The sequence below is a fragment of the Thioclava sp. JE_KL1 genome, assembly GCF_009296265.1.
Taxonomy (GTDB): Bacteria; Pseudomonadota; Alphaproteobacteria; order Rhodobacterales; family Rhodobacteraceae; genus Thioclava.
Map to the genome: position 1 here is coordinate 1 of NZ_WBJS01000001.1, position 55,794 is coordinate 55,794.

The window sequence follows — 55,794 nt, forward strand, 5'->3', positions numbered from 1 at the left end:
CTCACCCGCTCTCCGCTGCCGTAGAACAGGTCGTAGTACAAAGGGTACCTGTTGACCTCGCCTCGGCAATGTGGATACCCCTGTGTTTGCTGAGGCGTTGGGCCGATGCGGTGCCTGCAACGGGAGACAAACCCACTCCGCCGGCACCATAGCATCAGTCAAGCCATTGATTAGCCTCAGCTTTATCTCAGGATGGAGCGAGCGTAGAACATGGCGCTGCAGCTTATCCGGGAATTAGGTCCCACCATCGATGACAGAAACTTTGTGATCCGCTGCAGGCACGATGCCTGACGCGTTCTTGCCTCAATCGAAAGGACAAATAATGGCAACGAAGAACAACAAAATCGACATCGATGCAGTTCGGGAAACGCACCGCGCAACCGGTCGCGTTCTCCGTGACATCGAGCTTTTGAAACTCGACCTCAATACGTTGGAGTTTCTTGTTTCTCAACATGGTGAGGCCTGCACCCTTGGCGAAGCCATTCGCCAAAACACGGCGCGATTTGAAGCGTGCTTGGCCGCACTGAACGCTTGAATTCAATGAAGAGAAGCAGGGGAGGCCCCCTCCTCTGCTCTTGAACGAATAAAGCACCGCCTGTTCGCAGCGGACTAAATACGAGATAGCCACTTCTGGAGGATTTCGAGGGGATAGCCTCTTCCGTAGCTTTGCCCGACACCCTCGGTCAGCCAACCGCCGACTTGGTCCACCACATCTGCGGGACACTCTATCGCTCGCAATCGATCACGCATCGAGTGTCGGAAGCTATGCATGCTACATTTCTCTGGCACGTTTGGCTTCATCCATTTGTTCAGCGCAGCGCTCGCTGAGTTGGCATTGGTTTGCCCAGCCTTGTTGTATCTAGGGAAGGCGAAATCGCTTTCGGTGACTGCCTCATTCACCCTACGGGCAGCCCACAAGGCCTCGCCAACCAACGGCACCTTTCGAGCGCTGCCAGCCGTTTTCAGCCTACGCCACGGATGCTCTCGGATGACCACGTGGGGAATGGGGCTATCCAACTTGAGGTCTTCCTTGAGCAGCCCTGCAGCCTCAGCGAGACGCATCCCTGTGTCGGACACCAATGCGACCAGCCAGCGAAGATCATCATCAGTCTTTCTGCACTCTGCCTGCAGGGTGTGTATCACGTCGAGCGGAAGTGGTGATCTGTCTTCGACCCCAGCGTTCCGGTCGTAGTAGACGTGTCCGAAGGGGTTCTTGATGTCGATGCCGAGTTCACTTGCGGCGAAGTTGACCACCGCTCGGACGGTCCCGAAGATGCGGGTGATGCTACTCCCAGCGAGCTTTCGCTTGATCAGGTCATCGCGGAAAGCGTTGGCATCAGCCTTCTTGTAGTCCGTGATGTCCCGGTCTCCGCAGACGTCGATCACATAGCCACAGGACCGCTCTGCAGCTCTGTGGAAGGTCACTGGCCTCCCCTGCCCCTTGAGACGCAGATAGATGCCAACCGCCTCCGAGAGCTTCACTGTCTCGGCTACTGGCGATGCGGCAGTGAGAGGGGCAATCTCGGCACCCTGCGCCTGAGCCATGCGTAACATATGCTTTCCGGGCAAGTCGCTGTCTTTGACCCGCAGATGATACCAATGCTCATCGAGCCGCTGTGCCGCTCTGAGGGCGCGTGAAGTAGCAACGGCGGCAGACCTCGTGCGCAATGAATAGGAGATTTTTCGGGACGTGTAGTGGTGCAACAAATCCTTAGGCACACGTCTAACGAAGTAGAAGACGCCGTCTTTAACGAATGAGTGGGGTGCAGCTTTGTTCTCCGCCATGTTCTACGCTCGCTCCATCCTGAGATAAAGCTGAGGCTAATCAATGGCTTGACTGATGCTATGGTGCCGGCGGAGGGACTCGAACCCCCGACCCCCTGATTACAAATCAGACGCTCTACCAACTGAGCTACGCCGGCGTGACGGGCCCGCAATAGCGCGGCTTGGAAATTCGCGCAAGACGCCGCTCAGCGGGAACGGGCAAGATCGGCGCGCGCTTGATCTGCGCGGGCGAGGATCGCGACCGCGACCAGCCCCACCGCGCAGACTAGAAGTGCGGCGGGCGAGGCATCGCCCAGGTTCTCGAGGCTCGCCTTTTCCTGCGTGCGCGTGGCCAGCGTCTCGAAGTTGAACGGGCGCAGCAGCAGCGTCGCGGGCAGCTCCTTCACGCAATCGACGAAGACCAGAAGCAGCGCCGAGCCGACCGAGCCGCGCATCAGGGGCAAGTAGAGGCTGCGCAGGACGCCACCCGGTGTGCGCCCCAGCGAGCGCGCGGCCATCGGCAGCGAGGGCGGCACGCGCCCGAAGGCGGCGTCGCTCGCGCCTTGGGCGATGGCGAAAAATCGCACGACATAGGCGAGAATGATCGCGAACGCCGAGCCCGTCAGGAGCAGCCCGGGATCGTGGCCAGTGATCGCCAGCACGGTATCGGCCAGCATGTGATCGAGACCGGCGAGCGGAATCAGGATGCCGACCGCCAGCACCGCCCCCGGCGCGGCATAGCCCAGCGTCGTCAGCGGCAGCACCGCGCGCGGCAGGCGCTGCCCCGACAGGCGCACCCCGTAAACCATGAACAGCGCCAGCGTCACCGTGATCACGGCGGCCGCGCCCCCGGTCAGGATCGTGTGCCACAGCGCAAGCCCGAGGCCCCGGCCGAACCACGCCTCGGGATTGGCGAGCGCATGACCGCCCATCACCGCGACCGGCAGCACGAAGCCCAAAGCCACCGGAAGCACGCAGGCCAGCGTCGCCACCCAGCCAGCCGCGCCTTTCAGGCGCTGCGGCTGCACCGGGCGGGCCTGACGCGCGCTTTGGTAATAGTGGACGCGGCGGCGCGAAAGCTTCTCGAGCATAAGGAGCGCGAGCACGATCCCGAGGATCACCAGCGCGAGCTGCGCCGCCCCGCCTGCATTGCCGCCCGAAAGCCATGTCGAGAAGATGCCCGTGGTCAGGGTCTGCACGCCGAAATGATCGACGACGCCGAAATCCGCGACCGTCTCCATCATCGCGATCGCGGCCCCTGCGGCGATGGCGGGACGCGCGAGCGGCAGGCCCACGCGCCAGACCATCCCCCACGGCCCGGTGCCGAGGGCGCGGGCGACCTCGTAGCTGGCGCCGGATTGCTCGCGCAGAGCCGCGCGAGTGATCAGGTAGATATAGGGGTAAAGCGCGGCCGAGAGCACGACGACCGCCGCCTCGCGCGAGCGGATCTCGGGGAACCAGTAGTCACGCGCCGAGGCCCAGCCGAAGGCACCGCGCATCGCGGTCTGCACCGGGCCGGAATAGTCGAGGAAATCGGTGAGGGCATAAGCGCCGACATAGGCCGGGATCGCGAGCGGCAGCAGCAGCAACCATTGCAATATGCGATGCCCCGGGAAGCGATACATCACCACGAGCCATGCAGCCCCCGCCCCGATGGCCGAGGCCAGAAGCCCCACGCCGCCCGTCAGCACCGCCGTATTGATCAGGTAGCGCGGCAGCACCGTCGCGATCAGATGCGGCCAGATATTGTCGCGCGGATCGAGCGCCATCCACCCGACAGCCAGGATCGGCGCCAGCACCAGCACCGCGATCACCACGGCCCCGAGCGACCAGAGCCCGCCCGCCGCACGCAAGCGTCCGCGCAGGGCAGGCGCAGGGGGGACCAAGAGGGATTGGGCGGATTTGGGCACGGGCTTTCCCGATCAGTTTTGTCGGAATTGTCTCGCCCCTCCTACCCCGAAACACATTTGCCTGTCCAGAACGGAGCGGCTAGAGTGAGCGGCAACAATAAGGGCTTGACCCGGCAGACGATATTGAGGCGCGCAGAATGAAAGTCGTTTTCCATCTCGGAGCGCATTCGACCGATGAAGATCGCATCGTGGGCGCGCTTTCGAGCAACGAGCGGCTCCTCGAGTCTCACCGCATCGCCGTGCCCGCGCCCCGCAGCTACCGGATGGTGCTGCGCGATGCTTTGGTCTCGCTGAAAGGCGCCCCTGCGCCGCAGGATGTGCAGGACGCAATCATCGAGGCAAGCACCGACGCGCCGGTCCTCGACCGGCTGGTTTTCAGCCACGCGTTTTTCCTGTGCATCCCCGAGCGGGTGATCACCAAGCGCGGCTTCTACGCGATGGCACCGGGCAAGCTCGCGCCGCTGGCGAACCTCTTTCCCGATGCGGAGACCGAGTTCCATCTCGCGCTGATCAACCCCGCGAGTCTGATCCCGCAGCTGGTCGCCCGGCTGCCCAAGCGCAGCTACGAGCAGATCATGGAAGGCCACGACCCGCGCGAGCTGCGCTGGGAGCCGCTGATCCGCCAGATGGTGGAAGCCGCGGGCGGGCGGCGCTTCGTAATCTGGTGCAACGAGGATTTGCCGCTGATCTGGCCCGAGGTGCTGCGTTCGGTCGGCGGATTGCCCGAGGATCAGACGCTCAAGGGCGACATGATGGTGCTGCGTCAGATCATGCCCGAGGAGGGGATCGAACGGCTGCGCAGCTATTTCGACGCGAACCCGCCGAAATCGGTGCTGCACCGGCGCAAGATCGTGGCGGCCTTCCTCGACAAATACGCCCAGCCCGAGGCGCTCGAGATCGAGGCACCGCTGCCGGGCTGGACAGATGAGCTGGTCGACGAGATCACCGCGCAATACGATGCCGACGTCGCCGCGATCGCGCGGATGCCCGGTGTGGAATTCATCGCCCCCTAAGCGAAGGGCGCGGGTCGCGCCGGATCATCGTCCGGCGCGCAATAGCGCTCAGCCCATCCCCAGCGCGGATTTGTAGAGGTCGAGAATCGCCTCTTCCTCGGCCACGTCATCCTTGTCGCGTTTGCGCAGGGCGACGATCTTCTTCAGCACCTTGGTGTCGTAGCCGCGGGCCTTGGCCTCGGACATGATGTCCTTCTGCTGCTCGGCGATGTCTTTCTTCTCGGCTTCGAGGCTCTCGAACTGCTCGACAAACTGGCGCAGCTCATCGGCGGTGACATTGTAGGCGGCATCGTTGGGCATGGGCCTCTCCTGCTTGCGAACGGGGGTCGGCGCTCTGACTAGCCCGAGCGTCTGCGCGCATCAAGAGGCGGCGCGCGCGGATCGGCGGGTTATGGGAGGACGCCCGCCCCTCCCGCTTCTTCCCGCACGATCGCGGGTGCCCGCGTTTTTCTTGCCATACCCCCCGCGACGGGCTAGGCAGGCGCGCGCAACTTTCGGAGGCCGCAATGGAAAATCTGATCTGGGCAGGGGCCGTCGTCTCGGTGATCGGGCTGTTCGGCATCCTCTATTGCATCGTCAAAGTGGCCAGCGCCAAACGCGCCGGCCTGCCCGATGAAGAGCTGCGCGCTCGGCTGCAAAAAATCATCGCGATCAATATGGGCGCGCTGTTCGTGTCGGTGATCGGGCTGATGATGGTGGTGCTGGGCATCTTCCTCGGCTGAGGCGCCCCTGCCCCCACACCCACGTCCCCTCAGGCGTCGTCGAGATCGGCGAAGCATTTGCCGTTGCGGATCAGCACATCCCATAGCGTGACGGGCTCGGGCGCGCCCTCTTCGGCCAGCTCGCGCAGCAGCTTTCGCGTCCCAAGAAGGCCTGCGCGGTCGGCTGCGAACATCACGCCACCCATCTGCGGCGCGAAGCCCAGCACATGGCGTGCCGCGACGTCGATATCGCCCGCCCGATGCGCCTGCGCGTGCTGCAAGAGCCCCGCGCCGCAATTGGCAAGCTCGGCCAGAATCCGGGCGCGGATGCGCGCATTGGACAGACGCCGCGGCACGATCCCGGCCTCGTCGCGCAAAGCCGTGAGCGCCTCGGCCTGATCGTGCACCGGGCGCGGCGTGCCCTCGGACCAATCGTAAAAGCCCTGTCGCCGCGCGCCGGTCGCCGCGGCATCGAGCGCGAGCAGGCTGAGAAGCGGCCCGAACGGGCGATGCAGCCGCACGAAATCCTCCAGCACGGCGTCGATGCCCAACCGGTCGGCCAGCTCCAGCGGCGGGCGCGTACCGCCTGCCTCGCGGATCGCCACATCGACCTGCGCGACCGAGGCCCCGGCAAGCACCGCGCGCTCTGCCGCGGCGATATAGGCGACGCGGAGATGATCGGCGATGCCGCCCACGCCGGGACCGCCGCGTAGAACCTGCGCTCCGCCCTGCCGCAGAAGCCCCGCCATCGCGTAGAGATCGGCAGGCAGCGCGCCATCGGGCGGCACCAGCTCACACAGATCGCCGGTGCAGCGCAGCCCGAAGTCCTCCGCGCCGTCAGCCAGATCCGCGGCGCTGCGCGCGCTCAGCGGCGCGGGGGGGAAATTCCCTTTGCCAGAGGCGATCAGCGCATCCGAGCCCGACAGCCCCTCGCGGGTCATCGCCGCGCCAAGCCGCGCCCAATCGGCCTCGCGAATGTCGGGGGACAGAGCGCCGGACTGCACCGCGATCTCCTGCTTGCGCGCGATATCGGCAAAAGCCGTCTCGATCGCGGCGGGGTCGCTTGCGCCGAACACGACCTCGTGCCCGGCGGCCAGCAGCCCTCCAGCCATCGCGGCGGGCTGATCCCAAAGGCCGATGCGCAGCGGCGCGGGCGCGGTGGGCGTGCCCTCGCCGGGCAGATGGGCGGCGCGACGCGTGACCCGTGCGGAATGGCGTAACGCCTGCGACAACGGCGCCTCGAGCAGTTCCTGCAAGGCCACCGCCTCGACATCGAGCGCCTCGTCGAGCGGCAGCAACAGCGCGCCCTCGACCACTTCGAACAGGCGCGCGCCGACCGGCGCAAGCGCGCCCTTTCCCAGCTGCGCACGCAGCGGAGCGAGATCGTTGAGATAGGTTGCGGGATCGTCGAGCGCGGTATCGGTGCGCGGCACACCCTCGGCGATCAGCATATCGAGCGCGGCGGCAATCTGGCTACGGTCGGTCGCGCCCAGCACGAGATCGCATTGGCCCTGCGCCCGGGCAGGCTCGGCCTCGACCTCCTCGCCGGCGGCCACGATCGCAAGCGCCCGCGCGCCGCCGATCCGCCGCGCGAGCCGCACGAGGCCGCCTGCGCCGACGAAGCCGCCAAGCGCGAATTCCGGCGCCGCGAAACAGGTGTCGGGATCGGCGATGCGCAGATCGGCAGCCTGCGCCAGCGCCATCGAACCGCCCGCGATCCGCCCGGAGAGCCGCGCAAGCACCGGCAGGTCGAGCGCCCCGAGTCGTCGGCAAAACTCCGACAGGCTCGGCACCTCTTCGCTCTTCGCCGGGCGCGGCGTGATCGCGTCGAAATCTTCCAGTGGGTCGGGCGCGCAGGGCCAGCCCGCCGCACCGCCCTGCAGGACCAGACCGCGCAGGCTCTTGTCGCCTTCGACCCGGTCGAGCACGCCGCCGATCGCGCGGCGCATCTGGGCCGTGATACCGGCCCGCGCGCCCTGATCGTCAAGCGCTGCGAGCGTCAGCCAAGCCAGCCCGTCCTGTGTGCGAAATTTCACCCGGTTCGCCATCGTCCCCCACTTGTGGCGGGGCATTCCGTGCGAGCCACCGCCGCGCGAAGTTTAAAGCGAAGCAGGTTCAAAACAAAAGGGAAATCGCGCATCCCCGGGGGAGGCGCGCAGGGGCAATTGACTGCCCCTGCCCCTTAGAAACGATAGGCCTGAGGTTACTGGCGGGTCGCCTTCGCGCCCGGTGCATGCGCCCGGCAAAACGGCGTTGCGGGCAGCAGATCGAGCCGCGCCTCGTCGATGCGCTCGCCGCAGGTGACGCAATAGCCGTATTCGCCCGCCTCGATCCGGGCCAGGGCGGCGTCGATCGCGCGGATCTCGGACTGCGCCGACTGACCGAGGTCCTCGAGAACCTCGTCGCTCTCATGCTCGATCGCGGCGTCGTCCCAATCTTTTTCTTCGTGGCTCTCAAGCTCGGATTCGACCTGCGCCATCCGTTCCGAGAGTTGCGCCCGGCGGGTTTCGAGTTCGCTCTTGCGCGTTTCAATCGACTTCATCCTGTCCTCCTTGATCGATACAACCACCTAAACAGGCAAGCATTTATCCGCCTTGACGCAAATCAACCGGTCGCACTCACGCACATATGCAGATATCAAATTGCTTGCACCGTCACGGGCGTGAGGTCTAGCATTACAACTCTGACGGGTCCGGGAGAGCCCGTTCGATCCGCAATTGAGCACAGGGAGAGCTCATGCATCAAGATTGGATTTGGGGCCTCGTCGGAGGCCTGATGATTGGCGCGGGCGCTGGCCTGTTTCTGCTGGTCAACGGCCGGATCATGGGCGCAAGCGGCATTATCGGCGGCTTGGTCGACGGCTCGGGCCGCGAGACTGTGTCCGAGCGCGTGGCCTTCCTCGGCGGGCTGATCGCGGTGCCACCGCTTCTCGTGCCGCTTTACACAACAGTCGACACCCATATGACCAGTTCCGTCTGGGTGATCGTAGCCGCAGGCCTGATGGTGGGCCTGGGCACGCGGATCGCGAATGGCTGCACCTCGGGCCACGGCGTCTGCGGCATCTCGCGATTTTCGCTGCGCGGGATCGTCGCCACCGCCTTCTACCTGCTCGGCGGTGCGCTGGTCCTCGTGATCTTCCGGCATTTTCTGGGAGTGATCTGATGCGCAATTTCTTCGCATTCCTCTCGGGAGGGCTGTTCGGCGCGGGGCTTCTCGTGGCGGGCATGGTCGACACGAAAAAGGTGCAGGGCTGGCTCGACGTGTTCGGCGATTGGGATCCGACGCTGGCCTTCGTGATGGGCGGCGCGGTGAGCGTGATGTTCTTCGTCTGGATCTTCGCGAAGCGCCGCGAAACCTCGATGCTGGGCTCGCCGATGCCGGGGCCGTTTCCGCGGCTCGTGGATCGCAATCTCGTGCTCGGCTCGCTCCTGTTCGGCGCGGGTTGGGGCCTTGCGGGGCTCTGCCCCGGCCCCGCGATGGGCTCGCTATCCTTCAATGGCTGGGAGGGCTGGCTGTTCCTGATCGCCATGGGGGTCGGGATGGCCCTCGCACCGCGGGCGAAAGCGTGGCTGAGCGTTCTGGATCGCAGCACGCTGGAAGTGCCGCCCTGCGAGAACGGGACCAAAGAGACGCCCGCGACTTCGGCAACGCGCGGCGCGTAAGTCGCCGCAGCAGACCGCATTCGCGTCCCCTAGGGGGGGGCGCGTTCATATGCCCGACTGGATCTTGAGCGGCGGCAGCGCGTCGTCGTCTTCCGTCGAGGAGAGTGCATCAAGATCGAGTGGCTCGCCAAAATCCATGTCGGGTTCAAGCCCGTCCAACCCGCGCGGCTCGGGCGCGTGGGCGGCATCGACGCCCTCCTCCGGGTCATAGGTCGGATCGAGCGGGTCGCCGAGGCTGGACAGGCCCGGCACCTCGTCGAGCGTCGGAGCCTGCGCATAGGGCGACGCCCCGGCATCGAACGTCTCAGCCCCCCGGCCAGCACCATTCGCCGCCTCGTCTTCATCGCGCAGGCGCAGCGCACGTAGCCCGTGGCTTTGTCCCAGCCGCGCGAGCGAGAGCTTGCGCCGTCCCTGCGCCTCAAGCGTGATCTTCTCCAACGCGTCTTCCGGGATCGGGATCTCTTTGCCGGGGCGCAGCGTCAGCACGGCAGACAGCGGCAGCGTGACGCGGTGCAGGACCGCTTCGAGCTGCGCGGAGGCCGCCAGAATGGAGCGTTCGAACGTGTCGGACCAGTCGCGCGCGGGATCTTCGGGCGTGAAGCTTTCCGCCTTGGGCCCCGCACCGCCCTCCGGATTTTCGCCCGCCGCCGGGGCCGCGCGGCGCATCGCGGCGCCCCGCCCTTCGCGCGGAACCGCCCAAAGGAAGCCGCCGCTGCGTTCGCCCCCAGTGCCGAAGCCAAGCTGCGCCGTCCAGACGCGGTAGCTGACATCTTCCAGCAGTAGACCAAGCGGCCGGGGATCGTCGAGATGCGAGGCGAAGCGGAAGCCCCCAGCCCAGGAAATCGCCGGGTCACTGATCAAACCCTCCTCGATCTCGGCCAGCACCGCATCGACGAAATCGGCGGCGATGGCGGCATCGATCCGGGTGGGTTTGCGCGGAGCAGGCATGGTCTTGCCGAACCGCCCCATCGTCTGCATCTCGATCAGCGTGGCCAAGGTGGCAGGCGGCAAGGCTAGCACGCCAAGCGCCTCCCCCGGCCCTTCGATCACCGCAAGCAGCGACAGATCTTCGAGCATCTCGGGCAGATCGGCGAGTGACCGCGTCGCCTCCTCGATCGAGGCGACCTGCAGCGGCAGTTCGAGCATATCCTGCGCGACCTTGGACAGCGCGAGCGTGATCGCGCGCGCAGGCGTAATCGGGGCCGTGCCCGCACCCGCCTTCGCCGCCTCGGTCTTACGCCGCAGCACCGATGTCTCGCGCTCGTGAACCATGGCCTCCATCCACCCGCCTTCGGGGTCTCATGGCTCAGCTTTGGCAGATCGAGGTTTACAAAACGTTGAAAATGCCCCGCGTTTCTCGGCTTAGCGCGAAAGGGCCGCGCTTTCCGAAGGCGGGTCGGAGGGCGCGCGCTGATCGCTGCGCCTCAGCGGCAGACTGATGCGGAATGCGGCCCCGCCCTGCCCCGGCACGTAGTCGATCGTGCCGCCGAGATTGGTCATGATCTCGCGGCAGATCGCGAGGCCGAGGCCCGCACTGCCAGCGCGGCTTTGATCGGTCAGCCGGGCGAATTTCTCGAAGATCAGCTTCTGGCTCTTCTTCGGAATGCCCGCGCCGTTGTCGATGAAGTCGATCTGCACCCGCTTGCCGCGGCGCTTCACCTCGATCCGCAGCACCGCCTTCTCGGCATCGCAATACTTCCGCGCGTTCGAGATGAGGTTGATCATCACCTGCACCAGCCGATCGGCATCGGTGAAGATCGGCATATGCTCGGTCGGGAAATCGCGTTCAATGCGGAAGGCGCGCTCGGGCTGGGTCGAGGAGGCCGATTGCACCGCGCGGTTGATCAGGTCGTGCAGATTGGCGACCGAGACATTGAGCTGTGCGCGGCGGTTCTCCAGCACGGAGAGATCGAGCAGATCGTCGAGCAGACGGGTCAAGCGGCGCGCTTCCTCGTGGATGATCTCGGCATATTGCGCGCGCATCGAATCCGGCAGATCGGGCTCCATCAGGATTTCCGAGAAGGCGCGGATCGAGGTCATCGGCGTTCGCAGTTCGTGGCTGATCTGGCTGAGGAAGCTGTCCTTTTGCACCGACAGATCCTGCAGCTTGTCATTGGCCTCGCGCAGCGCGCGCGCCACCCGCGCGAGCTCCTCGGACTTCGCCTCGAGCCGCGCGGTGTATTCCTTGGCCTCCGCCGTCTCGCCCGCCACGGCGATCAGATCCTGCATCGACACGGAGGTGCCCCCGGTGAGCTGTGCGATCATCGCATGCGCCGTCGAAGCCCCGACCGAGCCTGCCAGTTTCCGCTCCAGCCGGGCGAGGAAATCGGGCGTGGTGTCGGGCAGGAACCCGGCCTTACCCTGCCCCGCCGCCTGCGCCTGAAAGAAATGTTGCGCAGGCTCGGCGCCCAGAATCCGCTGCGACATCGACAGCAGGTCCTCGGCCTCGGCGCCGCCTTGCACCCAAGAGCGCGCGGCGGGGCTTTGATCGTAGATGTTCACGAAGGCCACGCCCTGCAGCCGCTCCATCGGGCCGGGAAAGGACAGCATCGAGAAGACCAGAAAGGCCAGCGTGTTGAACAGCAGCGACCAGAACAGCGCATGCAGCAGCGGATCGAGCCCCGCGATCCCGAACAGCGCATGCGGGCGCAGCCATTCGAACCCGAACAGCCCGTGATCCAGAACGATCTGCGGTATCAGCCCGGCATCGCCCACCGAGGGCAGAAAGAGCGTATAGGCCCAAAGCGCGAAGCCGATCACCAGCCCCGCCGCCGCCCCCACATGGGTCGCGCCGCGCCAGAAGATGCCGCCGATCAGCGCGGGCAGCACCTGCGCCGCGCCCACGAAGGCGATCAGGCCGATCGCCGCCAGCGCCTCGGAGCCGCCCGACATCCGGTAATAGGCATAGCCCATCGCGAGCACCGCGATGATCGAGACCCGGCGCGAGGCCAGAACCAGCCCACGCACATCACCCTGAGCGCGCGGGCCCTCCCGGCGCAGCGCCAGCCACAGCGGCGTCACGATATGGTTCGAGACCATCGTCGCCAGCGCAATCGCGGCGACGATCACCATCGACGTCGCCGAGGAAAACCCGCCGAGGAAGGCCAGCAGCGCCAGCTTCCCCTGCCCCTCCGACAGCGGCAGCGTGAGCACGAAGAGGTCGGGGTTCGCGCCCTCGGGCATCCGCTCCAGCCCCATCACTGCGATCGGCACGACGAAGAGGCTCATCAGCATCAGATAGGCCGGAAAGGCCCAGCTAGCGGTCGCGAGGTGCCGCTCGTCGACATTCTCCACGACGAGCACCTGAAACATCCGCGGCAAGGTCAGGATCGCGGCCGCGGAGACGAAGGTCAGCCCCGCGAAGCGTCCCGGATGGAGGTTCCATTCCGCGATCTTCGAAGCGTCGATCCGCGAGAGCATGTCCATCGGCCCGCCACCCAGCCCCCAGACGACGAAGACGCCCACCGCGACAAGCGCGACCAGCTTCACCACCGCCTCCAGCGCGATGGCGGTGACGACACCGTGGTGACGCTCGTTCGCATCGAGGTTTCGGGTGCCGAAGAGGATAGTGAAGATCGCAAGCCCGCCCGCGATCCACAGCGCCGTAGCGCCTTGATCGGGCAGCGCCCAGCCCTCGGGCGTGCCAGCCGCGAAGACGCCGAAGCTCAGCGTCACCGATTGCAGTTGCAGCGCGATGTAGGGCGTGGCGGCTGCGACCGACATCAGCGTGACGATGACGCCCAGCGTGTTCGACTTGCCGTAGCGGCTGGAAATCAGGTCCGCGATAGAGGTCACGCGATGGGTGCGCCCGATCCGCACGAGCTTGCGCAACACCCACCACCAGCCGACGAAGACCAGCGTCGGGCCAAGGTAGATCGTCAGGAATTCCAGCCCCGAGCGCGCCGCGTAGCCGACCGCGCCGTAGAAGGTCCAGGCGGTGCAGTAGATCGACAGCGACAGCGTGTAGATCACCGGCGAGCGCAGGAAGCGCAGGCGGCGGCGCTGCGCCCGGCGTTCGGCCACGAACGCCACCGAGAAGAGCACGATCACATAGGTCAGGCAGACCGCGACGAGATTATTGAAGGGCATCTCAGCCCTCCGGCGGCGGCGCGTCCGACGCGCGGCTGGCGGTTGCGGCGGCGGTCGGGGCCTCGCCCTCGCCATTGCCTTCGGGCACGTCCTCTGCGTTGAGCACCGGGCCAAGCCCGCGGGAGATGGCGAAAGCCGCGAGGATCAGCACGATCCAGACCGCGAAAAGGTAGAGCCCGCCGCGCCCGGTGTCGGGCACCGGGGTCTGCGCAGGATGCCACAGACCCGGCATCATGATCAGCACCAGCCCGACAATCGGCAAAAGCCGCGCCGCATCCATCAGGCGGCGGCGGCGATAGGAACGGCGGGCAAGAAAGAGCGGCTGGCCCGTCTGCGGCATCAGGCGGGCTCCCGGCGCGCAGCGCCCCCGCCCGTGATCGCTTCGAGCTGATCGAGCACATCGCCATTGGCAAACGGCTTGGCAAGGAAGGCCGTCGCACCGGCGCGGGTCGCGGCATCGCGGTCGCGCCCCTGCCCGCGCGCGCTGAGCATCAGAACGGGCAAATCGCGCAGCGCGGCATCCGCGCGCATATCGGCAAGGATTTCGAGACCGGACCGCCCCGGCAGCATCAGATCGAGGATGATTGCATCGGGCGGATCGCCGGTGATGCGCGCAATTGCCCGCGCGCCGTCTTCGAGCACCGACACCGTCCAGCCCGCACGCGTCAGGATGAACCGGATCGCTTCCGCGATATGCGGCTCGTCCTCGATCAACAGCACCTGTCTTTGCGCCATAGCCATCCCCCTCACCCGACTATCGCCACCGTGTCGCGCCCTGTCAAACCCTCACGCCCTCCCCGCCGACGCATCTGCGACGATCGAGGGCTCGCGCCGCCCCGGACACTCGCCACGCGGGCAGATACGGCACGACGCGCCGATCGGGCGCGCCGGTGCATCAGCGCTCTGCGCGGGCGCCGGCAGGATCAGCATGGTGGCGCGCATCAGCACCGGACCGTCGAACCCCGTCGGGCGCGGCTCGGAGACGGCATAGGTCAGGAAGCGTTGCGGCAAGCGCCCCGCCATATCGACCAGCGCCCGGATCGGCTGCATCGGCCGTGCAAGCGCCTCATAAAGCGGCCAGAGCGGACAGGCCGCGGCGAAGCGCGGCAGCAGAAACCCGGGGGCTGCGCGGCGGAAGGTCAGCGTGCCCGAGCCGTCGCAGACCACCAACCCCGGTTGGCCAAGCCCCGGCGCGCCCTCTGGCAACGCCGCGAGCCGCCGCAACACCTGCGCAAGCGGCACGGCGAAGCGCGCCGCCAGCGCACCCGGATCGGGGCCGAGCTCGGCCAGAGCCGCCAGCACCGGGTCCAGCGGCAAGGCGCGCGCATCCTCCGCCTGCCTCTGAAGATGGCCGCGCGCCAGTTCCCGGGCCGCCGAGGACGCCAATTCCGGCGCGCCCGCGATCAGTTCGGCCGGATCGGTCCCGCCTCCCTCCAGTTCCGGAAAATGCCAGCCGCGCGCCTCGAGCCACGCCTCGAGTTGTTCTTGCGGCGAGGACAGGCCTGTCTCCGCGGTTTCCATCTCGTCGAGATAGCCGACCAGCGCCTCCGCCGTTCCCGAAAGGCGCAGGCTTTCCTCCTGGATCGTGTTGAGAAACCGCGCGCGCCATTCCGGCTCGATATCCTCGGTCTCGACAAGGATTGCGGCGGTGGAGCGCAGCGATGTCACCGCCGAAAGGACCTCATGCAGCGAGGTCAGCAGGAACGGGTCCTGCGCCATACGCTCGGCATAGGTTTCGACCACGCGCTCCAACTCGGCCAGCCGCGCCTGACGGTTCACCAGAAGCGCGGCCCAAGCCGGGAAGCGACCGACGAATTCCTCGATCCGGTCGAGATCGGGCGCGGCTTGGCTGGTACCACCTGCGCCATTGCCGCCGCCTGTCTCGGCCAGTTCCAGCGACGCGACCGCTTCGCGCAGCCCTGCGAACAACGCCCCTTCCGCCCCCTCGCCCAGCGTGACCGGATCGACGCCCATCGCACCCGCGATCCGCTCGATCAACGCATCGCTGACACGGCGGCGGTTGTGTTCGATCAGGTTGAGATAGGCTGCCGAAATCCCGGAGGCTCGCGCCAGTTCAGCCTGCTTCAAGCCAAGCGCATTGCGCCGCTCGCGGATGCGGGTGCCGGTCAGCGGGGAACGGGCCATGTAAACTCCTCCTGCACCCGTTTTTACAAACAAGTGCAGAAGAAGAAAATAGTTTTACAGCGGTTTACAGGACCTCAGCAGGATCCCGTTCCAGAGGGCGCGACCGTGGCCATGCCCGATATGCCCCCGACACCCGGCTCGCATTCCCCGATATCGCGTTCAAGCTGCGTACAGCCTGCAAACGCGACCAACGCGACGAGCGCGGCAAGCTGTGCGGCGGTTGCGAAAAAGCGGTTTTTCATGGCTCTCTCCAATTCTCGGCATGGGACGATTTCCCCATATGTCATTCTACATTGCCGGACTGTTCGCTCTATGATCGACGTCAATTCCCGGCCCGATTTGACAGCTCCGCCCGATGCGCCATCATCAATGCGGCAGCGCAGCATAGCGCGCGGCAATTCGCGGAGACCCGGATGGAGCCCGAGACGATCGAGACCGAACTGGCCAGCGCCATCGATACGGCGCAGAAATTCCTGCCGGACTGGGCGGTGGCGCTAATCGCCTATGTTATGGCGGCGCTGATCGCGCTGCTGCTGTTTAGGGTGTTGTTCACGGCGCTCAACCGCGCGGTGGCCGATCGCGATCTGTTCTGGCGCTCGCTTGTCGCGCGGGGGGCGCAACCGATGCGGTTGATCCTGCTGATCGCGGCGCTTGGCTTTGCGAACGGGCTCGCGCCAGCCAGCGCCGCAGTCACCGGTGCAATCACCCATATTCTGTTGGTCGCGCTGATCCTGTGCCTCGCCTGGATCGCATATACCGCGCTTTACATCTGGACGACGATCCATCTGCGGCGCTTCAAGCTCGACGCGGAAGACAACCTGCTGGCGCGCAAGCACGTCACCCAGACCCGCATCCTGATGCGTGTGGCGAAAGTGATGATCGTCATCCTCGCGGTCGCAGCCGCCCTGATGACCTTCCCCGCCGTGCGCCAATATGGCGTGTCGCTTCTGGCGGCGGGTGGCGCGGCGGGTATCGTGGTTGGTCTTGCACTGCAGCCGGTGCTCAAGAACCTCTTTGCGGGCATCCAGCTTGCCCTGACCCAGCCGATCCGTATCGACGACGCACTGATCGTCGAGGGCGAATGGGGCAATGTCGAAGAAATTACATCGACTTATGTCGTGATCCGCATCTGGGATTGGCGGCGGCTGGTTGTTCCGTTGAGCTATTTCATCGAACAACCTTTCCAGAACTGGACTCGCGAAAGCGCCGATCTGATCGGCACCGTTATGATCTACCTCGACCACACCGCAGACGTCGCCGCGATCCGCGCGAAGGCTGAAGAGATCACCCGCGCCGATCCGCTCTGGGACGGCAAGGTCTTTGCCCTGCAGGTGACCGATTTCCGCGAGCGGGTGATGGAGGTGCGTATCCTCGCCTCCGCGCGCAACGGTCCGCGCACCTACGATTTGCGCTGCCATATCCGCGAGGAATTGGTGGCGTGGCTTCAAGCCGAGATGCCGCATGCCCTGCCCCGCACCCGGGCCGATCTGTCGCCGGCAGAGGCTGCATTCCTCGGCACACCCTCTGGCGAAGCTTCGTCAACTGACGCGCCCTCCCGCTAAGGGCTCGTTGCAGGCACACTCCAACAGGCCGCCGCGGTTCGCCGCTAATCGAAGGCCCCGAAATGCGCCCCGTAATTCACCGCGCGGTTGGAGCACTTATCCATCGCATCCACGAGCCATTGGCGATCGGGCACAGGTCTGCCGATCAGATGGTGCCCGAGCGCATCTTCGCCCTTCGCGATATTGCCCGCAACATCGCCGCTGAATGTCAGCAGGCGCTTCAGCCAGAAATCCTGCGCCTGCCCGATATATCCCCCGCTTCCGCCGCCCGAGAGCGCACGGACCACGGCGAGGCAATAGGCGGCCTCGATCGGCTGGGTGGGCGTGTCGAAAAGGTAGCTCGGCGGAGCCGCGAACTGGCTTTTCCATGCGAGGTAGAACAGCCCGCCCGCGACGCTGATCACGACGACCGCGTAGAACGCGGTCAGGGCCGGGTGCGTGCGCTGCTGACGCCTGCGAGCCCGTGCGCGGGCGCGCGCACGCTGCGCGGTCATTGATCGATCGGCCATGCGAGTGCCTCCTGCCGCTCAGCAAAGCCGATTCCCCTTAAGAAACCCCGAATATGAAAAAGCCCCCCGGCGCACCGGAGGGCTTCGTGTGTCGCGAGAGCGTCTCTCTTATTCGAGGCCAGCCTTGTCGGTCACCTCATGGGTCCAAGCGCCTTCCGGCTTCTTGGTGATGACCGGGTCCGAACCGCCCGACATCAGAACGTCGACCGTGCGCTCGTAATCGGCGGGGTCGAGCGTGCCGTTCGAGCCAGCGGTCAGCTTGGAGACTTCTTTCATCATGCCGACTTGGTGCTCCATCGTCTGCGCACCGGTCTCGTCATTGTCGAGAATGATCTGTGCGGCCTCGTCGGGATGCTCCTCGGCGTATTTCCAGCCTTCCATCGAGGCTTTCACGAACTTCGCCATCTTGTCGACGAAGGCCGGGTCCTTGAGGTTCTCTTCGAGCACGTAAAGACCGTCCTCGAGCGTCGCGACGCCTTCGTCTTCGTACTTGAAGGTCACCAGCTGGTCGGGCTGAATGCCGGCTTCGAGCACCTGCAGATACTCGTTATAGGTCATGGTCGAGATACAGGCCGCCTGCTTTTGCAGCAGCGGATCGACGTTGAAGCCCTGCTTGAGCACGGTCACGCCATCGTCGCCGCCCTCGGTCGAGATGCCGAGATGGTTCATCCAGCTCAGGAACGGGTATTCATTGCCGAAGAACCACACGCCCAGCGTATGGCCGGGGAAGTCCTCGGGGGTCTTGATGCCGCTTTCCTTGAGGCAGGTCAGCATCATGCCCGACTTCTTGAAGGGCTGGGCGATGTTCACGAGCGGAAGGCCTTTCTCGCGGGCCGCCAGCGCCGCCGGCATCCAGTCGACGATGACATCGGCGCCACCGCCTGCGATCACCTGCTCGGGCCCGATATCGGGGCCGCCCGGCTTGATTGTCACGTCGAGGCCCGCATCCTCGTAGAAGCCCTTGTCGAGCGCGACATAGTAGCCAGCGAACTGGGCCTGCGTGACCCATTTCAGCTGCAGCGTCACGTCCTCGTTGGCCCAAGCGGCCCCCGCCATGGTGAGGCTTGCGGCCACCCCTGCGATCAGTTTCTTCATCTTTCACTCCACTGTTGGCCCCGGATCTTTACGCCCGGGATTTTAGGTTTTTTCTCAGGCTCTTCCTTGCCCTTACGTCCGGGCCCGTTGCGACGGGTGCCAGAAAGTCACCAGCTTCTCGATCAGGGCGACAAGCCCATAGAAGCCCGAGCCCGCGAGGGCCGCAACGGTAATTTCCGACCACACGAGCGGCAGATCAAGCTGCCCCACCGCGGTCGAGATGCGAAAGCCCATTCCTTTCGTCGGGCTGCCGAAAAATTCGGCAACGATCGCACCGATCAAAGCCAGTGTCGTCGCGATCTTCAACCCATTGAAGAGAAACGGCATCGCCGCCGGCAGGCGCATCTTGAAAAGCCCCTGCCAATAGCTTGCGGAATAGGTCGCCATCAGGTCGCGCTGAAGCGCATTCGTGGCCGCCAGACCCGCCACCATGTTCACGAGGACGGGGAAGAAGACCATGACCACGACGACCGCTGCTTTCGACTGCCAGTCGAAGCCGAACCACATCACGAGGATCGGCGCGATGCCGACGATCGGAAGGGCCGCGACGAAGTTCCCGATCGGCAGCAGCCCGCGTTGCAGGAAGGGCGAGCGGTCGATCAGGATCGCCACCACCACCGCCGCGCCACAGCCGATGATATAGCCCGACAGCGCGCCTTTCAGGATCGTCTGCACGAAATCCTCGCGCAGCACATCGGTCGAGGCCATCAGGCTCGCCGCGATCTGGCTTGGCGCCGGCAGGATCACCGGGCTGATATTCAACCCGCGAACCAGACCTTCCCACAGCAGCAACAGAGTGATGCCGAACAAGGCCGGGATCAGGAAACGCGCCCAACGCTCCGAGCCGTGATGGCGCGCAAGCCAGGTATTGAGGGCCCAGGCCGCCAGCCAGAAGACGATTGCGAAAATAAGCCAGCTCATTGCACCATCCCCATCCGCTTGAGCGTGATTTGTTCGATGATGCCGACCACCACCACGAGGATCGCCGCGAGCGCTGCCGCTGCGAACAGAGCGGACCAGATCTGCACCGTCTGCCCGTAATAGCTGCCCGACAGAAGCCGCGCGCCAAGCCCGCGGGTCGCGCCCGCCGGCAGTTCGGCCACGATGGTACCGACGAGGCTCGCCGCCACCCCCACTTTCAGCGAGGCGAAGAGATACGGCATCGACGACGGCAGCCGCAGCTTCCAGAAGGTCGCGCCCTGGCTCGCATTATAGGTCTTCAGCAGATCGAGCTGCATGTGATCGGGCGCGCGCAGCCCCTTCACCATCCCGACGAGCACGGGGAAGAAGCTCAGGTATGCCGCGATGATCGCCTTGGGCAGCAGCCCGGTGATCCCGAGGCTCGCCAGCACCACGATCACCATCGGCGCGATGGCGAGGATCGGGATCGTCTGGCTCGCGATTGCCCAGGGCATCACGCTCAGATCCATCGCCCGGCTATGGGTGATCCCCACCGCCAGCAGGATGCCCAGACCGGTGCCCAGCGCGAAGCCCGCAAGCGTCGCCGACAGCGTGATCCAGCCGTGGAAGACAAGGCTGCGCTTGGAGGTGATCTTCTGCCCGGCCACACCTTCCCAAAGCCCGACGGCCACCTGATGCGGCGCGGGCAGAACGGGGCGTTTCTGGGTCAGCGTGTCGGTGACAAGCTCGGAGAACGTGACCTCTTCACCAGCCCTTGCGGCCTGATCGTAGGTCCATTGCGAGTTCATCCAGACGGTCGCTGCGTACCAAAGCAGCAAGATCGCGGCCAGAACCGTCAGAACGGGTGCGATCATCTTCATGAGACCGCCCTCCCCTTCGGCTTGGCCGAAATATCCTCGGGGGGTGAATGGCGCAGCCAGAGGGGGGCGGACACCCCCCCGCTCGCGGTAGGGGTCATCGCGTCATTCATCATAGGCATGCCCCGCCCGAAGCCCCTCGCGCACCCGATGCGCGATCTGCAGGAATTCCTCGCTGTCGCGGATGTCGAGCGGACGCGGCCCTTTCGGCAACGTGCTCTCGATCACCTCGTGGATGCGGCCCGGACGGGGCGACATCACCACGATCTTGGTCGACAGATAGACCGCTTCCGGGATCGAGTGCGTCACGAAGCCGATCGTCTTGTTGGTGGCCGACCAAAGCTTGAGAAGCTCCTCGTTGAGCTTGTCGCGCACGATCTCGTCGAGTGCGCCGAAGGGTTCGTCCATCAGCAGGATCTCGGCATCGAAGGCCAGCGCCCGCGCGATCGAAGCGCGCTGCTGCATGCCGCCCGAAAGCTGCCAGGGAAACTTCTTCCCGAAGCCTTCGAGGTCGACGAGCGAGAGCACTTTTTCAACACGCTCTTGCTGCTGCGCCTTGGAATAACCCATGATTTCCAGCGGAAGTTTCACATTTCCCGCAATCGTGCGCCAAGGGTAAAGCCCCGCCGCCTGAAACACGTAGCCGTAGCTGCGCGCCTTGCGGGCTTCCTCCGGCGAGATCCCGTTCACGGTCAGCGAGCCGCCCGTGGGCGTCTCCAGTGCCGCGATGCAGCGCAGGAAGGTCGTCTTGCCGCAGCCCGAGGGGCCGATGAAGCTCACGAATTCGCCCTTCTCGATATCGAGGTCGATATCTTTCAGCGCGTGAACCGGCCCGTCATTGGTCTCGAAGGTCAGCTCGAGCCCGCGGGCCTGAATTACCGGTGCTGCCGTCATCCGCGCCTCCACAGGGTTTTATCCGCGATCTCGACGCTGTTGCCCGCCGGGTCGCGCAGGTAGATCGACCGCGCCCCGTTCGGCCAATAGAAGTCGGCCTCAATCTCTACGTTGTTGTCCCTCAAATGTCGTTCCCATTCGTTGAGTTGTTCCGCGTCCGCCGCGAGGCATACATGCCCCGGTCCGACCGCGCCATGCGGTGGAACCGGCAGCGCCGCCTCCGGGTCGGGTGGCTGCTGCGTGGCCTGAGCGATGAAGGTCAGGATCACGCTGTCGCCACAGCGGAAAAAGACATGCCGCCCGTCGCGACGGGTTAGCCGCTCGAGCCCCAGCAGCCCGACGTAGAAGGCTTCGGTCGCGTCGAGATCCTCGACATAGACCGCAGCCTCCAAAACGCCGGAACTGACCGGGGCCGCCATTGCGCCTTATACCCCGGTCGCCGGGATACCGCTGCGTTCGACCGGACGCGGCGCGGTGAGCTCTTTCCAGGTGGACAGAGCCTTGGTCACCGGCATGCCCGGATCGCGGGCAACGAATTCGCCGTGGCCCTCGGGCGTCTGGATCTTGCCATCGGCCCAGGCGACGACACCGCGGCTGAGCGTGTAGCGCGGCAGACCCTTGACCTCTTTGCCCTCGAAGACATTGTAATCGATGGCAGATTGCTGGGTCTTGGCCGAGATCGTCTTGGTCGCTTCCGGATCCCAGACCACGAGATCGGCATCCGCGCCGACCAGAACCGCGCCCTTCTTCGGATAGACGTTGAGGATCTTTGCGATGTTGGTCGAGGTGACGGCCACGAATTCGTTCATCGTGATCCGGCCCGTCTCGACCCCATAGGTCCAGAGCATCGGCATCCGGTCCTCAAGACCGCCGGTGCCGTTCGGGATCTTGGTGAAATCGCCCACGCCATAGCGCTTCTGCTCGGTCGAGAAGGCGCAGTGATCGGTCGCGACCACCGAGAGCGAGCCCGAGGCGAGACCGGCCCAGAGGCTGTCCTGATGCTGCTTGTTGCGGAAAGGCGGCGACATCACGCGGCGCGCGGCGTGATCCCAATCCTTGTCGAAATACTCGCTCTCGTCGAGCGTGAGGTGTTGGATCAGCGGCTCGCCCCAGACGCGCTTGCCTTGCATCTTGGCGCGGCGGATCGCTTCGTGGCTCTCCTCGCAGGAGGTGTGCACGACATAAAGCGGCACGCCTGCCATATCGGCGATCATGATCGCGCGGTTGGTAGCCTCGCCCTCGACCTGCGGCGGGCGCGAATAGGCGTGCCCCTCGGGGCCATTATTGCCATCTGCCAGCAGCTTCGCGGACAGCTCCGCCACAACGTCGCCGTTCTCGGCATGGACCAGCGGGATCGCGCCCAGTTCGGCGCAGCGCTTGAAGCTCGAATAGAGCTCATCATCGTTCACCATCAGCGCGCCCTTATAGGCCATGAAGTGCTTGAAGGTGTTGATGCCGCGCTCAGTGACCTGCTTCATCTCGTTGAAGACCTGCTCGCTCCACCACGTGATCGCCATGTGGAAGGAGTAGTCGCAATGCGCGCGGGTCGATTTGTTGTCCCAGCGCTTGAGCGCTTCCAGCAGACCCTCGCCCGGCGCGGGCAGCGCGAAATCGACGACCATCGTGGTGCCGCCGGCCAGCGCCGCGCGGGTGCCGGATTCGAAATCGTCGCTCGAATAGGTGCCCATGAAGGGCATCTCGAGATGGGTGTGCGGATCGATCCCGCCCGGCATCACATAGCAGCCGCTCGCATCGATCTCTTCGTCGCCTTTCAGGTTCGGGCCGATCTCGATGATCTTGCCGCTGTCGATCAGCACATCCGCCTTATAGGTCAGATCGGCGGTCACGATGGTTCCGTTCTTGATGACTTTGGTCATTGTTTACCTCCCACGAAGGTCTTCCGCCTTCGATTTGGTTCAAATATCCCGGGGGTGAGGCGCATAGCGCCGAGGGGGCAGCGCCCCCTCTTCCGCCCGTCTCAGCTTACGATTTCCGCGGTTTCCAGCACGGCGTGGAACAGCACATCGGCGCCCGCGCCTGCCCAGTCCTTGGAAATATCCTCGGCCTCGTTATGGCTCAGCCCGTCGACGCAGGGGCACATCACCATTGCCGTCGGCGCGACTGCGTTGATCCAGCAGGCATCGTGGCCCGCGCCCGAGATGATGTCGCGATGCGAATAGCCCAGACGCTCGGCAGCGCTGCGCACGGCGCTCACACAGGTCGGATCGAAGGTGACCGGGTCGAACCCGCCGGTCTTCTCGAATTCCACCTCAAGGCCCATCTCGTCGCAGATCTTCTTCGCCCCCTCGCGCAGTCGTTTTTCCATATCCTCGATCACGCTCAGATCGGGCGAACGGAAATCGACGGTGAACACGGCTTTGCCGGGGATCACGTTACGCGAATTCGGGTAGATGTCGATATGGCCCGCCGCGCCCACCGCGTGGGGCTTGTGCGACCAGGCGATCTCGTCGACCAGTTCCAGCACGCGCGCCATGCCGAGGCCCGCATTCTTGCGCATCGGCATCGGGGTGGAGCCGGTATGCGCATCCTTGCCGGTAATCGTCACTTGGGTCCAGCTTAGGCCCTGCCCGTGGGTGACGACACCGATATCCTTGCCCTCGGCCTCGAGGATCGGGCCCTGCTCGATATGCAGCTCGAACATCGCGTGCATCTTGCGCGCACCGACCTCTTCGTCGCCGACCCAGCCGACACGCTTCAGCTCGTCGCCGAATTTCTTGCCTTCCGCATCTTCGCGATCGTAGGCCCAGTCCTGCGTGTGGATACCCGCGAACACGCCCGAGGCGAGCATCGCCGGGGCGAAGCGCGTGCCCTCTTCGTTGGTCCAGTTGGTCACGACGATCGGGTGCTTGGTCTTGATCCCGAGATCGTTCATCGAGCGCACCGCCTCCAGCGCGCCGAGCACACCGAGGACACCGTCGTATTTGCCGCCGGTGGGCTGCGTGTCGAGGTGGCTGCCCATATAGACCGGCAGCGCATCGGGGTCTTCGCCCGCGCGGGTCGCGAACATGTTGCCCATCGTGTCGACGCCCATCGTCATGCCGGCATCTTCGCACCATTTCTGGAACAGCGCGCGGCCTTCGGCATCCGCATCGGTGAGGGTCTGGCGATTATTGCCCCCGGCGACGCCGGGACCGATCTTGGCCATCTCCATGAGACTGTCCCAAAGGCGATCGGGATTGATGCGGAGGTTTTCTCCGGGTGCTGACATTTCATAACTCCCTGTCGGCTGCGTGGGGGTTATCCCCTCTTGCGACGAATCTTTTTCTGACCGTATGGTCAGGTTGAGTGGGCCACGGTCTGACCATTCGGTCAACAAAAATCAGGACGTATTTTGAATGAAAGATAATGAGAGCGGCAAGCGCACAAAAAATGGGCAAGCCAGCCGGGGAAGCCGCGCCGAGGCGCGGCGCGCCACCGAAGAGGCGATCCTGAAAGCCGCCGAGAGGGTCTTCGCGGAGGCCGGATTCGGCGGCGCCACGATGCAGTTGATCGCGGATGTCGCGGGGCTCCCGAAAGCCAATCTTCATTACTATTTCGAGACGAAAGAGTCACTCTATCGCCGGGTCGTGGAGCGCATTTTCAACATCTGGCTGGAAGCGGCCGATGTGTTCGACGAGGCAAGCGGACCGGCCGAGGGCATCGGTGCCTATATCGACGCCAAAATGGAGATTTCGCGCAATCACCCGAATGGCTCGAAGGTCTGGGCCTCAGAGGTGATGCACGGCGCGCCGGTGATTCAGGATTACCTGGAGACGACGCTGCGCGACTGGACCGAAGGCCGCGCGGTGATCATCCGGCGCTGGATCGCGGAAGGCAAAATGGCCGAGGTCGACCCGCATCACCTGCTCTACATGCTCTGGGCCACCACCCAGCACTACGCCGATTTCTCGCATCAGATCGAGACGCTGAACGGCGGCGCGCCGCTGAGCGACGCTCAGTGGGAAGAGGCGAAGACCTGCGTGAAAAGCATCGTGCTGCGCGGGATCGGCGTGACCTGATTGCTCAATTCGCCGCCGGGTCGGCGGTGATATTCGGCGCGCCGACGGGGGCGACATCCGATTTTGCATCCGCCGCCGGGGCTTGCGAAGCCGCCTCCGATGCCTCGGGCGCGTCGGGCAGCGTCTCGGTCTCGACCGGGCGCATCGGTGCCCCGGCCACGCCCGCAGGCAGATGCGTCTCGGGCAGTTTCGCTCCCAGAAGCTCTTTCCCGTCCGAGGTCGGCTCGACCGGATCGGCCTCCAGACCGACCGCCTCCGCGCCGGTATCCGAACACACGTAGATCGCGCCGCCCACGACCACCGCCGTGGCAGCGAGCGCAGGCGTCGAGGCCCCCGCCAGCACGCCAAGCCCCGCATCGCGCAGCTTCTTTTGCAGGTTTCCGGCCTGATCCGAGACGATCATGCCGCCGATTTTCTTGCCCAGAACCTTGCTCGCCGCATCGCCCACGGCGCTTTCCGCATCGTCGCGCAGATCGCCAGCGGCCTTCGCGGTGCCCTTGATGCGCTCGCAGATGCTTTTCGACGGTTTGCGGCAGAGCCCGTAGGCGTCGCGCTCGCCCCGGTCGTAGCCCAGATAGGTCTCGGCCTCCTTGTCCCATTGCAGACAGAACGGGGCGCGGCTTTCGTCATCCATCTCAGGCGTCAGCGCGCGCAGAGTGACCAGCGCCGGGCAGGTTACCTCCCCTTTCTCGCCAAACAGCTTCTCGCGCAGCGACCGGCTTTCCTTCAGCGCCGCGTTGTCCGCATCGTAGACGTAGGAATAGGTCTTGCCGCGAATGGAGGTCTCGCACGGCACCAGTTCTGCCATGGCGGGCAGCGGGCAGATCAGGGCAAGGACAAAGGTCAGGCGCAGCATCGCGAGTCTCCAAGCATCATTGCGCAACATAGTCCCCGCCCCCGCCGCCACAAGGTCGCGCAATTTGGCGAAACGGTGCTCGGCGGGGTTTCGCGCGGCACCGCACAGATCCTGTTTCTAGACCTGCGCCCAGCATGGGTTAACTTGGTCGCAAGAGAGATAGGGAGAAAGACATGCGCAAGATGCAGGTGCAGGGCGTCCATCACATCACTCTGACCGGGGCGGACCGGCAGAGCTCGATCGATTTCTGGGAAGGGCTGCTCGGGATGCCGTTCATCTTCGACCAACCCAATCTGGACAATGCCGACGAAGGGCATCTCTATTTCGACCCGGGCGACGGGCGGCTGATCACCGTTTTTACGAATGAAAGCCGCAAGCCCGTCCATGACCGCACGCCCACCGATCCGGGGTGCGTGCATCACCTCGCCTTCAATGTCTCGATGGCGACGCATCGGCAGGTCGTGTCGCGGCTCGATGCGCGCGGGATCGCCCATTCCGGCGTGAAGGATCGCGGCTTCATGGATTCGATCTATTTCAAGGATCCGCTGGGGCTGCTGATCGAACTGGCCACCTACAAGTTCGAGCCGCCGCGCGGTTCGTCCCATGCCGAAGTGATGATCGAAGCGCATCGTATCCGGGTCGCGCGCGGAGACAAGGCGATCGGCGAGGAGCATCTGGCCGATGCGATCGAGATGATCGTGGAGCGGTCGCAGCAATCGCTTAGCGAGGATCGCGGGGCGAAAAACCCGTATTGAGGAGGCGCGGCAAGGGTCGCAGATAGCGCGGGGCGACCAGCCCCGGGCCGCGCCCGACCTCCCCCCCGGAGGGCGCGTTGGCGACGTCATTTCGAGTACGTCCGACTTGCGGGCTTGAAAGATAAAGCGCCAAGCCACCATCCGCGCAAAGCGCCCACCCGAGGTCGGGCGCTGCCCTCAGCACCCCAAATAAAAACGGCCGCGCAATCCCTGCGCGACCGTCTTGTCATCTCAGCCCGAGGCCCGTTCACTCGACCTCTTCGAGCACCTCTTTGAGCGTACCGACCAGCTCGTCGATCTGCTCTTTCGAGATGATCAGCGGCGGGCTCATCGCGATGATGTCGCCGGTGGTCCGGATCAGGATGCCTTTGTCGTAGGCCTTCAGGAAGGCCGAGAAGGCCCGCTTCGTGGGTTCGCCCGCGATCGGCTCCAGCTCGACCGCACCGATCAGACCCTCGTTGCGGATGTCGATCACGTTGCGCACGCCCTTGAGCGAATGCAGCGCCTCTTCCCAATAGGGGGCAAGCTCGGCGGCCCGCTCGAACAGGCCCTCTTCGCGATAGGTCTCGATCGTCGCGATCCCGGCGGCGGCGGCGATCGGGTTGCCCGAATAGGTGTAGCCGTGGAACAGCTCGATCATGTGCTCGGGGCCGTTCATGAAGGCGTCGTGAACCTCAGCCGTCGCCAGCACTGCGCCCATCGGGATCACCCCGTTGGTGAGGCCCTTCGCGGTGGTCATCATATCCGGCACGACACCGTATTTCTCGGCGGCGAAGGCCGCGCCCGTGCGCCCGAAACCGGTGATCACCTCGTCGAAGATCAGCAGGATGCCGTGCTTCTTAGTGATGTCGCGCAGCTTCTGCAGGTAGCCTTTCGGCGGCAACAGCACGCCGGTCGACCCCGCGACCGGTTCCACGATGACGGCGGCGATGGTCTCGGCGCCGTGCAGCGCGATGATGCGCTCGAGGTCGTCGGCCAGATGCGCACCATGTTCGGGGCAGCCCTTCGACCAGCGGTTCTCCTCGGGCAGATGGGTGTGCGGCAGGTGATCGACGCCCGGCACGAGCGGACCGAAGACCTTGCGGTTGGTGACGATGCCGCCGACCGAGATGCCGCCGAAGTTCACGCCGTGATAGCCGCGCTCGCGCCCGATCAGACGGGTGCGAGCGCCGTCGCCGCGCGCACGGTGATAGGCGATAGCGAGCTTCAGCGCTGTCTCGACCGATTCCGAGCCGGAATTGGTGTAGAAAACATGCGCCATCTCGTCGGGCGCGATGTCGAGGATGCGGTTCGCAAGCTCGAACGCGATCGGGTGGCCCATCTGGAAGGCGGGCGCGTAATCGAGCTCGGCGGCCTGCTTCTGGATCGCCTCGGTGATCTTCGGGCGGCAATGGCCCGCGTTGCAGCACCACAGGCCGGCCGTGCCGTCGAGCACCTGACGCCCGTCCGAGGTGGTGTAATGCATATCCTTCGCGCCCACGAACATGCGCGGGTTCTTCTTGAACTGGCGGTTCGCCGTAAAAGGCATCCAGAAAGCGTTGAGATCGTTGGGGGACTTGCGGTCGAGCGCCATGGAAAAACTCCGGTCGGGCGGCCGGGTCGAGACGCGGCCGGATTGTCTAGTTTGACCGAACGGTCAGACTCACGCTAGCACAGCTTAGGAACCAGTCAAGCGGCCTTCAATGCGCTCTAAAAGCGCACTCTGCTGCCCCGTGGCGATTGATCCCGCAGTAACGCTTCGGTTAACATAAAACACGAACTGGGAGACGAATATTTGGCAGACGACCTCGACCCGCGCGACTTCACCAGCGACGACGACGGCAAACGCCCGCTGACCCGGATACAAAAGGTCAATCGCGGCAAGATTCTCGAGGCGGCGCTGGACGTATTCTCCGCGCATGGGTTCCGCGGCGCGACGCTCGACCAGATCGCGGCGGAAGCTGGGTTGAGCAAGCCGAACGTACTCTATTACTTCCCCTCGAAAGAGGCGATCCACGCGGCGCTGCTCGAAGGTCTTCTCGATATCTGGCTTGCGCCGCTGCGCGCGATTGACCCCGCGGGTGAGCCGCGCGAGGAAATCATGCGCTACATGCGCCGTAAGCTCGAGATGAGCCGCGAGATGCCGCGTGAGAGCCGCCTGTTTGCCAACGAGGTCTTGCAGGGCGCCCCCCGGATGGGCGCGGGATTGTCCACTGATCTCAAGACCTTGGTGGACGAGAAGGCCAAGGTGATCGAGGGCTGGATCGCCGAGGGGCGCCTTGCGCCGGTCGATCCGCATCATCTGATCTTCTCGATCTGGGCGCTCACGCAGCATTACGCCGATTTCGACACGCAGGTTCGTGCGGTGCTCGGCCCGGGCAAGGACCCGATCGAAGGGGCGGCGCCGTTTCTCGATATGCTGTTCGCGCGACTGCTCAAGCCATAAGCGGTTAAGCCTTCCGTAACTATCCCCGGAGTTTCCGCCTGATCTTAACGGTCCGGTAACGCCCCCGGCGCAGTCTGAGGATGCGTGGGGGCGCAGGAATATGGAGCTCGGGATGGACCGGATTTCGGGGTTGATGCCTCAGGTCGGGTGGTCGCCTCTGTTGACGGTGGCGGCCCCGAAGACTGCGCCTGCCAGCACGGTGGAGGCGGCGGCGAATGCGGCCAATACCAACGGCGGCCTCGGCGCGAATGTAGACACCCAAACGTCGCAGGATCGCGCGCAGCAGGTGCGCGCCTTGGAAGCGCGCGCGGCGCGCGGCGCCAGCGCGTTGAAGGAGGAAGGGCAGGATCGGGGCACGGAGGATGCAAGCCAACCGTCCCGTACACTCGGCAGAAGCGATGGGGGCGCACGCCCCGATCCCGATGCCTTGACCGGCCCGATCCCGACATTCGAGGTCACGCCGCTCGAGGCGCAGGCCGCTGCGCTCTGGGCCGCGCCGGAGCCCGTGCAGCCCGCCGACACGATCCAGACCACCGATACATCGACGGAGGAGCCTGCGGAGGTCAAAGCGCCCGACACCGCGAAGGAGGCGCGTGCCGAGCCTGCGCCGCAGACGGAAGACAAAAACGACGCGCCCTCCGATCATCGGAGCGGCGCGTCGCAGGAGGGATGGTCTCAGGTTGCCCCGCAGGTCGCCCCGAACCTCGACGTGACCCGCTAGGCCCCTGCCCTTACTCAGCTGCCGTCGCAGCCGAGGGGTTGTTGGGATGGCTCGTCCAGTTGGCGTAGTCGCCGACCGTCTCGCCGGTGCGCGGATCCACCTCGCCCTTGTCCATCTTGCGCATCGTGATGCACTCGACCGGGCAGACTTCGACGCAGAGGTTACAGGCCACGCATTCCTCGTCCTTGACCGAGTAGACGCGATCTTCGGTCACCGCGATCGCCTGGTGCGAGGTGTCCTCGCAGGCGGCGTAGCAGCGACCGCATTTGATGCAATCGTCCTGATTGATCTCGGCCTTGGTGACGTAGTTGAGGTTCAGATACTGCCAATCGGTCACGTTCGGCACCGCGCGCCCCACCAGTTCGGAGGTCGAGGTGAACCCCTTGCGATCCATGTAATCGCTCAGGCCCGAGATCATTTCCTGCACGACCTTGAAGCCATAGGTCATCGCCGCCGTGCAGACCTGCACATTGCCAGCCCCGAGCGCCATGAACTCCGCCGCATCACGCCAGGTCGTCACGCCACCGATGCCCGAGATCGGCAGGCCCGCCGTTTCGGGATCGCGGGCGATCTCGGCCACCATGTTCAGTGCGATCGGCTTCACCGCCGGACCGCAATATCCGCCATGGGTGCCCTTGCCGTCGATCGTCGGCTCCGGCGCGAAATCGTCCAGATCGACCGAGGTGATCGAATTGATCGTGTTGATCAGCGAGACCGCATCCGCCCCGCCGCGCTTGGCGGCCTCCGCCGGGCGGCGGATATCGGTGATGTTGGGCGTGAGCTTCACGATCACCGGCAGGCTGCAATATTGCTTACACCAGCGGGTGACCATCTCGATATATTCGGGCACCTGCCCAACTGCGGAACCCATGCCGCGCTCGGCCATACCATGCGGGCAGCCGAAGTTCAGCTCGATCCCGTCGGCGCCGGTTTCCTCGACCAGCGGCAGGATCGCTTTCCAGCTCTCCTCGTCACAGGGCACCATCAGCGAGACGATGATCGCGCGGTCCGGGTAGTCCTGCTTGACCGCCTTGATCTCGCGTAGGTTGGTCTGCAGCGGACGGTCGGTGATCAGCTCGATATTGTTGAGACCGAGCAGACGGCGATCCGCACCATAGATCGCGCCGTAACGCGGGCCGTTGACGTTCACGACGGGCGGACCTTCCGAGCCCAGTGTCTTCCACACGACCCCACCCCAACCGGCTTCAAAAGCGCGGCGGACATTGTATTCCTTGTCCGTCGGCGGCGCGGAGGCGAGCCAGAACGGGTTGGGGGATTTGATACCGATGAATTCAGAAGTCAGATCGGCCATCTCTTAGCCCTCCATCAGGAATTGGTGGATTTCTTCAGCCGCATCGCGCCCCTGCGCGACCGCCGTCACGGTCAGGTCTTCGCCGGCATGGGTGCAATCGCCCCCCGCCCAGACCCGTTCGACCGAGGTGCGGCCTGCGCCGTCCACCTTGATCTTGCCGCCCGCGACTTCGACCTTCGGAGGCATGTCGCCCAGCGTCTGACCGATCGCCTTGAAGACCTGATCAGCGGACAGTTTGAATGTCGCGTCGGTCATCTCCAGACCGTCGGGGCCTTTCTTCGTGTAGGCGAACTCGACCTGACGCACCGCGCCGTTGCCATGGATGGCGATGGGGGCGGCGTTCTCGATGATGTTCACGCCATGGGTGAGCGCGTGCTCCTGCTCGACCGTGCTGGCGGGCATCTCGGCGCGCGAGCGGCGATAAACGAGGGTCACGTTGAGCGCGCCCAGCAGCTTCGACTGCACGGCAGCGTCAACGGCCGTCATGCCGCCGCCGATCACGACCACGTCGCGCCCGATCGGCAGCTCGGCCAGATCGGAAGCCTGACGCAGCTCCGCGATGAACTCGGTCGCGGGGCGGATGCCGTCCTTGTCCTCACCCTCGAGGCGCAGCGCGTTCACGCCCGACAGCCCCATCCCAAGGAAGACTGCGTCGTAATCGCCCAGCAGCTCGGCCAGATCGCCATCCCCGACGCGGCCAAGTTGCCAATTCTCGACGATGGTGATGCCACCGATCTGCATCAGCCAGTCGACTTCCGCCTGCGCGAATCCGCCCGGCGTCTTGTAGCTGGCGATACCGTATTCGTTGAGTCCGCCCGGCTTCGAGCGCGCATCATAGACGGTGACCTCGTGGCCCTTCATCGCGAGACGATGCGCACAGGCGAGACCCGCAGGCCCAGCCCCAACGACCGCCACCGATTTCCCGCTGCGCTCGGCGCGGGTGTAGGGGTGGCTTTGCTTGGCCATCAGCGTATCTGTCGCGAAACGCTGCAGCGCGCCGATCTCGACCGGCTCGCCTTCCGAATCCATGCGGACACAGGAGCCTTCACAGAGGTTCTCGGTCGGACAGACGCGGGCGCACATGCCGCCCATGATATTCTGATCGAAGATCGTCTTCGCCGCAGCTTCCGGCGTTCCCGTCGAGATTTGCCGGATGAAGAGCGGAATGTCGATCGCGGTCGGACATGCCTCCATGCACGGCGCATCATAGCAGAAATAGCAGCGATCGGCCGCGATGCGGGCTTCTTGCGTCCCCAGCGGCGGCGCGTGATCGGCGAAATTGGTGCAGTAGCTTTCCGGGTCGAGCCGTGCTGGCGCGATCCCTTCGGTGAGCTGGCTATTGGACACTTGCGGGCTCCCTGTCAGTTTTTCTTGTTCCCTACGCTCGCACAGGATTGAATTTTATCAAGTGGTAAAATATGCCGCAGCGCGGCGGGTCGCCAATTCCCGCCCGATTGCCCGGTAGTTCAGCGCCCTCTACCCCACCCGTGCTCAATTATCGGGCAATCACGAGATCGCGAAACCCTGACGCCAGGACGGCCGATGCGCCTTTTCACCGCGCGTTACCTCGCGTATAACCGCCTCCAGCACCAAAGAGCCCCGCAGAATGGGCTCCATTTCAAAGCACCCTTCGAGGACCGCATGACCAAAAATACCCGTGACAACGACGTGGCCTTCATTCAGGCCCTTGCCGAACTGCTCAATTCGAACGAGCTGACGGAAATCGCCGTGACGCGCGATTACGCGCAAGATGACAGCCTGAAAGTGCGGGTGTCGAAACAGACCAATATCGTGCAGGCAGCCGCCCCTGCGCCCGCAGCAGCCCCTGCTCCGGCACCCGCAGCGGCCCCGGCCGCGCAATCCGCAGCCGCCGAGCAATCCGCACCCGTCGAAGACCCCGCCGATCACCCCGGCGCCGTGGCCTCGCCCATGGTGGGCACCGCCTATCTCTCGCCCGAGCCGGGCGCATCGGCCTTCGTGAAGGTCGGCGATCAGGTCAAGGAAGGCCAGACGCTGATGATCGTCGAAGCGATGAAAACCATGAACCACATCCCCGCCCCGAAATCGGGCACGGTCAAGCGCATCCTCGTCGATGACGGTCAGCCGGTCGAATACGGTTCGACCCTGATGATCGTCGAATAAGGGGGCCGGTATGTTCGACAAGATCCTGATCGCCAACCGGGGCGAGATCGCGCTGCGCGTGATCCGTGCCTGCCGCGAGATGGGGATCGCCTCGGTCGCGGTCCATTCGACGGCGGACTCGGACGCGATGCATGTGCGCATGGCCGATGAATCGGTCTGCATCGGCCCGAATTCCTCGACGCAATCCTATCTCTCGGTGCCCGCCATCGTCGCGGCCTGCGAGATCACGGGCGCACAGGCGATTCACCCGGGCTACGGGTTCCTGTCCGAGAATGCCGCCTTCGTGCAGGTGCTCGAGGATCACGGCATCACCTTCATCGGCCCGTCGGCCGCCCATATCCGCATCATGGGCGACAAGATCACCGCGAAGGAAACCGCGAAGAACCTCGGCATTCCGGTCGTTCCGGGCTCTGCGGGTGGCGTGCCCGACACCGAGGCCGCGAAGCAGATCGCCGGTGATATGGGCTACCCCGTCATCATCAAGGCCACCGCTGGCGGCGGCGGTCGCGGGATGAAGGTCGCGAAATCCGAAGAAGAGCTCGAGGTCGCCTTCCGCACCGCGCGCTCCGAGGCGAAAGCCGCCTTCGGCAACGACGAAGTCTATATCGAGAAATACCTGCAGAAGCCGCGCCATATCGAGGTGCAGGTCTTCGGCGACGGCAAGGGTCGCGGCGTCCATCTGGGCGAGCGCGACTGTTCGCTTCAGCGCCGTCACCAGAAGGTGCTCGAAGAGGCCCCCGGCCCCTCGATCACACCCGAAGAGCGCGCGCGCATCGGCGGCATCTGCGCCGACGCGATCGGTGAGATGGGCTATTCCGGTGCGGGCACGATCGAGTTCCTCTACGAGGATGGCGAGTTCTATTTCATCGAAATGAACACTCGCCTTCAGGTCGAACACCCGGTGACCGAGGCGATCTTCGGCGTCGATCTCGTACGCCAGCAGATCAAGGTCGCCGCCGGCGAGCCGATGGAATTCGAGCAAGACAAGCTCTCGATCCGCGGTCACGCGATCGAAGTGCGGATCAATGCCGAGAAACTGCCGAATTTCGCGCCCTGCCCCGGCAAGATCACCCATTACCACGCGCCCGGCGGGCTTGGCGTGCGGATGGATAGCGCGCTCTATGACGGCTATTCGATCCCGCCCTATTACGACAGCCTCATCGGCAAGCTGATCGTGCATGGTCGCGACCGCCACGAGGCGCTGCAGCGTCTGCATCGCGCGCTTGGCGAGCTGATCGTGGACGGGGTGGACACCACCGTGCCGCTGTTCAACGCGCTCCTGCAGGAGCCCGATATCCAGAGCGGCAACTACTCGATCCACTGGCTCGAACGGTGGCTCGAAAAGAACCTCTGATCGGTTCGAAATTTGCGAAAACGCCCCCGGTTTCGGGGGCGTTTTTCATTTCGGGGTCAGCAGGCAGGTGCCGCGCTTTTTCTCTTTGTCCTTGGGGCGATAGTAATCCCCGATATGCTGCCGCTGGCCATTCCCGATCTGCTCCCAGTCCAGCCAATGGCAGTCGTAATCGAGCACGTCGGCCATCGCGGTCATCGCCGGGAAAGACGGGATGCCGATCAGCGCCTTTTCCTGGCCCTCGATCTGCGGAATAGAGTTCAGCTCGTTGTCGGTGCGCTCGCGCATCAGCAGGATCACCGGCCCGGGGCGCTGCGCGAATTCGCTGTCCACGATCACCAGCTCCGGCCCCAGTTGGCGCACCAGCTGGAACAACCGGAAATGGTCCATCACGTGGTAGAGAATACCGAGGACGCCCACGACGTCGAAGCGCTCGCCCGCGTCGATCAGCTTCTGCATCCCGTCGAAGATGTCGTCGCAGGTCAGCGTCACCTTCTCGCGCAGATGCGCGCGGGGGAATTGGTCGAAGCGGTCGATCAGCTCCTGTCGCCCTTCGATTCCCACCACTTCCGACGCGCCCGCCGCCGCGAAGGCATAGGCCCAGCGGCCATCATGCGCCGCCAGATCGAGCACGCGCTTGCCCGCGATCTCCTGTTCCAGCGGCTTGATGATCATCTTGTGGCGCAGGTTCATCCGCTCCACCGTGCCGGGATCTTCGGCGTATCGGTCGATCTCGGGGAGGAAATCGTAGAAACCCATATTTGCGCTCGGCCCCGCTCTGGTTCATCTTGTTGGCGAGCCTAGGCGTAAGGGGAAAACCGGGCAAGATAATGACGGACAGGTTGAGCGCGGAACTACTTTTGGCGGGCTATGCGCAGGGCATCTTTCCGATGGCCGAAAGCCGCGACAATCCGCAATTGCATTGGTTCGACCCGGCGCTGCGCGGGATCGTGCCCTTGGACAAATTCCACATTTCGCGTTCTCTGGCGAAGGTTATCCGGCGCGGGGATTACAACATTTCAACAAATGCCGCATTTCGGGGCGTGGTCGAAGGTTGCGCCGACCGGGACGAGACATGGATCAACGGCCCGCTGTTCATGCTCTACGATCAGCTCCATGCGGCGGGCTTCGCGCATAGCCTTGAGGTCTGGCAAGATGACGAGCTCGCGGGCGGTATTTTCGGGATCACATTGGGCGGCGCGTTCTTCGGCGAGAGCATGTTCTCGCGGCGGCCCAATGCCTCGAAAGTGGCGCTGACCTATCTGGTGGACAGGCTGCGCCAGACGGGGTTCACCTTGCTCGACACGCAATACATCACGCCGCATCTGGCCTCGATGGGCGCGATCGAAGTGACCCGGATCGAATATCGCGCGCGTCTAGCTCAGGCGCTGACGCGGGAATGCGACTTCACCTCAGGCGTGATCCCTGCGCCTCAGTCGCTTTTACAGCGGATGACCCAGACGTCGTAACGCGGGTGATCGAGCGCCGACAGCGCGGGGCTGGAAGCGATCATCCAACCTGAGAAATCAGGCTGCGGCTTGTCCTCTTCGGTCACCGTCACATAGGCATAGGCATCCGAGGACGGATCGTCGGCCGGGTAACGGCATTCGCGCAGCGTCACCTTGATGAACCCGTATTTCACGCTCTGCCCGACATTCAGATTGATGTCCGAGGCGATGCCCGACACCTTGTCGAGCCCTCGCAGCATCGCGCCCGTACCGTCGGCCAGCCCTTTCGCGGGCTCGTCCTGCGGGATCTGGTCGTCCGGCGTCGTTTGCGTGAAGTCCTGCGCCGCAGCGAGCCCGGGAACGAGCGCCGCGATCAAAACCAAAGCGCGGATCATTGCGCCCCCTCCCCTGCGCCGTCGCCACTGCCGCCACCTGCGAATTTCAGCATCAGGTTCAGCATCGAGACCGCGCTTTGCGTGTCGAGAATTTCATCGCCAGGCTTGAGGTCGTCGATCGCCCCGCCCGGGATCAAGTCGATATAATTCGAGCCCAGGAGCCCGTCTTGCGTCACCGCGATAACCGTATCCTCGGGAAGCGCGACGCCGTTTTTCACCGAAATCGTGGTATCGGCGAAGAAAGTCTTCGGGTTGAGCGCGACGTTCGTCACCGTCCCGACCTTCACGCCCGCAAGCCGCACGTCCGTGCCGGGCACGACGCCCCCGATCGACCGGAAGGAGGCATGCAGCGGGTAAGAGCCGCCATCTGCGCCGATGCCCATGCCGCGCCCTGCCCAGACCAGAAAGCCCAGGGCCACGACCAGCACGATCGCGCCGGTGATGATCTCGGTGCGGTTTTCGCTCATAGCGGGTTGGCCTTACTCGGGCTGCCAAGCCTCGTAATCGCGGCGCTCGACCGGATGCGCGAGGCGAATCGACCCCGGCGGCACATAGGCCGCTTCGGTGCCGGTGTGGTTTGCCTCATGCGGCTTTTCCCAAGGCTTGTGGGCCAGCGGCTTGTCGGTCGGCGGCTCGTCATAGGTGAAGTGCATCCAGCCATGCCAGTCCGGCGGGATGCGGCTCGCTTCGCTTTCACCGTTATAGATCACCCAGCGGCGCTTGGCGTCCTTGGTGCGGTAATAGATGTTGCCTTGCTCGTCCTCGCCAACTTTCACGCCCTTGCGCGCGGTGAAAAGCTGCGTGCCGACGGTCGAGCCGTTCCACCAGGTGAGAATTCGAAGCAGAAACTTCATGGGGCAACCTCCGCAATGCGTCCCGCCTGTTATATCCGCTGGGGCGTCGAGGTCCAGTGCCCGTGCGGGGATCAGGGCGCCTGCGAAGCGGAATTTGGTACCTCCAGCACAGCACGGTGCAAAAATCGCATCGTCGAGCGGCCGTCCACAACGAACCATTCGCCCCCGCACGCCTGTCTGTGGAAGGTTTAGCGAAGCCTTTTCACAGCAACACGGCCTACGTGAGGCACATGACAAAAACAAAAGGGCGAGCCGAAGCTCGCCCCTTGCCTAATTCTTGGCAGCACCGCGATCAGCTCGCCGATTTGCCTTCTTTCTTGGCTTCGGCATAGATCAGCAGCGGCTTGGCGTCGCTCTGGGTCACGGCCTCTTCGTTCACTACGACCTCTTCGACCTCTTCCATGCCCGGCAGTTCGAACATCGTGTCGAGCAGGATGTCTTCCATGATCGAACGCAGACCACGTGCGCCGGTCTTCCGCTCGATCGCCTTCTTGGCGATGGCGGTCAGCGCATCGTCGGTGAAGGTCAGCGACACGCCCTCGATCTCGAAGAGACGCTGATACTGTTTCACCAGCGCGTTCTTCGGCTCTGTCAGGATGGTCACCAGCGCCTCGGCATCGAGGTCGGTGAGCGTCGCGATGACGGGCAGACGACCGACGAATTCCGGGATCAGGCCGAATTTCAGCAGATCTTCGGGCTCGAGCTCCTTGAACAGCTCGCCGATATTACGCTCTTCGCTATCCTTAACATCCGCCCCGAAGCCCATCGCCGAGCCCTTGCCGCGCTGCGCGATGATCCGGTCGAGGCCCGCAAAGGCGCCGCCACAGATGAATAGGATATTCGTCGTGTCGACCTGCAGGAATTCCTGCTGCGGATGCTTGCGCCCGCCCTGCGGCGGCACGGAGGCCACGGTGCCTTCCATGATCTTCAGAAGCGCCTGCTGCACACCCTCGCCCGACACGTCGCGCGTTATAGACGGGTTGTCCGACTTGCGGGTGATCTTGTCGACCTCGTCGATATAGACGATGCCGCGCTGCGCCCGCTCGACGTTGTATTCCGAGGCCTGAAGCAGCTTGAGAATGATGTTCTCCACATCCTCGCCCACGTAACCGGCTTCGGTCAGCGTGGTCGCATCCGCCATCGTGAAGGGCACATCGAGGATGCGCGCCAGCGTCTGGGCGAGAAGCGTCTTGCCGCAGCCCGTCGGGCCGATCAGCAGGATGTTCGACTTCGCCAGTTCGATGTCGGTCTTCGTGCCGTGATTGAGGCGCTTGTAGTGGTTGTGCACCGCGACCGAGAGCACGCGCTTGGCATGTTCCTGGCCGATCACGTAATCGTCGAGCACCTGGCAGATATCGCGCGGGGTCGGGACGCCATCGGTGGATTTCAGCCCGGCCGATTTCGTCTCCTCGCGGATGATGTCCATGCACAGCTCGACGCATTCGTCACAGATGAACACGGTCGGGCCCGCGATCAGCTTGCGGACCTCATGCTGGCTTTTGCCGCAGAACGAGCAGTAGAGCGTGTTCTTGCTGTCGGAGCCGTTCGAGTTCGCCATCTCTTACCTCTGCTGCCCGGGCTGCCCCCGGGCTTCGTGAATTGGCCTGTCCCATCAAGACTAGGACAGGCCAACCGTCACCTCAATGTCAAAATCGCCCCGAAGTTAAGCGGGAGGATCACTTTTCTCCGTCGTCGCTGACGCGGCTCTCGAGGATCTCGTCGATCAGACCCCAGGACTTCGCTTCTTCGGCGGACATGAAGTTGTCGCGCTCGAGACCGGCCTCGATCGTGTCGTAGTCGTTGCCGGTGTGCTTGACGTAGATTTCGTTCAAGCGACGCTTGAGTTTCTCGGTCTCGCGGGCGTGGATCATGATGTCGGTCGCCTGACCCTGATAGCCGCCCGAGGGCTGGTGGACCATGACGCGGCTGTTGGGCAGCGAGAAGCGCATGCCCTTTTCGCCCGCGGTCAGCAGCAGCGAGCCCATCGAGGCCGCCTGCCCGATCACCAGGGTCGAGACCTTCGGCTTGATGTATTGCATCGTGTCGTAGATCGACAGACCCGAGGTCACCACGCCGCCCGGCGAGTTGATATACATCGCGATCTCTTTTTTCGGGTTCTCGGCCTCGAGGAAGAGAAGCTGCGCGCAGATCAGGGTCGACATGCCGTCATGGACCGGCCCCGACAGGAAGATGATGCGCTCTTTCAGCAGGCGCGAGTAGATGTCGTAGGCACGCTCGCCGCGCGAGGTCTGCTCGACCACCATCGGCACCAGCGTGTTCATGTAAAACTCGTGGGGATCTTTCATCTCGGCCCTTCCTGGTCGTTCGACGCTGTTCATAGCGTGTGATCTTTACAGAAGTCTTAGTGACCGCATCGGGGACCTTCAAGGGCGCTGACCCCGCGCGAAGGGCTGCCGCGGCGCAAATATTGGCCGTCGGCGGGTGCGTGTTAATCGCATGGAAAGGGTCTGGACGTAGCGTGTCGGCGATTTTGCGGGAATGCGCCCGTGTGGAAAAATGAGGCGGACATGTCCAAATCCGAGGCTGGTGCAAGCGCCTGGCACACCGTGATGCTCAAATTGCTGATCCTGATCGCGATCGCGGGGATCGTGTTCGCGGCGTTGATGACGATCCTCACGATCAATTCGAACCATCGTCGCGCCAATGAGGCGGCGCGGGCACATCTCGACCAAATCCTGCCGATGCTTGGCGATTCGGTGACGGATGCGCTGATCACGGGGCGGGTTGCGGATGCGACGCATGAGTTGGAGAACGTGCTCGCGGGCTCGGACGGTGCAGGCCAATCCGCAATCGCGCTCAACAGACGCGGCACCGTTATGACCGAGGCTGGCGCGCCCGATCCCGCGCTTGTCGCTCTGGCCCAAAGCGCGCTTGAGAACAACGACAGGGCGATCTCGGCAGATGGGCTGAGCGAGGCGATTCCACTGCGCATTTCCCCGGAGGATCCGCCGATTGCCGCGATTGCCCTGCGCTGGAGTCCGGCCCCCGCCATCGCTCGCGCGCAAAAGGACATGGTGCGCAACCTCGCTTTCACCGCTTTGATTTTCGCGGGCATTCTCGGCGGTGTGATGCTGGGCGCGAGCTGGCTGATCACCCGCCCCCTCACCCGCGTGACGCAGGCGATGCGCTCCGTGGCCGGGGGGCAACTCGATACGGACATCCCGGCTACCGGTCGCCGCGACGAAATCGGTGCGATCGCCCGCACTCTGGGGACCTTCCAGTCCGAGCTCGCGACCGCCGAATCGCATAACCGTGCCGCACGGATGCATAGCGCCGCGCTCGAAAGCGCCACGGTCGCGATCATTCTTACCAACAACGACCACGTCATCACCTTCGCCAATGAGGCGGCCGCGGAATTGCTGCGCCCCTTCGCTGCGGAAATCCGCGACCACAATCCAGATTTCGATTCCGACAAGCTCTTGGGGACGCGCGCGGATCTTATCTTGCCGGCGGGCACGACAACGGCCGCCGCCCTCGACAACGACGCGCGCGACACACTCACGCTCGAAGGACGGATGCGTGCCGGGGCGATTCTCGCCCTCGTCAGCCCCGTCATCGACGAGGCCGGGGAGAAGATCGGCCATGTGTCGCAATGGCGCAATATCACAGAAGAACAGCGAAACGCCTCTCTGATATCCGCGATCGACGCCAACCTGCTGCGGGTCGACCTGCGCCCTGACGTCACGATCGACACGGTCAACGACGCATTTGCCGAGGTTTTTGGTGCGCCCCGCGCAAAGTTGGAGGGAATGTCCGTCGCCGGTCAGATCACCTTCGAAGGGCAGCCAGTCTGCGAAATCCTCCAGCGCGATCCGCAGCCCTTTGCGGGCATGCTCGTACTGCGCTGCGCCGATGGCCGTCAGGCTTGGCTTGAAGGCTCGGTCAACCCGATCCTCGACACGGACGGCAAGATGGTCATGTTCAGCGTTCTTGCGAGCGACCGAACGCAACAACATCTGGAAGCCGAAGCCCGACGGGCCGAGCGAAGCGCGATGATGGCCGCCCAACAGAACATCGTGGAGACGCTGAAATCGGCCTTGGCCGGGCTCTCTGCCGGGGATCTCATGGCTGAGATCACCACCGAATTCGAAGGCGACTACAAGGCATTGCGCAACGATTTCAACAGCGCGATCGGCGATTTGCGGGGCGCGATGCGCAAGGTGCTCGACAATGCCGGATCGATCCGTACAGAGGCGCGGCAAATCTCGTCCAGCTCCGACGACATGGCGCGGCGCACCGAACGGCAGGCAGCCACTCTGGAAGAAACCGCCGCAGCGCTCAACGAGATTACCGCCTCTGTCGAGGCAGCCGCCCGCGCTGCCGGTCGCGCCAACGACCTCGTCGAAACCGCCCGGCGCAGTGCCGAACAAAGCGGCCACGTTGTGGCAGAGGCCGTGCAGGCCATGTCGGAAATCGAGCAAAGCTCGGAGCAGATCAGCCGGATCACCAGCGTCATCGACGAGATCGCCTTCCAGACCAACCTACTCGCCCTCAATGCCGGGGTGGAGGCCGCCCGCGCTGGCGAGGCCGGGCGCGGCTTCGCCGTCGTCGCCTCGGAGGTCCGCGCACTCGCGCAACGCTCCTCCGATGCCGCGCGCGAAATCGCCGAACTGATCGCGAACTCCTCGGCGCAGGTGAACCGCGGCGTCGGCCTCGTCGGCCAAGCGGGCGATGCACTCGGCGGGATCCAGTCCTCCGTCTCCGATCTGCTCGCCTATGTCGCGGACAGCGCAAATGCGACGCAGGAGCAAAGCGCGGGCCTGACCGAAATCAACTCCGCCGTGACGCAGCTCGATCAGGTGACCCAGCACAATGCCGCCATGTTCGAAGAGGCGCTCGCCGCAAGCCAGGTCCTCGAACGCGAGGCGATGGAACTCGGCGCGGCAATGGGGCAATTCAAACTTGGCGACGCCGCTCCGGATGAGGGAGCCGATAGCACATCGCCTGCAGAAAATGCGGCTGCGGTAGAAGCCTCCCCCGAAACAACCGGACCCACAGCATCCGCGCCGCACCAATCAGCCCGACCCAATTCGGCTCAGCAGGTCAGCGTGTCTGGCAACACCGCGCTGGCGGTGCCACCTCCGCCCACAGATGACGATTGGGAGGATTTTTAAGCGAAGGCAGTCAAAGCCAAGCGCCTTGGCACGCGGCAGCGATCAGGACGCGTTGGAATGGGGTGCAGCAATCGCGGCCTCCGCCCGATCCGTCTCGCCTGCTCCTTGCGTCCCGGCTTCGCCCGCCCGGAACCAAGCCCGGATGGCGGCGCGCTCCTGCGGCTCCATGTAGCTCAAATTCGCGGGGGGCATCGCATCGGTCAGCCCGGCTTGCACATAGATCTGCCGTGCGGCGGCGGCGATTTCGCGCGGCGTCTCCAGCTTGATGCCTTTCGGCGCATGGCCGATCCCTTCATAGCCGGGCTCATTCGCATGGCACATCGAACAGCGCCCCATGACGATCCCGCTCACCTCGTCGAAGCCAGGCGCCGCAGCGAAGCGTTGTTCGAAGGGAGTAAGCATCGCGCTGTCCTCCATATCCTCGCCGGCATCCGCTTTCGGAATCGAGGATAGCCAAACGATCGCGACGAACAGCGCCGCGGTCGCGCCCCAGGTCCACCACGGCTTCCCCTTATGGGCGTGATGGGTGTTGAAGAAATGCCGGATAGTCACGCCCATCAGGAACACTAGAGAGGCGATCAGCCAGTTATACGCGCTCGCGAAGGCTAGCGGATAATGGTTCGACAGCATCAGGAAGATGACCGGCAGCGTCAGGTAGTTGTTATGCGTCGAGCGCTGCTTGGCGATCTTGCCGTATTTCGGATCGGGCGTGCGCCCCGCCATTAGATCCGCGACCACGATCTTCTGGTTCGGTATGATGATCAGGAACACATTCGCGGTCATGATCGTCGCGGTGAAGGCGCCCAGATGCAGCAGCGCCGCGCGGCCCGAGAAAACCTGCGTATAGCCCCAAGCCATCGCGACGAGAATGACGTAGAGGCCCAGCATCAGCCGCGTGTTGTTCTCGCCAAAGCTCGATTTGCAGATCAGATCGTAGAGGAGCCAACCCAGCGCGAGCGAGCCGATCGAGATCAGGATCGCCCCCCACACGGGCAACTCCATCACCCGCGGGTCGATCAGGTAGAACTGCGCCTGTGTCCAATACAGAACCACCATCATCGCAAAGCCCGAAAGCCACGTCATGTAGCTTTCCCATTTGAACCATGTCAGCCGGTCGGGCATCTGCGCAGGCGCCACGAGATATTTCTGAATATGGTAAAAGCCGCCGCCATGGACCTGCCACGCCGCGCCATGCACCCCCTTGGGGGCACCGGGCTCGGGCACCAGCCCCAGATCAAGCGCGATGAAATAGAAGGACGACCCGATCCACGCGATCGCGGTGATCACGTGCAGCCAGCGCACCGCGAACTGCACCCATTCCAGAAAAAACGTGTAATCCATCCGTCATCCCTCGTTTTGCGCTCAGAGTTTCCCAAGCCACGCCCGAGCGCAAGCGATGGCGCGGCGGAACCGCCCGAATTTTGTCCGGATGCTCAAATCGCAAGCAAATGGAGGCCGCGCGCTTAGCTGCCGCGATAAGTGGAGTAGCCGTAGGGCGAGAGCAGAAGCGGCACATGGTAATGCGCCTCGGCGTCATTCATGCCGAAGCGGATCGGTATTTCATCGAGGAACAGCGGCTCTGCCGCCCCCTGCCCGCTCGCCCGCAGATAGTCACCCGCGGCGAAGACCAGCTCGAACTGGCCGGTGCGAAACCGCTCCACCGGCAGGATCGGCGAGTCGGTGCGGCCATCGCCATTCGTCACCATCTCGGCCAGCACCTCACGGTCGACCCCGTTGAGCGCGAAGAGTGTGATCTTGAGCCCTTCCGCCGGGCATCCCCGTGCCGTGTCGAGCACATGGGTGGTCAGATATCCTGCCATCGCGTTCTCCTTCGCCAATCGTCGAGACCGCGATCACTATGCTTTCGGGTGAAACAAACCGCAAGATATCGTGCGCTCACCGGAAGTTGCTTAGTATTTCACATGCTTATGGTTGATCACCGCACAGCTGCCTCTAGGTGACATTACAGGTTCACGTAGCCGTCACATCCATGTCACGTCGAAAGGCGATGGGCAGCGCAGCAACGAGCGGAAGGACCCTATGGGCAACAACTTACAGCCTGTGATTTTCCCGACTGTTTCCGCTCCGCTTCTCCGCGCAGGCGCCGGGTGCCTGCCCCTCCCTGCAGATCCACCGGAGATGTGACATGAGCCGATCGCGCCATCACAACAAACACCACTACCGCAGCCTTTTCCTGTCGGATTTCCACCTCGGATCGCGGGGGTGCAGCCCCGGGCCGATCCTCGACTTCCTGCAAAGCGTGCAGGCCGACGCGATCTACCTCGTCGGCGATATCCTCGATCTCTGGCATGGTGGGCCCGTGCAGTGGGGGGATATCCACGCCGAAATCATCGAGACCCTCGAAGCCCATGCCGAGGCCGGGACGCGCATCGTCTATCTGCCCGGCAACCACGACGCGGCTTTGCGCTCGCCGGGGATGAATTTCCTCAGCTTCGAGCTGACCGAGACGGCGCTGCATGTCGGCGCGGATGGGCAGCGCTACCTCATCGTGCATGGCGATCAATGCGATGCGCGCATCCTGCGCTGGCACGCGATGACCCGTTTCGGGAGCCGGATGGACGCGCTGTTCCGCGGCATCGATGCCTGGCTGCGCCGCCGCCGCGACGTGTCCGAGACCGAGCGCACCTTGATCCAGCTCGCGATCGAGGGGATCAATCATCTGATCGCGCGCGGCTCGGGGTACGAGCATCGGCTGATCGCGCTGGCCTCCGAGGCCGGGGTCGACGGGATCATCTGCGGCCACTCGCACAAGCCCGCGTTGCGCGATGTCGACGGGATGACCTACGCCAATTGCGGCGACTGGGTGGACAGCCTGACCGCCTTGGCCGAGGATAGTTCCGGCGCATTGCAACTTCTTCAATGGGGCGCGGAGCCTGCTGCGGTCCCGGAAACCGGCACCCGTCCCGCAGTCGCAAAGGTTCGCGCATGACGATCGTTCTGCTCTTCCTTGCCGCCCTTCTGGGCATCACCCTCACGGCGCATCTTCTCAGCGCTGCAATGACCGCATGGCGCGAGTCCCGCCCGCCGAAGCCGGTGCCCGACACGCTGCCTTTCATCGCGCTGATGCGCCCGGTCTGCGGGGTCGATCCGTTCGACGCCGAGACGCTGGGCTCTTCCTTCAACCTCGACTATCCGAATTACGAGGTGATCTTCTGCGCGCCCTCCGAGCGCGATCCGGCTTGCGCACTGGTGCGTCGCCTGATCGAAGATAACCCGCAGGTGCGCGCCCGGCTCCTGACCGGGCTCGACGCGGTGTCGGGCAATCCGAAGCTGAACAATCTGCACAAGGGGCTGTCCGCGACCGAGGCGGAGTGGCTTGCGATGGCCGACAGCAATCTGCTCTTGCCGCGCGACTACCTGCAACGGCTGGTGGCGGAATGGCGGCCCGGCACGGGGCTCGTGTCCGCCCCGCCGGTGGCCGAGCGCCCGGGCAATCTCTGGGGCGCGGTGGAGGCCGCTTTCCTCAACACCAATCAGGCGCGCTGGCAGGTGGCGGCCGACATGATCGGGATGGGGTTCGCGCAGGGCAAATCGCTGTTCTGGCGGCGCGACATCCTGATGGCGGGTGGCGGTTTCGCGGCGCTCGGGCGTAACATGGCCGAGGACGTGGCCTCGACCAAGCTGGTGCGTCGTCAGGGCCTGAAGGTGCGGCTGACGCGGCACCTCTTCGCGCAACCGATCGGGACGCGCGCGGCCCGCGCGGTCTGGGACCGCCAGCTGCGCTGGTCCAAGGTGCGCCGCGACGGTTTCGTGATGATTTTCGCCGCCGAGATCGCGCAGGGCCCGTTCCTGCCCTTCCTCGCCGCGCTTGCCCTGGCCTCGTTGGGCGCGATGCCTTGGATCGCCCTGCCGCTTCTGGTGGCGCTATGGTACGGTGCCGAAGTGCTGCTCGCCCGGATCGCAGGCTGGCCCGCCTCGGCGCGCGACATTGCGGGTTTCGCGATCCGCGACGCGATGCTGCCCGCGCTGTGGCTGATGACATGGTTCGGGCGCGATTTCACCTGGCGCGGCAATGACATGACCCACCGGGACGTCGCCCGCAGCGACGCCCCCGTCACGGAGTAACCCGATGATCGGCCTCGAGACAATCTCCGTATTGATGGCGAAACACGGCCTCGCCGTGCTCGCGCCGATTGCGGTGCTCGAAGGGCCGATCGTGACGGTGATCGCGGCGTGGCTCGCCAGCCAGAACATGTTCTCGGTCTGGTCGGTCGCGATCATCGTGATCCTTGCCGATCTCGTCGGCGATCTGGGGCTCTATGCGCTTGGCCGATGGGGGCTGAACCGGATGCCCAAGAAGTGGCGCGACAAGCTGGGCCTGAGCCGCGCCCGGCTCGTGAGTGCGGCGCGGCACTTCCAGAACAAAGGGGTCAAGACGCTGGTCTTCGGCAAGCTGACCCATTCGGCGGGTGCGCCGGTGCTGGTCGCAGCCGGGGTCGCGCGGATGAACGTCTGGGTCTTCCTGCTCACGAATCTGGTCGCGACGATCCCGAAATCGCTGGCCTTCGTGGCGCTCGGCTATTGGCTCGGCTCGCATATCGGCAAGATCGACAGTTGGCTGTCGAAAGGCTCGCTGATCCTGCTGGTCGTGATCATTCTCGGCGGCACGATCTGGTTCTATCGCCGCAAGAGGTCGCACACATGACGACGATCACCTGCATTCTGCCTGCCTATAACGAGGCCCCGCGGATCGGCGCGGTGCTGGAGCGTGTGCTGGACCATCGCCAGATCGCCGAGGTGATCGTGATCGACGATGGTTCAAGCGATGGCACCGCCGAGATCGCAGAGGGCTATCGCGACGCCCATCCGCATCTGCGGGTGCTGCGCCAGACACAGAACGGCGGGAAAACCGCAGCCGTGGCCGCTGGCATCGCGGAGGCCGCAGGCAGCCACCTGCTGCTGCTCGACAGCGATCTGCTGGGGCTGACCCATGCCGATCTGGGCGCGCTGATCGCGCCGGTGACCAATGGAGAGGCCGATGTCACGATCAGCCTGCGCCGCAACGCGCCGCGCATCTGGCGTGTGATCGGGCTCGATTACATCTCGGGCGAGCGGGTGATCCCGCGCGAGATGCTGGGCGAACGGCTGGAGGCCCTCAACGCCCTGCCCCGCTTCGGGCTGGAAGTCTTCATGAACCGGCTGTGGATCGCAGAGCGCGCCCGGATCGCCGTCGTCTCCTGGCCCGGCGTCGACAGTCCGATGAAATCCGCGAAGCTCGGCAACTGGCGCGCGGGCGTCGCCGCAGACGCACGCATGATCCGCGATATCTTCCGCACCATCGCGCCGCATCGCGCGCTCGGCCAGATCGTGGCGATGCGCAGTATGCGCGTTCGCGGCGAGGCGCAGGCTTTACCGCGCAAATGGTTGGAACGTATACCTCGCTGAACGGTTCGGTTCACGACAGATCAGCGGAGGTTTCATGTCACAACACGCGCGCGTCGTTATCATCGGCTCCGGCTCGGCCGGACTGTCTGCCCTGCGCGAAGTGCGCCATGCGACCGATGACTTCCTGATCGTCAACGACGGCCATTGGGGCACGACCTGTGCCGAAAGCGGCTGCATGCCCTCCAAGGCGCTGATCGAAGCCGCCAACGCCTTCCACCGCCGCCACGATTTCGAGGCCTTCGGGATTTCCGGGGCCGAGGCGCTGCGCATCGATGTGCCCTCCGTGATGGCGCGAATGAAACGGATGCGCGACGGGTTCACGAAATCGCCGCGCGCGGTGCCCGAGAAACTCGGGGAAAAGGCGATCTCGGGCCGCGCCAAGCTCCTCGGCCCGAACCGGATCGAGGTCGCGGGCCACGGCGAAGTGACCGCCGACGCAATCATCCTCGCGACGGGCTCCTCGCCGGTGGTGCCCGGGCCATGGAAGACCTTCGGCGAACGTATCCTGACCACCGACACGCTGTTCACCCTCGACGATCTGCCCAAGCGGATCGCGGTGATCGGCATGGGCGCGATCGGCGTGGAACTGGCGCAGGCGATGGCCCGGATGGGGATCGAGGTCGCGGGTTTCGATGCGCTGGAAAGCGTCGCTGGAATGACCGACCCGGAGGTCGCAGCGGTCCTGCGCGACGCAATCGCGGCGGAGCTGCCGCTGCATCTGGGCGCGCCGGCGGAGATTTCCGAAGGCAACGCGGGCAGCCTGATCGTGAAAGGCGCAGACGGCGCAGAATTCGAGGCCGACGCCGTACTCGCCGCGATGGGACGCCGCCCCAATATTGCGGGGCTCGGGCTAGAGACGCTGGGCGTGCCGCTTGACGATCACGGGATGCCGGAGGTCGATGCCACCACCACCCGGATCGGCGATCTGCCGGTCTTTCTGACAGGCGACGCGAATGCCATTCGTCCGATTTTGCACGAGGCCTCGGACGAAGGGCATATCGCGGGGCGCAACGCCGTGGCCGACGCCCCGCGATGCTATAGCCGCCGGACCTCGATGGCCATCGCCTTCAGCGCGCCCAATGCGGTGCGCGTGGGGCAGAGCTTCAAGGATCTCGAGGGGCAGGACATCCTGATCGGCAGCGCGGATTTCGCGACGCAATCGCGCGCCCGGCTGGCCGAAGAGGCGTATGGCATGCTCCGCGTCTATGCCGAGCCCGAAACCGGCAAGCTGCTGGGCTGCGAGATGGCGCTGCCCGAGGGCGAGCATTTCGCGCATCTTTTCGGCCTCGCGATCCAGTCGGGCATGAGCGTTTTCGACATGCTGGCGATGCCCTTCTATCACCCCGTGATGGAGGAAGGTCTGCGGAGCGCCCTGCGCGAAATTTCCAAGCAGCTTCCCGAGGAAGACCGGTCGGACCTCTCCGATTGCCCCGAGAAAGGGCATCCGGCACTCGACTAAAGGGCTGCGATCTCGGCCACGCGCGCGGCGTTGTCGGGCGCGGTGGTCCCGTCCGCCATCACCAGCGAGTTCTCGAACCCGACCCGCGCCTTGCCGCCCTTGGCGAGCGCATTGCGCAGGCAGTCGGTCTCGCCCGAGCCGAAGGCGCAGATCGCCCAGTCAGGGGTGATCGCCTCGGCCTGCATCCAGTCGAGGAACGGATCGAGCATCGCGGGCGTCGAGACCTGCCCCGCAACATAGCGGCCCATCACGAAGATCAGTTGCAGCCCGGGATCGCGCAGCAGGCGATCCGGCAGAACATGCACCAGCGCCTCGGCATCCTCGCGGGAATAGAGGATATGCTGGATCGCGATCCCACGTTCCGCCGCCTCTTCGTAGAACCGTATTGCCAGCAATTCATGGTCGCGCAGCATTTCGCGCGCCGAGACCGAAACCATCTGAGCGCCCGAGTTCAACGCGACATAGCGCTGATGCCCCGGTTCGTAGCGCCCCGCAGCCTCGGTGGTGATCTGGATCGCCATCTCGCCCAGAAGCGGGCGCAGATGCGCCAGCGCCTCGGCATAGGCGCCGCTATCGAGCAGATGCCCGCCCGCGTCGTCGCGCAGGTGCAGATGCAGCGCCCCTGCCCCGGCGTCGCGGCAGGCCAGCGCTGTCTGCGCAATCTCGTCCAAGGTGATCGGCAGCGCCGGGTGGTCGGTCTTCGTCTTGGTCGCCCCGTTCGGCGCGACCATGATATGCGGCAGGCTCACCCGAGAACCTCGCGGATCGCGGTGCCGAGCTTGTCCACCAATTCTCCGATCTGGTCGTCGGTGATGATGAAGGGCGGCGCGAGCAGGATGTGATCGCCGCGCTGGCCATCGATCGTGCCCCCCATCGGGTAGCAGACGAGCCCCGCCTCGAAGGCCGCCGCCTTGAGCTTCTTGTTGATGGCCTTGGCCGGGTCCATCGGCTCTTTCGTGGCACGATCGGCCACGATTTCCAGCCCGCGGAACATGCCGCGTCCGCGGATGTCGCCGATATTGGGATGCTGGCCGAAGGCCTCGCGCAGAGCCGCGTCGAGCACTTCGCCCTGCTGCGCCGCCCGCGCGACCAGTCCGCCCTCGGTCAGTTTCTTCACCACCGCATCGCCCGCGGCGGTCGCGGTCGGGTGGCCGATATAGGTGTGGCCGTGCTGGAAGAAGCCCGAGCCGTTGACGAAGGCGTCGTAAATCTCGGAGGTGCAGAGCGCCGCCCCGATGGGCTGATACCCCGCGCCGAGCCCCTTCGCGATGGTGACGATATCGGGCGCGATCCCGTCCTGCTCGCAGGCGAACAGCGTGCCGGTCCGGCCCATCCCGCACATCACCTCGTCGAGGATCAGCAGGATGCCGTATTGATCGCATATCTCGCGGATGCGCTTGAAATAGCCCTTCACCGGCGGCACCGCGCCCATCGTGGCGCCGACGACCGGCTCGGCGATGAAGCCGATCACGTTCTCCGCCCCGAGGCGCTGAATTTCGGCCTCAAGCTCGTTGGCGACGCGCAGACCGTATTCCTCGGCGGTCTCGCCTTCCTCGCGCCAGCGGTATTCATGCACGGGTGCGATGTGGCTCACATCGATCAGCAGCGGGTTGAACTTCTCGCGACGCCACGCATTGCCGCCAGCGGCCAGCGCGCCCAGCGTGTTGCCGTGATAGGACTGGCGGCGCGCGATGAAATGCGACCGGCTCGGCTCGCCCTTCTCGACGAAATACTGCCTCGCCATCTTGAGCGCGCTCTCCACCGCCTCCGATCCCCCGGACGTGAAATAGACGCGCTCGAGGCTCCCCGGCGCGTGAGCGATGAGGCGATCTGCCAGACGTTCGGCGGGTTCGGAGGTGAAGAAACTCGTGTGCGCGAAGGCGATATTGTCGATCTGAGCCTTGATCGCCGCAGTCACGTCAGCGTCAGAGTGACCGAGGCAGGAGACCGCCGCGCCCCCGGACCCATCGAGATATCGCTTCCCGTTGGCATCGAGGATGTAGATACCGTCGCCCTTTACCGCCAAGGGCGGATTGGACTTCGTGTGGCGGGGGAATACGTGACTCATATCGGTCCCTCCTTCGGGACAAGAATGCGTGAGGATCGCTGATTACCCCATGAAACATATGTTTTACGCATTGACAATATATGAAACAATTGAAACGGTCACCTCAACGCGATAACTGGTGATGGAACCTGGGGAGGAGCATTGTCCGGCAGTTTCGAACAGCGATTGGCTGCGCAATATGGCAACCTTTCCACGCGTTTGCGTGAGGCGGGAGACTATATCGCAGACAACCCGGTGAGCATCGCCACCCGTTCGCTGCGCACGCTGGCGAGCGAATCGAACCTTGCGCCCGCGACCTTCACCCGCCTCGCCCATGCGCTCGAATACGAGAATTTTGAAGAACTGCGCGAGACCATGCGCGACCAGATCGGTCGCCGCGTGTCCCCCTTCGCGGACCGCGCCGATCGACTGCAGAAGGATGCCGTCGATCCGCAGAGCAGCTTCCTCAACCGTTATGCCGCGGCCACGCAGGACAATATCGCAGCCCTGAGCGCCGCGATCGAGCCGGGACGGCTCGAGGCCGTGGCCGACAAGCTCGCCGCCGCGCGCCGGGTAGTACTGCTGGGCGCGCTCGGCTCGACGGGGATCGCGGAATACACCGCCTATATCGCCAATTTCCTAGGCGATAACTGGGAGCTGGGCGCACGGGCGGGTTCGTCGCTGGGCGCCACGCTTGCCGGGCTCGATGAGCGCGACGCGGTTCTGGTCATCACCAAGCCGCCTTTCGCCCGCTCCACCATCCGCAGCGCGATCCATGCCCATGAACAGGGCGCCTATGTCGCGCTGATTACCGACAGCCGCAGCTGTCCGGCGCTGCACGCGGCCGATGAGACCTTCATCGTGCCCACCGACAGCCCGCATTTCTACACGAGTTACGTCGCCACGCTGTTCTTGCTCGAAGCAATTCTGGCGTTGGTGGCGAAGCGCGCGGGACCCCGCGCAACCGAACGGATCGCCGAGGTCGAACGGCGCAACAGGCTTCTGGACGAAGTCTATGCGCGCTGACCGACGCGGACCGTATCTTTGAACCGAGACCCAAAAACGACCAACGGGAGTTACTCAATGAAAAAGTTCTTCAAACTCGGGGCCATCGCGGCCGTCGCCGGTGCGCTGTTCGCGCCCGCGGCGAACGCAGCCGACGAGACCTTCATCACCATCGGGACCGGCGGTGTGACCGGCGTTTACTACCCGACCGGTGGCGCGATCTGCCGCCTGATGAACAAGAGCCACAAGGAAACCGGCGTGCGTTGCTCGGTCGAATCCACCGGCGGTTCGGTCTACAACATCAACACCATCCGTTCGGGCGAACTGGACTTTGGCATCGCCCAGTCGGACTGGCAGTATCACGCCTACAAGGGCGACTCGAAGTTCTCCGATCAGGGTCCGTTCGAGAAGCTGCGCGCCGTGTTCTCGATCCACCCCGAGCCCTTCACCGTCGTCGCGCGTGCCGATAGCGGCATCAAGAACTTCGCCGACCTCAAGGGCAAGCGCGTGAACATCGGCAACCCCGGTTCGGGTCAGCGCGGCACGATGGAAGTGCTGATGGACGCGATGGGCTGGAAAACCTCGGACTTCGCGCTCGCAACCGAGCTGAAAGCCGCCGAGCAGTCGAAAGCGCTCTGCGACAACCAGATCGACGCGATGGTCTACACCGTGGGTCACCCCTCGGGTTCGATCCAGGAAGCCACCACCTCGTGCGACGCGACCCTCGTGAACGTCACGGGTGACGCGGTCGACAAGCTGGTCGCCGACAACCCCTACTACGCGAAAGCCACCATTCCGGGCGGTATGTATCGCGGCAACCCCGACGACACCCAGACCTTCGGTGTGCGCGCGACCCTCGTGACCTCGGCGGATGAGCCCGATGATGTCGTCTACGCTCTGGTGAAGTCGGTCTTCGACAACTTCGACGAGTTCAAGAAGCTGCACCCGGCTTTCGCGCATCTGACGCCGGAAGAGATGGTCACCAAGGGCATCTCCGCTCCGATCCATCCGGGCGCTCTGAAGTACTATAAGGAGCAGGGCTGGATCAAATAAGCCCTGCACATACCTGGGCGGGCGCGCTTGCGTGCCCGCCTTTTTTAGTTTCAGCTTTAAGATCATGCCGGAACAGGCGGACGGCCCTGGGGGCCGCTAGGGGGAACGATGGCGGAAAATCGCGCCTTGAACGAACAGGAATTACAGGAGCTCGTCCAAGCTTCTGACAGCGGGGCGCGCAGCCCCAGAGGTTGGGTCGGGCTCATGGTCGCCGTGGTGGCGCTGAGCTGGTCGATCTTTCAGGTGCTTCTGGCCTCGCCCATCGGGCCCTATGTGCTGCCGGGCGACCTGATCAACAACGCCCGCCAGATCCATCTGGCCTATGCCATCTTCCTCTCGGCGATGGCGTATCCGCTGTTCAAATCTTCACCCAAGGACCATGTGCCGTGGTATGACTGGATCCTCGCGGTCGGCGGTGCGCTGCTCTCGATGTACGGCTATTTCTTCTACCAGAAGATCGTCGACAATGGCGGGCTCGCCGATATGCAGGACGCCTATATCTCGGTCCTCGGCATCATCTTCCTCTTCATCGCAGCCTATCGCACGCTCGGGCCGATCATGGTCCTGCTGGCGATCGTGTTCCTGTGCTACGTCTTCTTCGGCTCCTCCGAGTTCTTCCCCGAACAGATCCGCTGGGCCGGCGCGAGCCTGCGCAAGGCCATGAGCCATATGTGGATCACCTCCGAGGGGGTCTTCGGCATCGCGCTCGGCGTCTCGACCAAGTTCGTCTTCCTCTTCGTGCTGTTCGGCGCGCTTCTCGAGAAAGCGGGCGCGGGCAACTACTTCATCCAGATGGCCTTCGGCGCGCTCGGCCACCTGCGCGGCGGCCCGGCAAAAGCCGCCGTCGTGGGCTCTGCTGCGACCGGCCTGATCTCGGGCTCGTCGATCGCGAACGTGGTCACCACCGGCACCTTCACCATTCCGCTGATGAAGCGCGTGGGCTTCTCGGCAGAAAAGGCAGGCTCGGTCGAGGTGGCCTCTTCGGTCAACGGCCAGATCATGCCCCCGGTGATGGGCGCCGCCGCTTTCCTGATGGTGGAATATGTCGGCATCTCCTATCTGGAGGTCATCAAACACGCCTTCATCCCGGCGATCATCTCCTACATCGCACTGTTCTACATCGTGCATCTGGAGGCGGTGAAGAACCGGATGCCGACGATCGGCGACCGCGTGGTCTCGGTCTGGCGCACCGCCTTTGGCATGTTCGCCTTCTTCGCGGGCTTCGCGGCTCTGTGCTACGCCACCCAATTCCCGGTGCGCCTCATCACCTCGATGGTGCCCGAGGGCGCGGCCTGGGTTCTCGCCCTGCTCGTCGTCGTGGTCTATCTCGGACTCGTCTGGGTCGCCGCGAAAGCCCCCGATCTGGAGCCGGACGATCCGAATTCGGAAATCGTGAAGCTCCCCGAGATCAAGGACATCTACAAGGCGGGCCTCTATTACCTGCTGCCGATCGTCGTTCTGGTCTATTTCCTGATGATCGAGCGCAAATCGCCGGGCCTGTCGGCCTTCTGGGCCTCGTTCCTGCTGTTCTTCATCCTGCTCACGCAGAAACCGCTCAAGGCGATGTTCCGCGGCGAGAGCGCGCCCATGAGCCGCTTCCGTGAAGGCGTTCTCGACCTGATCGGCGGCATGATCGACGGCGCGCGCAACATGATCGGGATCGGTCTGGCCACGGCCACCGCCGGGATCATCGTGGGCACCGTCTCGCTGACCGGGATCGGTCAGGTGATGGCCGATTTCGTCGAGTTCCTTTCGGGCGGCAACCTGATCCTGATGCTGATCTTCGTGGCGATCTTGTCGCTGATCCTCGGGATGGGCCTGCCGACCACGGCGAACTACATCGTCGTCAGCTCGCTGATGGTGGGCGTGGTCGTCCATCTGGGCGCACAGTCGGGCCTCGTGGTGCCGCTGATCGCGGTGCACCTGTTCGTGTTCTACTTCGGGATCATGGCAGATGTGACACCACCGGTGGGGCTAGCCTCCTTCGCGGCGGCGGCGGTCTCTGGCGGCGATGCGATCAAGACGGGCTTCACGGCGTTCTTCTATTCGCTGCGCACGGTCGCCCTGCCCTTCGTGTTCATCTTCAACACCGACCTGCTGCTGATCGACGTGACCTGGTATCAGGCGATCTTCGTCTTCATCGTGGCGACGATCGGTATCCTCGTCTTCACCGCAGGCACGATGGGCTGGTTCATCACCCGCTCGCGGATCTGGGAGACGGTGGCGCTGCTTCTGATCGCGTTCACCCTGTTCCGTCCCGGCTATTTCATGAACATGATCGAGCCGCCC

General features: G+C 64.4%; 55 protein-coding genes and 1 tRNA gene (1 of these 56 only partly in view). 22 read left to right on the top strand and 34 right to left on the bottom strand.

Translation table 11 applies throughout. The features are described 5' to 3' along the window. The first annotated feature begins 322 nt into the window (after positions 1–322). On the top strand, positions 323–535 hold the full coding sequence (locus F8R15_RS00005; RefSeq protein ID WP_152842742.1) for a hypothetical protein: 213 nt from the start codon (positions 323–325) through the stop codon (positions 533–535). Positions 536–609: 74 nt separating this feature from the next. On the opposite strand, the gene F8R15_RS00010 is transcribed toward F8R15_RS00005, so the two are convergent. From F8R15_RS00010 to F8R15_RS00020, 3 genes are all read right to left on the bottom strand, one after another. Next, complete coding sequence (locus tag F8R15_RS00010) at positions 610–1,785, bottom strand: DUF6538 domain-containing protein (RefSeq protein WP_152842744.1); 1,176 nt, start codon at positions 1,783–1,785, stop codon at positions 610–612. Between the two features lie 61 nt (positions 1,786–1,846). Beyond that, positions 1,847–1,922: transfer RNA gene (locus F8R15_RS00015), tRNA-Thr, on the bottom strand. A 48-nt stretch (positions 1,923–1,970) separates the two neighbouring features. Beyond that, a complete protein-coding gene (locus F8R15_RS00020) occupies positions 1,971–3,533 on the bottom strand; it encodes an iron ABC transporter permease (protein ID WP_152843363.1) in 1,563 nt (520 codons plus the stop codon). 278 nt (positions 3,534–3,811) lie between these two features. Between F8R15_RS00020 and F8R15_RS00025 the strand changes: the two genes are divergently transcribed. Next, entirely contained in the window at positions 3,812–4,687 is an 876-nt protein-coding gene (locus F8R15_RS00025) for a hypothetical protein (protein ID WP_152842746.1), read from the top strand. A gap of 48 nt (positions 4,688–4,735) precedes the next feature. Here the strand turns inward: F8R15_RS00025 and F8R15_RS00030 are convergent, their stop codons facing one another. Further along, positions 4,736–4,987: a DUF2312 domain-containing protein gene (locus tag F8R15_RS00030; RefSeq protein WP_078539603.1), complete on the bottom strand. Its 252-nt coding sequence runs from the start codon at positions 4,985–4,987 to the stop codon at positions 4,736–4,738. Positions 4,988–5,193: 206 nt separating this feature from the next. Between F8R15_RS00030 and F8R15_RS00035 the strand changes: the two genes are divergently transcribed. Further along, positions 5,194–5,409, top strand: a complete 216-nt coding sequence (locus F8R15_RS00035; RefSeq protein ID WP_075774390.1) for a hypothetical protein — start codon at positions 5,194–5,196, stop codon at positions 5,407–5,409. Positions 5,410–5,438: 29 nt separating this feature from the next. Here the strand turns inward: F8R15_RS00035 and F8R15_RS00040 are convergent, their stop codons facing one another. Together F8R15_RS00040 and F8R15_RS00045 are read right to left on the bottom strand one after the other, a co-directional pair. Beyond that, complete coding sequence (locus tag F8R15_RS00040) at positions 5,439–7,424, bottom strand: enoyl-CoA hydratase-related protein (protein ID WP_172976130.1); 1,986 nt, start codon at positions 7,422–7,424, stop codon at positions 5,439–5,441. 167 nt (positions 7,425–7,591) lie between these two features. Then, on the bottom strand, positions 7,592–7,930 hold the full coding sequence (locus F8R15_RS00045; protein ID WP_078539605.1) for a TraR/DksA family transcriptional regulator: 339 nt from the start codon (positions 7,928–7,930) through the stop codon (positions 7,592–7,594). A 194-nt stretch (positions 7,931–8,124) separates the two neighbouring features. On the opposite strand from F8R15_RS00045, the gene F8R15_RS00050 reads away from it, so the two are divergent. Both F8R15_RS00050 and F8R15_RS00055 read left to right on the top strand, forming a co-directional pair. After that, entirely contained in the window at positions 8,125–8,550 is a 426-nt protein-coding gene (locus F8R15_RS00050) for a YeeE/YedE family protein (protein ID WP_078519514.1), read from the top strand. Next, on the top strand, positions 8,550–9,050 hold the full coding sequence (locus F8R15_RS00055; protein WP_152842750.1) for a DUF6691 family protein: 501 nt from the start codon (positions 8,550–8,552) through the stop codon (positions 9,048–9,050). The genes F8R15_RS00050 and F8R15_RS00055 overlap by 1 nt, the downstream gene beginning before the upstream one ends. Before the next feature lie 45 nt (positions 9,051–9,095). On the opposite strand, the gene F8R15_RS00060 is transcribed toward F8R15_RS00055, so the two are convergent. From F8R15_RS00060 to F8R15_RS21330, 6 genes are all read right to left on the bottom strand, one after another. Further along, on the bottom strand, positions 9,096–10,331 hold the full coding sequence (locus F8R15_RS00060; protein WP_152842752.1) for a FliM/FliN family flagellar motor switch protein: 1,236 nt from the start codon (positions 10,329–10,331) through the stop codon (positions 9,096–9,098). A gap of 81 nt (positions 10,332–10,412) precedes the next feature. Beyond that, positions 10,413–13,139 (bottom strand): ATP-binding protein, encoded by a 2,727-nt coding sequence (locus F8R15_RS00065; protein ID WP_152842753.1) that lies wholly within the window; start codon positions 13,137–13,139, stop codon positions 10,413–10,415. 1 nt (position 13,140) lies between these two features. Further along, positions 13,141–13,479: a hypothetical protein gene (locus F8R15_RS00070; protein WP_253732302.1), complete on the bottom strand. Its 339-nt coding sequence runs from the start codon at positions 13,477–13,479 to the stop codon at positions 13,141–13,143. Then, on the bottom strand, positions 13,479–13,874 hold the full coding sequence (locus tag F8R15_RS00075) for a response regulator transcription factor (RefSeq protein WP_098410468.1): 396 nt from the start codon (positions 13,872–13,874) through the stop codon (positions 13,479–13,481). The genes F8R15_RS00070 and F8R15_RS00075 overlap by 1 nt, the downstream gene beginning before the upstream one ends. A gap of 51 nt (positions 13,875–13,925) precedes the next feature. After that, positions 13,926–15,284 carry a helix-turn-helix transcriptional regulator gene (locus F8R15_RS00080; protein WP_152842755.1) on the bottom strand — a complete coding sequence of 453 codons (1,359 nt, stop codon included), beginning with the start codon at positions 15,282–15,284 and terminating at the stop codon, positions 13,926–13,928. A gap of 74 nt (positions 15,285–15,358) precedes the next feature. After that, complete coding sequence (locus F8R15_RS21330; protein WP_165756911.1) at positions 15,359–15,526, bottom strand: hypothetical protein; 168 nt, start codon at positions 15,524–15,526, stop codon at positions 15,359–15,361. 171 nt (positions 15,527–15,697) lie between these two features. Between F8R15_RS21330 and F8R15_RS00085 the strand changes: the two genes are divergently transcribed. Continuing rightward, positions 15,698–16,846, top strand: a complete 1,149-nt coding sequence (locus F8R15_RS00085) for a mechanosensitive ion channel family protein (protein ID WP_152842757.1) — start codon at positions 15,698–15,700, stop codon at positions 16,844–16,846. Positions 16,847–16,890: 44 nt separating this feature from the next. Here the strand turns inward: F8R15_RS00085 and F8R15_RS00090 are convergent, their stop codons facing one another. From F8R15_RS00090 to F8R15_RS00125, 8 genes are all read right to left on the bottom strand, one after another. Continuing rightward, complete coding sequence (locus F8R15_RS00090; protein ID WP_143594663.1) at positions 16,891–17,355, bottom strand: hypothetical protein; 465 nt, start codon at positions 17,353–17,355, stop codon at positions 16,891–16,893. Between the two features lie 108 nt (positions 17,356–17,463). After that, positions 17,464–18,450 carry an ABC transporter substrate-binding protein gene (locus F8R15_RS00095; RefSeq protein WP_152842758.1) on the bottom strand — a complete coding sequence of 329 codons (987 nt, stop codon included), beginning with the start codon at positions 18,448–18,450 and terminating at the stop codon, positions 17,464–17,466. A 72-nt stretch (positions 18,451–18,522) separates the two neighbouring features. Next, positions 18,523–19,371, bottom strand: coding sequence for an ABC transporter permease (locus F8R15_RS00100; RefSeq protein WP_078519524.1), 849 nt, complete (start codon positions 19,369–19,371; stop codon positions 18,523–18,525). Next, positions 19,368–20,231 (bottom strand): ABC transporter permease, encoded by an 864-nt coding sequence (locus F8R15_RS00105; protein WP_078519525.1) that lies wholly within the window; start codon positions 20,229–20,231, stop codon positions 19,368–19,370. Before F8R15_RS00105 ends, F8R15_RS00100 begins: the two co-directional genes overlap by 4 nt. Positions 20,232–20,333: 102 nt before the next feature. Next, a complete protein-coding gene (locus F8R15_RS00110; RefSeq protein ID WP_078539615.1) occupies positions 20,334–21,122 on the bottom strand; it encodes an ABC transporter ATP-binding protein in 789 nt (262 codons plus the stop codon). Further along, positions 21,119–21,541 carry a VOC family protein gene (locus F8R15_RS00115; protein ID WP_152842760.1) on the bottom strand — a complete coding sequence of 141 codons (423 nt, stop codon included), beginning with the start codon at positions 21,539–21,541 and terminating at the stop codon, positions 21,119–21,121. The genes F8R15_RS00110 and F8R15_RS00115 overlap by 4 nt, the downstream gene beginning before the upstream one ends. A gap of 6 nt (positions 21,542–21,547) precedes the next feature. Next, positions 21,548–22,999: a dihydropyrimidinase gene (gene hydA, locus F8R15_RS00120; protein ID WP_152842762.1), complete on the bottom strand. Its 1,452-nt coding sequence runs from the start codon at positions 22,997–22,999 to the stop codon at positions 21,548–21,550. Positions 23,000–23,100: 101 nt separating this feature from the next. After that, positions 23,101–24,351 (bottom strand): Zn-dependent hydrolase, encoded by a 1,251-nt coding sequence (locus F8R15_RS00125; RefSeq protein ID WP_078603864.1) that lies wholly within the window; start codon positions 24,349–24,351, stop codon positions 23,101–23,103. Positions 24,352–24,478: 127 nt separating this feature from the next. Between F8R15_RS00125 and F8R15_RS00130 the strand changes: the two genes are divergently transcribed. Next, positions 24,479–25,141 carry a TetR family transcriptional regulator C-terminal domain-containing protein gene (locus F8R15_RS00130; RefSeq protein WP_152842763.1) on the top strand — a complete coding sequence of 221 codons (663 nt, stop codon included), beginning with the start codon at positions 24,479–24,481 and terminating at the stop codon, positions 25,139–25,141. 4 nt (positions 25,142–25,145) lie between these two features. Here the strand turns inward: F8R15_RS00130 and F8R15_RS00135 are convergent, their stop codons facing one another. Next, positions 25,146–25,997, bottom strand: a complete 852-nt coding sequence (locus F8R15_RS00135; RefSeq protein ID WP_152842765.1) for a hypothetical protein — start codon at positions 25,995–25,997, stop codon at positions 25,146–25,148. Positions 25,998–26,170: 173 nt separating this feature from the next. Here F8R15_RS00135 and F8R15_RS00140 point away from each other — a divergent pair, with 173 nt between their 5' ends. Continuing rightward, entirely contained in the window at positions 26,171–26,752 is a 582-nt protein-coding gene (locus F8R15_RS00140; RefSeq protein WP_152842767.1) for a VOC family protein, read from the top strand. A gap of 247 nt (positions 26,753–26,999) precedes the next feature. Here F8R15_RS00140 and F8R15_RS00145 read toward each other — a convergent pair whose 3' ends face one another. Further along, on the bottom strand, positions 27,000–28,325 hold the full coding sequence (locus F8R15_RS00145; protein WP_078519533.1) for an aspartate aminotransferase family protein: 1,326 nt from the start codon (positions 28,323–28,325) through the stop codon (positions 27,000–27,002). 201 nt (positions 28,326–28,526) lie between these two features. Between F8R15_RS00145 and F8R15_RS00150 the strand changes: the two genes are divergently transcribed. Next, positions 28,527–29,177 (top strand): TetR family transcriptional regulator C-terminal domain-containing protein, encoded by a 651-nt coding sequence (locus tag F8R15_RS00150; RefSeq protein WP_172976131.1) that lies wholly within the window; start codon positions 28,527–28,529, stop codon positions 29,175–29,177. Positions 29,178–29,289: 112 nt separating this feature from the next. Beyond that, on the top strand, positions 29,290–29,898 hold the full coding sequence (locus tag F8R15_RS00155) for a hypothetical protein (RefSeq protein ID WP_152842770.1): 609 nt from the start codon (positions 29,290–29,292) through the stop codon (positions 29,896–29,898). 10 nt (positions 29,899–29,908) lie between these two features. On the opposite strand, the gene preA is transcribed toward F8R15_RS00155, so the two are convergent. Together preA and F8R15_RS00165 are read right to left on the bottom strand one after the other, a co-directional pair. After that, positions 29,909–31,210, bottom strand: a complete 1,302-nt coding sequence (gene preA / locus F8R15_RS00160) for an NAD-dependent dihydropyrimidine dehydrogenase subunit PreA (protein WP_078519535.1) — start codon at positions 31,208–31,210, stop codon at positions 29,909–29,911. A gap of 3 nt (positions 31,211–31,213) precedes the next feature. After that, complete coding sequence (locus F8R15_RS00165) at positions 31,214–32,557, bottom strand: NAD(P)-dependent oxidoreductase (protein ID WP_368730982.1); 1,344 nt, start codon at positions 32,555–32,557, stop codon at positions 31,214–31,216. Positions 32,558–32,851: 294 nt separating this feature from the next. Here F8R15_RS00165 and accB point away from each other — a divergent pair, with 294 nt between their 5' ends. Continuing rightward, positions 32,852–33,352, top strand: a complete 501-nt coding sequence (gene accB / locus F8R15_RS00170; protein ID WP_152842774.1) for an acetyl-CoA carboxylase biotin carboxyl carrier protein — start codon at positions 32,852–32,854, stop codon at positions 33,350–33,352. Positions 33,353–33,362: 10 nt separating this feature from the next. After that, positions 33,363–34,706 (top strand): acetyl-CoA carboxylase biotin carboxylase subunit, encoded by a 1,344-nt coding sequence (gene accC, locus F8R15_RS00175; protein WP_152842776.1) that lies wholly within the window; start codon positions 33,363–33,365, stop codon positions 34,704–34,706. 45 nt (positions 34,707–34,751) lie between these two features. Here accC and F8R15_RS00180 read toward each other — a convergent pair whose 3' ends face one another. Beyond that, positions 34,752–35,462, bottom strand: a complete 711-nt coding sequence (locus F8R15_RS00180; protein WP_152842778.1) for a DUF1698 domain-containing protein — start codon at positions 35,460–35,462, stop codon at positions 34,752–34,754. Between the two features lie 71 nt (positions 35,463–35,533). Between F8R15_RS00180 and aat the strand changes: the two genes are divergently transcribed. Next, positions 35,534–36,172 (top strand): leucyl/phenylalanyl-tRNA--protein transferase, encoded by a 639-nt coding sequence (gene aat, locus F8R15_RS00185; protein WP_152842780.1) that lies wholly within the window; start codon positions 35,534–35,536, stop codon positions 36,170–36,172. Here the strand turns inward: aat and F8R15_RS00190 are convergent. The 5 genes from F8R15_RS00190 to F8R15_RS00210 all read right to left on the bottom strand — a co-directional run bounded on the left by F8R15_RS00190 (position 36,136) and on the right by F8R15_RS00210 (position 39,706). After that, positions 36,136–36,546 (bottom strand): DUF2155 domain-containing protein, encoded by a 411-nt coding sequence (locus F8R15_RS00190; RefSeq protein ID WP_078519540.1) that lies wholly within the window; start codon positions 36,544–36,546, stop codon positions 36,136–36,138. The genes aat and F8R15_RS00190 overlap by 37 nt on opposite strands. After that, complete coding sequence (mlaD, locus tag F8R15_RS00195; protein ID WP_078519541.1) at positions 36,543–37,013, bottom strand: outer membrane lipid asymmetry maintenance protein MlaD; 471 nt, start codon at positions 37,011–37,013, stop codon at positions 36,543–36,545. The genes F8R15_RS00190 and mlaD overlap by 4 nt, the downstream gene beginning before the upstream one ends. 12 nt (positions 37,014–37,025) lie before the next feature. Continuing rightward, positions 37,026–37,400, bottom strand: coding sequence for an NADH:ubiquinone oxidoreductase subunit NDUFA12 (locus tag F8R15_RS00200; protein WP_078519542.1), 375 nt, complete (start codon positions 37,398–37,400; stop codon positions 37,026–37,028). A 292-nt stretch (positions 37,401–37,692) separates the two neighbouring features. After that, a complete protein-coding gene (clpX, locus tag F8R15_RS00205) occupies positions 37,693–38,958 on the bottom strand; it encodes an ATP-dependent Clp protease ATP-binding subunit ClpX (RefSeq protein WP_078519544.1) in 1,266 nt (421 codons plus the stop codon). 118 nt (positions 38,959–39,076) lie between these two features. Continuing rightward, positions 39,077–39,706: an ATP-dependent Clp protease proteolytic subunit gene (locus F8R15_RS00210; RefSeq protein WP_078519545.1), complete on the bottom strand. Its 630-nt coding sequence runs from the start codon at positions 39,704–39,706 to the stop codon at positions 39,077–39,079. 222 nt (positions 39,707–39,928) lie between these two features. On the opposite strand from F8R15_RS00210, the gene F8R15_RS00215 reads away from it, so the two are divergent. After that, positions 39,929–42,535: a methyl-accepting chemotaxis protein gene (locus F8R15_RS00215; RefSeq protein WP_152842782.1), complete on the top strand. Its 2,607-nt coding sequence runs from the start codon at positions 39,929–39,931 to the stop codon at positions 42,533–42,535. A 42-nt stretch (positions 42,536–42,577) separates the two neighbouring features. On the opposite strand, the gene F8R15_RS00220 is transcribed toward F8R15_RS00215, so the two are convergent. Next, positions 42,578–43,876, bottom strand: coding sequence for a urate hydroxylase PuuD (locus F8R15_RS00220; protein WP_152842784.1), 1,299 nt, complete (start codon positions 43,874–43,876; stop codon positions 42,578–42,580). A gap of 122 nt (positions 43,877–43,998) precedes the next feature. Then, positions 43,999–44,355, bottom strand: a complete 357-nt coding sequence (gene uraH, locus F8R15_RS00225; protein ID WP_078569374.1) for a hydroxyisourate hydrolase — start codon at positions 44,353–44,355, stop codon at positions 43,999–44,001. 326 nt (positions 44,356–44,681) lie between these two features. On the opposite strand from uraH, the gene F8R15_RS00230 reads away from it, so the two are divergent. The 5 genes from F8R15_RS00230 to F8R15_RS00250 are packed head-to-tail and all read left to right on the top strand — an operon-like array spanning position 44,682 to position 49,400. Further along, on the top strand, positions 44,682–45,485 hold the full coding sequence (locus tag F8R15_RS00230) for a UDP-2,3-diacylglucosamine diphosphatase (protein ID WP_152842786.1): 804 nt from the start codon (positions 44,682–44,684) through the stop codon (positions 45,483–45,485). Next, positions 45,482–46,621: a ceramide glucosyltransferase gene (locus tag F8R15_RS00235; RefSeq protein ID WP_152842788.1), complete on the top strand. Its 1,140-nt coding sequence runs from the start codon at positions 45,482–45,484 to the stop codon at positions 46,619–46,621. Before F8R15_RS00230 ends, F8R15_RS00235 begins: the two co-directional genes overlap by 4 nt. A 4-nt stretch (positions 46,622–46,625) precedes the next feature. Next, entirely contained in the window at positions 46,626–47,201 is a 576-nt protein-coding gene (locus F8R15_RS00240; RefSeq protein ID WP_152842790.1) for a DedA family protein, read from the top strand. Then, positions 47,198–47,941, top strand: a complete 744-nt coding sequence (locus tag F8R15_RS00245; RefSeq protein ID WP_152842792.1) for a glycosyltransferase family 2 protein — start codon at positions 47,198–47,200, stop codon at positions 47,939–47,941. The genes F8R15_RS00240 and F8R15_RS00245 overlap by 4 nt, the downstream gene beginning before the upstream one ends. Positions 47,942–47,975: 34 nt before the next feature. Continuing rightward, complete coding sequence (locus F8R15_RS00250; protein WP_152842794.1) at positions 47,976–49,400, top strand: dihydrolipoyl dehydrogenase; 1,425 nt, start codon at positions 47,976–47,978, stop codon at positions 49,398–49,400. Here the strand turns inward: F8R15_RS00250 and F8R15_RS00255 are convergent. Further along, positions 49,397–50,149, bottom strand: a complete 753-nt coding sequence (locus tag F8R15_RS00255; protein WP_368730983.1) for a 3-keto-5-aminohexanoate cleavage protein — start codon at positions 50,147–50,149, stop codon at positions 49,397–49,399. The genes F8R15_RS00250 and F8R15_RS00255 overlap by 4 nt on opposite strands. After that, entirely contained in the window at positions 50,146–51,468 is a 1,323-nt protein-coding gene (locus tag F8R15_RS00260) for an aspartate aminotransferase family protein (protein WP_152842796.1), read from the bottom strand. The genes F8R15_RS00255 and F8R15_RS00260 overlap by 4 nt, the downstream gene beginning before the upstream one ends. Positions 51,469–51,609: 141 nt before the next feature. Between F8R15_RS00260 and F8R15_RS00265 the strand changes: the two genes are divergently transcribed. From F8R15_RS00265 to F8R15_RS00275, 3 genes are all read left to right on the top strand, one after another. Next, the gene (locus F8R15_RS00265) at positions 51,610–52,473 is read left to right on the top strand and encodes a MurR/RpiR family transcriptional regulator (RefSeq protein ID WP_253732304.1); all 864 of its coding nucleotides are present in this window, start codon (positions 51,610–51,612) and stop codon (positions 52,471–52,473) included. 57 nt (positions 52,474–52,530) lie between these two features. Then, positions 52,531–53,505, top strand: a complete 975-nt coding sequence (locus F8R15_RS00270) for a TAXI family TRAP transporter solute-binding subunit (RefSeq protein WP_078519556.1) — start codon at positions 52,531–52,533, stop codon at positions 53,503–53,505. 108 nt (positions 53,506–53,613) lie between these two features. Beyond that, positions 53,614–55,794, top strand: the 5' portion of a protein-coding gene (locus F8R15_RS00275) for a TRAP transporter permease (RefSeq protein ID WP_152842798.1). The gene runs 435 nt beyond the window's last position; 2,181 of the gene's 2,616 nt are visible here — the first part of the coding sequence; it begins with the start codon at positions 53,614–53,616; its stop codon lies beyond the right edge, outside the window.

Bases quoted from the DNA above. Each gene is read 5' to 3' on its own strand.
- F8R15_RS00005 (WP_152842742.1), top strand. From the start codon at position 323: ATGGCAACGAAGAACAACAAAATCGACATCGATGCAGTTCGGGAAACG.
- F8R15_RS00010 (WP_152842744.1), bottom strand. From the start codon at position 1,785: ATGGCGGAGAACAAAGCTGCACCCCACTCATTCGTTAAAGACGGCGTC.
- F8R15_RS00020 (WP_152843363.1), bottom strand. From the start codon at position 3,533: ATGGCGCTCGATCCGCGCGACAATATCTGGCCGCATCTGATCGCGACG.
- F8R15_RS00025 (WP_152842746.1), top strand. From the start codon at position 3,812: ATGAAAGTCGTTTTCCATCTCGGAGCGCATTCGACCGATGAAGATCGC.
- F8R15_RS00030 (WP_078539603.1), bottom strand. From the start codon at position 4,987: ATGCCCAACGATGCCGCCTACAATGTCACCGCCGATGAGCTGCGCCAG.
- F8R15_RS00035 (WP_075774390.1), top strand. From the start codon at position 5,194: ATGGAAAATCTGATCTGGGCAGGGGCCGTCGTCTCGGTGATCGGGCTG.
- F8R15_RS00045 (WP_078539605.1), bottom strand. From the start codon at position 7,930: ATGAAGTCGATTGAAACGCGCAAGAGCGAACTCGAAACCCGCCGGGCG.
- F8R15_RS00050 (WP_078519514.1), top strand. From the start codon at position 8,125: ATGCATCAAGATTGGATTTGGGGCCTCGTCGGAGGCCTGATGATTGGC.
- F8R15_RS00055 (WP_152842750.1), top strand. From the start codon at position 8,550: ATGCGCAATTTCTTCGCATTCCTCTCGGGAGGGCTGTTCGGCGCGGGG.
- F8R15_RS00060 (WP_152842752.1), bottom strand. From the start codon at position 10,331: ATGGAGGCCATGGTTCACGAGCGCGAGACATCGGTGCTGCGGCGTAAG.
- F8R15_RS00065 (WP_152842753.1), bottom strand. From the start codon at position 13,139: ATGCCCTTCAATAATCTCGTCGCGGTCTGCCTGACCTATGTGATCGTG.
- F8R15_RS00070 (WP_253732302.1), bottom strand. From the start codon at position 13,479: ATGCCGCAGACGGGCCAGCCGCTCTTTCTTGCCCGCCGTTCCTATCGC.
- F8R15_RS00075 (WP_098410468.1), bottom strand. From the start codon at position 13,874: ATGGCGCAAAGACAGGTGCTGTTGATCGAGGACGAGCCGCATATCGCG.
- F8R15_RS00080 (WP_152842755.1), bottom strand. From the start codon at position 15,284: ATGGCCCGTTCCCCGCTGACCGGCACCCGCATCCGCGAGCGGCGCAAT.
- F8R15_RS21330 (WP_165756911.1), bottom strand. From the start codon at position 15,526: ATGAAAAACCGCTTTTTCGCAACCGCCGCACAGCTTGCCGCGCTCGTC.
- F8R15_RS00085 (WP_152842757.1), top strand. From the start codon at position 15,698: ATGGAGCCCGAGACGATCGAGACCGAACTGGCCAGCGCCATCGATACG.
- F8R15_RS00090 (WP_143594663.1), bottom strand. From the start codon at position 17,355: ATGGCCGATCGATCAATGACCGCGCAGCGTGCGCGCGCCCGCGCACGG.
- F8R15_RS00095 (WP_152842758.1), bottom strand. From the start codon at position 18,450: ATGAAGAAACTGATCGCAGGGGTGGCCGCAAGCCTCACCATGGCGGGG.
- F8R15_RS00100 (WP_078519524.1), bottom strand. From the start codon at position 19,371: ATGAGCTGGCTTATTTTCGCAATCGTCTTCTGGCTGGCGGCCTGGGCC.
- F8R15_RS00105 (WP_078519525.1), bottom strand. From the start codon at position 20,231: ATGAAGATGATCGCACCCGTTCTGACGGTTCTGGCCGCGATCTTGCTG.
- F8R15_RS00110 (WP_078539615.1), bottom strand. From the start codon at position 21,122: ATGACGGCAGCACCGGTAATTCAGGCCCGCGGGCTCGAGCTGACCTTC.
- F8R15_RS00115 (WP_152842760.1), bottom strand. From the start codon at position 21,541: ATGGCGGCCCCGGTCAGTTCCGGCGTTTTGGAGGCTGCGGTCTATGTC.
- hydA (WP_152842762.1), bottom strand. From the start codon at position 22,999: ATGACCAAAGTCATCAAGAACGGAACCATCGTGACCGCCGATCTGACC.
- F8R15_RS00125 (WP_078603864.1), bottom strand. From the start codon at position 24,351: ATGTCAGCACCCGGAGAAAACCTCCGCATCAATCCCGATCGCCTTTGG.
- F8R15_RS00130 (WP_152842763.1), top strand. From the start codon at position 24,479: ATGAAAGATAATGAGAGCGGCAAGCGCACAAAAAATGGGCAAGCCAGC.
- F8R15_RS00135 (WP_152842765.1), bottom strand. From the start codon at position 25,997: ATGCTGCGCCTGACCTTTGTCCTTGCCCTGATCTGCCCGCTGCCCGCC.
- F8R15_RS00140 (WP_152842767.1), top strand. From the start codon at position 26,171: ATGCGCAAGATGCAGGTGCAGGGCGTCCATCACATCACTCTGACCGGG.
- F8R15_RS00145 (WP_078519533.1), bottom strand. From the start codon at position 28,325: ATGGCGCTCGACCGCAAGTCCCCCAACGATCTCAACGCTTTCTGGATG.
- F8R15_RS00155 (WP_152842770.1), top strand. From the start codon at position 29,290: ATGGACCGGATTTCGGGGTTGATGCCTCAGGTCGGGTGGTCGCCTCTG.
- preA (WP_078519535.1), bottom strand. From the start codon at position 31,210: ATGGCCGATCTGACTTCTGAATTCATCGGTATCAAATCCCCCAACCCG.
- accB (WP_152842774.1), top strand. From the start codon at position 32,852: ATGACCAAAAATACCCGTGACAACGACGTGGCCTTCATTCAGGCCCTT.
- accC (WP_152842776.1), top strand. From the start codon at position 33,363: ATGTTCGACAAGATCCTGATCGCCAACCGGGGCGAGATCGCGCTGCGC.
- F8R15_RS00180 (WP_152842778.1), bottom strand. From the start codon at position 35,462: ATGGGTTTCTACGATTTCCTCCCCGAGATCGACCGATACGCCGAAGAT.
- aat (WP_152842780.1), top strand. From the start codon at position 35,534: ATGACGGACAGGTTGAGCGCGGAACTACTTTTGGCGGGCTATGCGCAG.
- F8R15_RS00190 (WP_078519540.1), bottom strand. From the start codon at position 36,546: ATGATCCGCGCTTTGGTTTTGATCGCGGCGCTCGTTCCCGGGCTCGCT.
- mlaD (WP_078519541.1), bottom strand. From the start codon at position 37,013: ATGAGCGAAAACCGCACCGAGATCATCACCGGCGCGATCGTGCTGGTC.
- F8R15_RS00200 (WP_078519542.1), bottom strand. From the start codon at position 37,400: ATGAAGTTTCTGCTTCGAATTCTCACCTGGTGGAACGGCTCGACCGTC.
- clpX (WP_078519544.1), bottom strand. From the start codon at position 38,958: ATGGCGAACTCGAACGGCTCCGACAGCAAGAACACGCTCTACTGCTCG.
- F8R15_RS00210 (WP_078519545.1), bottom strand. From the start codon at position 39,706: ATGAAAGATCCCCACGAGTTTTACATGAACACGCTGGTGCCGATGGTG.
- F8R15_RS00215 (WP_152842782.1), top strand. From the start codon at position 39,929: ATGTCCAAATCCGAGGCTGGTGCAAGCGCCTGGCACACCGTGATGCTC.
- F8R15_RS00220 (WP_152842784.1), bottom strand. From the start codon at position 43,876: ATGGATTACACGTTTTTTCTGGAATGGGTGCAGTTCGCGGTGCGCTGG.
- uraH (WP_078569374.1), bottom strand. From the start codon at position 44,355: ATGGCAGGATATCTGACCACCCATGTGCTCGACACGGCACGGGGATGC.
- F8R15_RS00230 (WP_152842786.1), top strand. From the start codon at position 44,682: ATGAGCCGATCGCGCCATCACAACAAACACCACTACCGCAGCCTTTTC.
- F8R15_RS00235 (WP_152842788.1), top strand. From the start codon at position 45,482: ATGACGATCGTTCTGCTCTTCCTTGCCGCCCTTCTGGGCATCACCCTC.
- F8R15_RS00240 (WP_152842790.1), top strand. From the start codon at position 46,626: ATGATCGGCCTCGAGACAATCTCCGTATTGATGGCGAAACACGGCCTC.
- F8R15_RS00245 (WP_152842792.1), top strand. From the start codon at position 47,198: ATGACGACGATCACCTGCATTCTGCCTGCCTATAACGAGGCCCCGCGG.
- F8R15_RS00250 (WP_152842794.1), top strand. From the start codon at position 47,976: ATGTCACAACACGCGCGCGTCGTTATCATCGGCTCCGGCTCGGCCGGA.
- F8R15_RS00260 (WP_152842796.1), bottom strand. From the start codon at position 51,468: ATGAGTCACGTATTCCCCCGCCACACGAAGTCCAATCCGCCCTTGGCG.
- F8R15_RS00270 (WP_078519556.1), top strand. From the start codon at position 52,531: ATGAAAAAGTTCTTCAAACTCGGGGCCATCGCGGCCGTCGCCGGTGCG.